Here is a 56724-nt window from a genome sequence, read left to right as displayed (position 1 = left end):
AGAGCGGCGAAGCCCATATGGTGGATGTGACCGACAAGCAGGTGACCGAGCGTGAAGCCCGTGCCGAGGCGTTTGTCGCCATGGCTCCCGAAACCCTGGCATTGATCCTGAGTGGTCAGCACCACAAAGGAGATGTGTTCGCCACCGCCCGCATCGCCGGCATCATGGCCGCCAAGAAGACCTCCGATCTTATCCCGCTCTGTCATCCGCTGGCATTGACCAAGGTTGAGGTGGAGATAGTGCCGCTGCCAGATCAGCACAAGGTGCATATCCGCACCCTCTGCAAGCTCTCTGGCAAGACAGGGGTGGAGATGGAGGCGCTGACCGCCGCGTCGGTAGCAGCCTTGACCATCTACGACATGTGCAAGGCGGTGCAAAAGGACATGGTGATCGAACAGGTGCGGCTGGTAGAGAAAAAGGGCGGCAAGTCCGGCCATTTTCAGCTGGGGTCAAATAGCGGGGAGCAAGCATGATCAAGGTACTGTTTTTTGCGCAAGTAAGAGAGCTGGTGGCCTGCGATGAGTTCTGCCTGCCGTGCGACTACGCCACAGCCGAACAACTGCGCGCGGCGCTCTGTGAACGCGGCGACAAGTGGGCGCTGGCGCTGGAAGCTGGCAAGCTGCTGGTGGCGGTCAACCAGACCCTGGTGCCCCTCGATACCCCTATCAATGATGGCGATGAGGTGGCCTTCTTCCCGCCGGTGACCGGAGGCTGAGAATGAATGAGATAATGACAGTGGATCGCACCACTGAGCTGTGCGATGGCGATGAGGTGGCCTTCTTCCCTTTCTCTCCAGTAACGACCGGAGGCTGAGCCATGAACGACGCAACTATTACCGATCGAATTCTGGTGCAGCGGGAGGATTTCTCGCTGGCGGACGAATATGCCCGCCTTGCCACCCGCCCAGACAGTGGCGCCATCGTCACCTTCGTTGGCAAGGTGCGCGACTTCAATCAGGGGGAGGAAGTGAAGGGGCTGGCCCTCGAGCACTACCCCGGTATGACCGAGAAGGCGCTGGCCGATATCGTGCAGGAGGCCCGTCGCCGCTGGCCGCTGCAGGAGTGTACTCTGATCCATCGTATCGGCGAGCTGTGGCTTGGCGATCAAATCGTGCTGGTGGCGGTGAGCAGTGCCCACCGCGATGCTGCCTTTGATGCCTGTCACTTCATCATGGATTTCTTGAAAACCCGGGCGCCGTTCTGGAAAAAAGAGCTGACCGCCGAGGGTGTGCAACGCTGGGTCGAGGCGCTTGATCGCGACAACGCCGCCGCTGCCCGCTGGCAAGCCTGACCTGTTCATCACGAGGGGCGCAGGTTCAACGGGAACCACGGCCCCGCCAAGGGGCGCGGATGTGCGGGCCCCATCAGGAGAAAGGGAATGAAACCGCTGTTATCTGTTGTCATCGCAGGCGTCTGCGCCGCCACCTTGCATACCGGTGCCGTGCAGGCTGATGAAGTGAAAGTGGCCGTGGCGGCCAACTTCAAGGGCACCATCGAGCGCATCGGCAAGGAGTTCACCGCCAAGACCGGCCACACCCTGGCCATCTCGTCTGCCGCCACCGGAGTGCTCTACACCCAGATCAGTCACGGTGCACCGTTCGATCTCTTCCTCTCCGCCGATGCGGCGACCCCCGAGAAGCTTGAAAAAGAGGGCAAAGGGAGCGATCGCTTCACCTACGCCATCGGCCAGCTGGGGCTGTGGAAGAAAGGAGGCCCGGCCCCTGATGAGGCGATCCTGCGCAGCTGGAAAGGCAATCTCGCCATCGCCAATGCCCGCACCGCACCCTATGGTGCAGCCGCCATGGCGACCCTCACCCATCTCAAGATCGATCCCAAGCAGTACCGGTTGCTGACCGGCGCCAACATCGGCCAGACCTGGCAATTTGTCGATACCGGCAATGCCGAGCTGGGCTTTGTCGCCTGGGCCAATCTGGTGGAGGCGGGCAAGACTGGCGAAGCCTGGGCGGTGCCTGCCGACTTCTATCCCCCCATCGAGCAGCAGGGGCTGGTATTGAAGAAAGGCGCCGCGGTCGAGGCGCTGGTGGCCTGGCTCAAGGGGCCGGGTCAGGCGCAGATCAAGGTAGCGGGTTATGCCTTGCCCCAATAAGGGGATGGGGTTGACGCAATACCCTGAGTGGTCGGCCTTCGGGTCGGCCACTCTTTGCAATAAGGATGGATACCATGCCGTTGGGGGCATTTATCAACCGGGAGGTCGGCAATGAGTGAAGGGGATCTGCTGGCGGTCTGGCTCACCTTGAAGCTTGCGGCCTGCACCACAGCGATTTTGCTGTTGCTGGCACCGCCGCTGGCCTGGTGGCTGTCGCGCAGTCAGAATCGACTGCGGCCGCTGGTTGAGGCCTTGGTGGCACTGCCGCTGGTGCTGCCCCCTACTGTGCTGGGTTTTTATCTGCTACTCGCCTTCTCCCCCGAATATGGTTTCGGCGCCTGGTGGCGCGACACCTTTGGCGCGCCGCTCGCCTTCAGCTTTCTCGGCCTGCTGTTTGCCTCCATCCTCTATTCGCTGCCGTTCGTGGTGCAGCCCCTCACCTCCGCCTTCGTCAACATGGGCAACAAGGAGCTGGAGGCCGCCGCTACCCTGGGGCTCGGCCCGCTGGAGCGCTTCTTCCACATCATCTTGCCGATGACCCTACCCAGTTTCGTGATGGCGGCGGCCCTTGGCTTTGCCCATACATTGGGGGAGTTTGGCGTGGTACTGATGATTGGCGGCAATATTCCCGGCGAGACCCAGGTGCTCTCCATCGCCCTGTTTGATCATGTGGAGGCGATGGATTACCAGAACGCCCATATTCTGGCGGGCGGCCTGATGGCCTTCTCGCTGGTGATGCTGGTGCTGGTCTACGGGGTGTTGCAGCGCAGACAGCGGAGAGTGTTTGGATGAATCAGCCAGCCACTATTTCTTCGCCAAGCAATGCCTCGTGCAGCCATGCCCTGAGCCTCCATGCCCGGCGCGAGTTTGGCTCCTTTACCCTCGATTGCGCACTGACTCTCGAACTGGGGGGGATCCTCGGCCTGTTCGGCCCCTCCGGCTGCGGCAAGAGCACCCTGCTGCGCATCATCGCCGGACTCGATCGCCAAAGTGGGGATCGCTTGCGGTGGCATGGGCGGGAGTGCGCCGCACTGCTGCCCGAAGCGCGCCGGATCGGGTTGGTGTTTCAGGACTCGCGGCTCTTTCCCCATTTGACGGTGCTCGGCAATCTGCAACTGGCGGCCCGCAAGGGGCGAGGGCGCTGGCAGCCCGAAGCGCTGGCGGCGCGGCTTGGTTTTGCTGATCTGCTGGGGCAGCCTGCCCATGCCCTCTCTGGCGGTCAACGCCAGCGGGTAGCGCTGGGGCGGGCGCTGCTGGCCGAGCCTGATCTGCTGCTGCTCGATGAGCCTTTCTCGGCACTCGATCGGCGCAGCCGCATCCATCAGGCCCATGTGCTCAAGGGGTTGCAGCAGGAGAGCGGCATCCCGATGATCTTCGTCAGCCACGCCATGGAGGAGGTGAGCCTGCTCTGCGATCAGCTGGTGTTACTCGATGGTGGCAGGGTTGAGGCGCAAGGCAGGCCGAGCGAGATTTTCGCCCGCACCGATCTCTCCCTCGCCAGCCGTGATGATGCCGGGGTGATGCTGGATGCGGCCCTCTCTCACTACGATGACGACGAACAGATGGCGACCCTGCAGCTTGGTGAGCAGCAGCTGCGGGTCACCATGACCCATGTGCCGGACGAGAGTGGCCCCTTGCAGATCAAGGTGGCGGGGCGCGATGTGGTGATAGCCACCGCGCCCATCCAGTGCTCCAGTCTCTCCAACTGTCTCGTCACCCGTCTGCTGGCGGTGCACGAGGTGCGCCCCGGCCAGACCCTGTTGCAGTTGGCGCTGGGTGAGCAGATACTGCTGGCCCGGATCACCAGCCGCTCCGCCAGGCGGCTGGCGCTGGCACCGCAGCAGCAGATCTACGCTTATATCAAGGCGGTGAGTCTGGTCAGCGAAGGCTGATTGGGCGCCGCGCTGATAACGTGGCAGGATGGCCACGGGCAAGATATTAACAAGAGATGGGTCAGGTGATGAGTCGAGAGGCAATACACTGATGCGCCGCAATCAGGTGATGAAATTCAACGGGCTTGCCCTGCGCAGCGCGGGGGAGGGCCCCTTGCTGTTGCTGCTGCACGGGCTGGGCTCCTCCAGTCTCGACTGGCAGGCGCAGATCGAACGGTTTTCCGAACAGTACCGGGTGGTGGCGCTGGACTTGCGCGGCCACGGTCAGAGCATGCAGGAGGGGCCGTTCGATGTGGCGACCCTGGCAGCCGATGTGGTGAACTGGCTCGATGAGCAGCCCGAACCCGCCTGGGTGGTGGGATTGTCGCTGGGGGCCATGGTGGCGCTGGAGCTGGCGCTGCAACTGCCCCACAAGGTGCAGGGGCTGGTACTGGTCAACGGTTTTAGCGAGTTTCTGCTGGATAGCCCCAAAGAGCAGGAGCGCTACGCCCAGCGTCTCAAGTGGCTGCGCTGGTTTGGCATGCGCCCCCTCGCCTGGTGGTTGGGACGCGAGCTCTTCCCGGGCCCGGAGCTGGCGCAGGTGCGCCACACTTTCCGGCTGCGTTTTGTGCGCAACAACAAAAAGACCTATCGGGCGATGCTGGAGGCGTTACCCGGTTGGTCGGTGCGCGCCCGGCTCGGCACCATCTGGCAGCCGGTGGCCATCATCTCCACCAGTCACGACTACCTGCCGCTGGCCAAACGGGTCGAGCAGTTTGCCGCTCTGCCCAACGCCACCATCCACACCCCCACCGGCCACCACGCCTGGCCTGCGGAAGACCCCTCGGGCTTTAATCACCTGTTGCAACGGATCCTCACGACCCATTGAGGAAGGGGTTGTTAGGCGCAGATATCAAAAAAGCCGAACCACAGGGTTCGGCTTTTTTGATCCCGTTTGCGTCAAGGGTGGGAGCAGACCGGGCAGTCGGGGCGTTTGGGTAGCTTCATCTCGCGGAAGGTGCCGCTCAGGCCGTCGATCATCAGCAGGCGGCCGCTGTAGCTTTTGCCCATGCCGGCCAGCAGCTTGATGGCTTCGAGCGCTTGCAGGCTGCCCACCAGACCCACCACGGGGGCGAGTACCCCCGCCTCGACGCAGGTGAGGGCCTGCTCGCCGAACAGGGCGCTGAGGCAGGCGTAGCAGGGTTCATCTTCCTGCCAGGTGAAGCTGCAGAGCTGACCCTCCAGCCGGATGGCGGCGCCACTGACCAGCGGTACCCTGTGCTGGCGTGCCTTTTGATTCAGCAGGTTGCGAATGGCCAGGTTGTCGGTGCAATCGAGCACCAGCTGGTGTCGGGGCAACAGGCTATCGAGCAGCGCCTCGTCGGCCACGGCCGCGTGGGTCTCTACCTCAAGCCTGGGGTTGAGGGCACGTAGCGATTGCGCTGCGGAGTCTACTTTGTAGTGACCGATGCGCTCATCGTTGTGCAGCACCTGACGTTGCAGGTTGGAGAGCTCCACCTTGTCGAAATCGACCAGGGTGATCTGGCCAACCCCGGCCACCGCCAGATACTGGCTGGCAGCGCAGCCAAGGCCACCGGCGCCGATCACCAGTACCCTGGCCTGCTTGAGCGCCTCCTGCCCGTCGAAGTCGAAGGATTTGAGGATGATCTGGCGGTTGTAGCGCAGCAGTTCGGCGTCGCTCAGGATCTCGCTCACAGCAGCAATCCCCCGAATGGCTCCACGGTCACCGTCTCGCCCGCGGCCACGCGGCCCCGTTCCCGTTCAAGAACGATGTAGCAGTTGGCCCGCGACAGTGAGCTGAACACGGCGGAGTCCTGCGAGCCGGTGCTGCGCACCTCGAGGCCGTTTGGTCCCTGACTCAGAATGCCGCGCTGGAAGTCGAGTCGGCCCGGGCTCTTTTTGAGCGGCTCGGCCGTAATGGCTTGCAGCTGGAGCGGGCGCTCGAAGCGTTGACCTGCGAGCTTGGCCAGCGCCGGTTGCACCAGTTGATCGAAGGTGACCATGGCGGAGACCGGGTTGCCCGGCAGGCCGAAGAACCAGGCTCGGGGCAGGCGGCCAAAGGCAAACGGCTTGCCCGGCTTGATGGCCAGCTTCCAGAAGCCAATCTCGCCGAGCTCGTCCAGCAGCTGTTTGGTGAAGTCCGCTTCCCCTACCGAAACACCGCCGGTGGTGATGAGTACATCGGCCTCTGCATCGGCGCGGATAAAGGCGGCGCGCAGCTGGGCGGGATCGTCCGGGATAATGCCAAGGTCGAGACAGTCGCAGCCCATGCGCGCCAGCATGGCCCGCACGCCGTAGCGGTTGGAGTCATAGATATCGCCGTGAGCCAGCGGGGCGCCGACCGGCTTGAGCTCGTCACCGGTGCTGAAGATGGCCACTTTCAGCGGGCGGCGTACCGCGACGGTGGCCACGCCAAGGGAGGCCAGCAGTGGCATCTCTCTTGGAGTGAGGCGAGTACCGGCTGGCAGCACACAGGCGCCCTTGCCGATATCGCTGCCGGCGCGGCGGATGTTCTGGCCCGGTTCGGGTTGCGCCAGAAAAGTGATCCGATCGCCATCGGCCAGCGTTTCTTCCTGCATCACTACCGCATCCGTCCCTGCGGGGACCGGTGCGCCTGTCATGATCCGCACGCAGTGGCCAGCGGGCCACTCGCCCTGATAGGGCTGACCGGCAAAGGCCTTGCCCGCCATGATGAGCGGGGTGCCAGCAGCGAGATCGGCCAGGCGCACGGCATAACCGTCCATTGCGGAGTTGTCGAACGGGGGCACGGCGAGAGGAGAGGCGATATCGCTGGCGAGTACCCGGCCAAGGGCCGCTGGCAGGGGGAGTTGCTCGCTGTCGCAGCAGCAGGCAAGTTGTTCCAGCATCCCTTGCAGGGCATCGCTTAAGGGGAGTAGTCCGCTGGTATCAAATCCCATCGTCATGACCTCTTTCTATGATTGAAGGCGGGATTATCACAAAAATCCCCGGGTATGGGCAGGTTATCTCAAGGATTCTCGGGGTAATCGGCCCTGAAACGGGGTGAGATGGCCATAAAATATGAGGTGACGCACAAGTTGACTTGAATCTTGGCGGCAATGGCCGTTTACTATGCCGCCATAACAGATGGCCGTCACATCCCGTGTGGCGACCATTACAGCGATACCGTCGGCCCTGTACGCCGCCGTAACATAAGGGGTTGCTCCTTGAGCTGCCCTCACAGTCCCTGAGCGTGGGAGAGAAGATAATGACAACCTTAAGTCCGGAAGCCTTGCTGGTCAGGGCTGCCCTCGAAGCCCAGGGACTGGAAACCCCCCTGGTCACCAACGAGCTGAACAGTCAGCAGAAGCGGGAGAAGATCGAAGGCCACATGCGCTCCATCATGGAGACCCTGGGGCTGGATCTGACCGATGACAGTCTGGCCGAGACGCCGCATCGCATCGCCAAGATGTACGTGGGCGAGATTTTTGCAGGGCTCGATTATGCCACCTTCCCCAAGGTGACGGTGATTGAGAACAAGATGCAGGTGGATGAGATGATCATGGTGCGGGACATCAGCCTCACCAGCACCTGCGAACACCACTTCGTCACCATCGACGGGCTGGCCCATGTGGCCTATATCCCTCGTGGCAAGGTGATTGGCCTGTCGAAGATCAACCGCATCGTGCAGTTCTTCGCTCGCCGTCCCCAGGTGCAGGAGCGGCTGACCCAGCAGATCCTGCTGGCGCTGCAGACCCTGCTCGGTACTCAGGATGTGGCCATCAGCATCAAGGCGACCCACTACTGCGTTAAGGCGCGCGGGGTGATGGATTCAACCTCTTATACCACCACGACCTCCCTCGGCGGTGTGTTCAAGAGTCAGCCAGATACCCGGGCCGAGTTTCTCGGCGGCCTGCGCGGCTAAAAGAGCGGTTGTTTTGTAACCGCCTTGCTGAATAAACGAGACGCCAGCAGTTATTGCTGGCGTTTTTCATCGGTCGCGGATGAGCGTAGCGGCCTGCAACGGCTTGGCCCGTAGGGCTTGCCCTATGTAAACGTTATGCATTTTTTCGATTTATTCATCAGAGCGGTATATTTAATCGAACACGGAAAAATCCCTCATTTTCACCTTACAAAAAGTAACCAAATAGACTCTTTCCGAACCGCCACAATCCGGTTAATCTAGCGCTCCCTCACGGCTCTCGCTGCCGCTCATGGAATTCAGAGATATTCATCAAGGTTGGATGGTTCGCCACTGCACAAGTGGCTCGATAGTTCATGCCCGGCGGGCGTGAAGCGGACGAGTGCTACGAATTTAACGACCACCAGGATACGCCATGAATAGCAGCTCCATGACCATAGGCAAAAAACTCACCGCCGGCTTTGCCGTGCTCGGTTTGATGGTCGCCTTTATCGGCGGTTTCGCCCTTGTCCAGTTTGGCAATATGAATGATGTTGCCATCCGGTTTACCGACAGCATCTTGCCAGCGGTCAATCGCACTAGCGCCATTGGCGATACTCTTGGCGACTTGCGCCGTTATGAACTGGGCTATTTCGTGGTGGCGGCGGATCCGCTGAAGAGAAGTGAATACCGTGATATTGCCAATGGAAAAATCAACCAGATTGCGCAGCAGTTGGCCGCGCACGACAAGACCATTTGGCCTGAGGATGTGGCGGAGCGCCGCACCTTCGATACCGTTAAATTGGATTGGGAGCGTTATCTGGCGCTGCACCAGCGTGTCAAGCAGTTGCAAGACAGCGACCAGCTCGCCGAAGCCCAGCGTATTTTTTTGGCTGAAGGTATTCCAATCTACACGACACTGAACAAGTCGGTAGCTGACCTTATCCAGATTAACCATGGTTATGCGTCTGAATCCCGCAGTGACATTGTCGACTCTTATCAATCCGCCAATCTGAGCGTCACCATCGCGCTGGTGATCGGTCTGATCCTTGTGGTGGTGCTCTCCGTGGTACTGACTCGCCAAATTCGCGATCCGCTGATCATGCTGGCCCGTCAGGCCCAGCGTATTGCCAATGGCGATCTGGGTCAGGGGGAACTGCAGCAGTGGATCCGTGACAGCCGCTTCAACCGCGACGAACTGGGCCAGCTGGGCTCCGCCATCAACCGGATGCAGGGCTCCCTCTCCGATCTGGTGAGCGAGATCGCCGGCTCCGTGAGCCAGCTCAGCAGTGCGGTGGAGGAGGTGAGCGCCATCTCCAGCCAGTCTGCCAGCGGCATGGCCATCCAGCAGAGTGAAGTCTCCCAGGTGGCGACCGCCATGAACGAGATGCAGTCCACCGTTAATGAAGTGGCCCGCAACACCACGGATGCCATGAGCGCCGCCAAGGATGCCTCCAGTACCTCCGCTGCCGGCAGCGAAGTGGTACGCAGCTCGATTACCAGCATCGAAGAGGTGTCGGTCAAGATTGAACAGGCGGGCACAGTGGTGCAGCAGCTGGAGGCCGACAGCGCCAATATCAGTGTGGTGCTGGATGTGATCCGCGATATCGCCGGTCAGACCAACCTGCTGGCCCTTAACGCCGCCATCGAAGCGGCCCGTGCCGGTGAGCAGGGCCGTGGTTTTGCGGTCGTTGCCGATGAAGTGCGATCCCTGGCCCAGCGAACTCAGGACTCAACCGCCGAGATCAGCAAGATGATCGAGCTGTTGCAGAGCCGCGCCGCCGAGGCGGGCAACGCCATGCAGTTGAGCCGTCACCAGATGCAGGAGAGCGTCGGTCTGGCGCGGGATGCCGGTACCAGTATCGAGACCATCAATGGTGCCGTGGTGCGCATTACTGACATGAACACCCTGATCGCCACTGCTACCGAAGAGCAGAATGCGGTGACCGAAGAGCTCAATCGCAGCATTGTCAACATTCACAATGCGGCTGACGAGAATGCCCAGGGCGCCCATCAGATCGCCCAGGCTTGCGTTGAGCTGAGCAAGCTGGCCAACACCCTGCACCAGATGACCCAGCGCTTCACCCTCTAAGGGTTGATGCATGGATAACAGAAGGCCCCGCCAATTGGCGGGGCCTTGTTGTTTCTGGCTGGTTTGTTGAGCGTAGGGTCGATTAGCGAAGCGTAATCGGCCGACGCCAGCCCCCTCACCGACCCTTAGCTAAGTCCAATGATCTCGCCATCTTCATCAATATCGATATGGCGATAGGCAGGCAGACTGCCCAGCCCCGGCATGGTCATGATGGGGCCCGCCAGCGCATAGACGAATCCGGCACCGGCGCAGAGCTTCACTTCGTCGATGGGCACCTCGAAATCGGTCGGCACTCCCTTGAGAGCAGGGTCATGGCTGATGGAGAGCGGCGTCTTGGCGACGCAGATGGGCAAGTGATCCCACCCTTCGGCGGAGAGCTGTGCCAGCTGCTGGCGCGCTCTGTCAGAGAGCTGCACTCCGCGACCGCCGTAGCCGCACTCCACCAGGGTCGCCAGTTTGGCCGCCAGGCTCATCTCGTCGGGGTAGAGCAGTTTCACCTTGCCGGGTTGCTCGCAGGCGGCGACCACGGCGCGGGCCAGCTCGCTGGCACCGGCACCGCCCTGAGTGAAGGCGTTGGAGATGGCTGCGCCACAGGCACCGGCTTGCTGCGCTTCATGGGCCAGCAGCGCCAGTTCGGCCTCGCTGTCGGTGGGGAAGCGGTTGATGGCGACCACCACCGGCACCCCGTAGCGGCGGGCATTTTTGATATGCCAGGCGAGGTTGGCGCAGCCCTGCTTGAGGGTCGGCAGATCCTCCCCCTGCAGGCTGGCTGGCAGCGGCTGGCCCGGGCGGATATCGAGCAGGCCGCTGTTGGCCTTGAGGCCGCGCACCGTGGCCACCAGCACCACGCAGGCGGGGGTAATGCCGGATTGGCGGCTCTTGATATTGAAGAATTTCTCCAGCCCCATGTCGGAACCAAAACCCGCCTCGGTCACCACATAGTCAGTCAGACCCAGAGCGATGCGATCGGCGATCACCGAGGAGTTGCCGTGGGCGATGTTGGCAAAGGGGCCCGCGTGCACCAGCACCGGTGTCTGCTCGGTGGTCTGCATCAGGGTCGGTTGCAGCGCGTCTTTCAGCAGCACCGTCATGGCGCCCGCCACTTCCAGCTGTTCGGCAGTGATGGGCTCGCCGTGAATATCGCGGGCCAGCTGGATGCGGCCGATGCGTTGGCGCAGCTCTTTAAAATCGCTTGCCAGCGCCAGAATGGCCATCAGCTCGGAGGCGGCGGTGATAACGAAGCGATCGCTGCGCTCCACACCATCGGCAGCGCCCCCCTGTCCAATCGTGAGGTGGCGCAGTGCGCGGTCATTCATGTCGAGGGTACGCGGCCAGAGAATGTTATCGGCATCGATATCGAGCCGCGGCAGGCCGGTTTTGGCGCTGAACTGGTCGCCGAGTTTGCGCTCATGGAACAGGCGGGCATCGAGGGCAGCCGCCGCCAGATTGTGGGCCGCCGTCAGGGCGTGAAAATCGCCGGTGAGGTGGAGATTCATCTCCTCCATCGGCACCACCTGGGCATGGCCGCCACCAGCAGCCCCCCCCTTGACCCCGAATACCGGCCCGAGGCTCGGCTGGCGGATGGTAGCAATGCTGGGCTGGCCGATATGGTTGAGCCCCATGGAGAGGCCAAGGGTGGTCACCGTCTTCCCTTCACCGAGCGGGGTCGGGGTGATGGCGCTCACCAGTACCAGCTTGCCGCTCTGTTTGGGTTGAGACTTGAGTAGATCAAGGCTGATCTTGCCTTTGTAGTGACCATGAGGGTGGAGCTGATGCAGGGGGATGGCGAGATGGTCTGCCAGCTGCTGGATGGTGAGGCGGGGGGACTGGCGGGAGATCTCGATATCGCTTAGCATCAGCACCTCGTTGGCATATCGGGGTAAAATATGCGGCGCAGTTTAGTGGAATATAGCGAGCAATCCAATGAAGAAAACGATTTTATTTGGTGGGGGTGAGGTTCGTCAGAATCCTGTTCTACTGGATCTCAACGCACTCTATCATCCACCCAAGCAGCCCATCACTGTGCTGGGGATGGTCAGTGCGCTGGTGCCGCTGTTCGGCTTCGGTTGGCAGGCGATGACCCAGGACCCCGAAACCCAGCTGCGCCACGAGATTGCCAAACGGGTCAACAAGCACAGAACTGATGAGGCCAACCTCATTTTGATCCTGCAACTGGCCGCCATGTTTGACTCTCCCGAGATTGAAGTGGCGCTCCCCTATGCCCTCAGTGAGCAGCAGTTGTCGGTGATCCGCACCCGTTTGCCACGCTGGCAGTTAAGCCTCGAGCAGGAGCGTCTGCGGGCGCAGCTGGTTTCTGCCACGGCACCCGACCCGCGTTAGGTTTCAAGCCGGGCCGGCAGGCCGTACCCTCTGCTCTGGCCATCAGCTCGGCGCATCCCACTGTTGCGGGGCGAGATAGCGCTCCTGCACGAACTCGATAAAGCAGCGCACCTTGGCCGAGACGAAGCGGCGGTGCGGATAGACCGCATAGAGCCCTACCTCTCCCTTCTCCCACTCCGGCAGCAGGCTGACCAGCTGCCCTGACCGCAGGGCCTCCCCCACGATAAAGGTGGGCTGCAATATGATGCCCTGATCATCACAAGCGGCGCGGGTCAGCGCCACCCCGTTGTTGGCTCGCAGCGGCCCCTGTGGCCGGATGCTCTGCGCCTCGCCCCCCCGTTTGAAGTGCCACTCCGGCTGGGTCAGGGTGTAGATCAGACAGTCGTGCTGTTTGAGATCCTCGGGTTTTTCCGGTCTGCCCTTGCGTGCCAGATAGGCGGGGCTGGCGCAAAGCTCGACCCGAATGGTGGCCAGCTGGCGCGCCACCAGCGAGGAGTCGCTGAGGTGGCCGATCCGCAGCGCCAGATCGAACCCCTCTTCCACCAGCGCGACCCGCCGGTCGCTGTACTCGATATCGAGCTTGAGATCGGGAAAGCGCTGGCGAAACAGCGGCAGGGCGGGGGAGAGGTGCAGATAGCCAAAGTCCATCGGCACCGAGAGCTTGAGGGTGCCGTTCGGCTGCTGGTTGTGGTGGGTCAGCTGGCTGTGGGTCTCTTCCAGCTCAGCCAGCAGGGCGAGGGAGCGCTGATAGTAGAACTGGCCCGCCTCGGTGGGATTGACCTGACGGGTGGTGCGCGACAGCAGCCGGGTGGCGAGGGACTCCTCCAGCTGTTGCATTAGTTTGGAGGCCATGGCGACCGAGATGCCGAGCTGGTTGGCGGCCTTGGTAAAGCTCTGGCACTCCACCACCTTGATAAAGGTACGCATGGCGGCGATCTGGTCCATTTTCCATCCTCAGTAAATAATGAATTTAATAAATCACTGATTATTCATCTTCAGAACGAGGTTAGCATTTTAACCACTGATGTGAACCCCAAGATGAAGGAACGAACGGATGAAAATGACCAAGGCTCTGCTGGCCTCCTGCCTGTTTATGGCTACCCCTCTGATGGCGGCGGATTACGATGTGGATGCGGCGCACACCACGGTGCAGTTCAAGGTGGGTCACCTGGGCTTCTCCGAGCTGGTGGGTCGCTTCAACACCTTCAGCGGCACCTTCAGCATGGATGACGCCAACCCGGCGGCCGCCAAGGCGAGCTTTGAAGTGGATGCCGCCAGCGTCGACTCAAACCACGAGGCCCGCGACAAGCACCTGCGTAGCCCGGACTTCCTCGACGTGAAACAGTATCCCAAGATGACCTTCGTCAGCTCTGCTTACGAGGGCACCAAGGATAAAGGCGTGTTGAAAGGGACCCTGACCCTGCACGGCATCTCCAAGGAAGTGGCCTTCGAGCTGGTCAAGATCGGCGAGGGCAAGGATCCCTGGGGCGGCTACCGCAGCGGCTTCAACGCCTCCACCACCATCAAGCGCAGTGACTTTGGCGTGAGCTACATGCTGCCCGGCATCCCGGACGAGATGAATATCAACCTGTTTGTCGAAGGCGTGCGCAAGTAATGGGCGCGGAACTTCTGCTGCAAACCCTGGCGGCTCCTCTGGGAGCCGCTTTGCTATCGTGGCGCTGGCCGCGACTGGGGTATGTGTGGGGCGCGTTGGCGCTCTGGCTGGTGGGCTGCTGGCTCGGCGGCCTCTATGGCATCCCGGCCAAAGCGTGGCAGTGGCTGCCGCTAACCCTGCTGCTGCCCGTCATCGCGGCTCAGGTGAACGATCTGCGCGGTTCACTGCTGCTCTTTGCGGTGTTCAGTGCGCTGGTGTGGTGGCAGGGATTGGCCTCGGTACTGGCGAGCGAACCGGGGATCTGGCTGGCGCTGCTGCCCGCCATCGGCTGGTTTGGCTGGAGCGCTCTGCGCGGTGACAGCCCCGAGGGGCTCGGCTTTGCCCTCGGCTTTATCTGGCTGGCGCTGGTGATCGGCATCGATGGCAGCCTGCTGATTGCCCAGTTGGCCGGTGCGCTGGCCGCTTTTGCCGGCTTTCGCGCCCTGCTCGCCATCTTTGTTGGCATCAAGGTGGCCCCCGCCGCTCTGGCGCTGTCCCTCGCCTTCGTCCAGATGCTCGCCTGGCAATATGTGGAAGTGCCGCTGCTGGTATTGCTGCCGGTCTGGGCGTTGCCGCTGCTGGAGTGGGTTTTGCGTAACACACAGTGGCCAGTGCGTTGGGGTGGGCTGATCTTGCTCGCCGCGGCGGGAACCGGGCTCAGCCTCTGGTGGGTGTGGCCTGCTGCTTCTTTGTACTGATTTTTGCATGAAAAACAGGCAATTACCGTCATTTTTGCATACCCGCTCATACTCTTGGCAGATAATGATTGAGCCACCTATGTGTTTCAGATAAAAAGGTTTTTCATTTTATCTGGACACACACAGAACCCGGCTTTGCCGGGTTCTGTTTGCCTGCTTTGCGGCATATAAGGAGGCCACAGTTGCGCAGTCAAGGATCTGAGCATCTGTTTTTTCGCCATTTCACCGGACAGGGACGTATCGACGGTCTCTGCATTCTGCTGGTCACTCACCTGCTTCCCGATCGCCCCCGTTTTATCGATGCCCTCGGTCAGATTGGACGGATTGGTGCCATTTTGCCCAAACCGAAATCGGTACACGGTCCGACCCTGGAGTGGGTATCCCAGCACTATCCTGTGCTGCCCCTCAACCGGCGCTGGACCAATGAACCCGACAGCCTCATCCAGCAGATTGCGCCGCTGGTGGCCCCCCACGAGCGGTTGCTGATCCTCGATATTGGCGGTTACTTTGCCAAAACCCAGGTGATCTTGAGTGAATACTTCGGCCCCCGTTTCCTCGGGGTGGTGGAGATGACCGAGAACGGCCATCAGCGCTATGAGCAGGAGGTGCTGGCGACCCCGGTGGTGTCGGTGGCACGCAGCCCCCTCAAGCAGGCCGAGGATATCCAGATTGGTTTGAGCGTGGTCTACTCCGCGGAGTCGCTGGCCCGCAACCTCAACCGTACCTTCAACGTCTGCGAAGCCGTGCTGTTTGGCTATGGCAAGGTGGGGCGCAGCATCGCCCGCGACCTGCGCTGTCGCAACCTCCATCTCGGGCTTGTAGAGACCGATGTGCTGCGACAGGTCGAAGCGCTCTCTCACGGTTTTCGCCTGATTACCAAGGCCGAGGCGTTGAGCCGCGCCGAGCTGGTGATCTGCTCTACCGGCAACGGCTCGCTGGATTTGGCGGATCTGCAGGCGCTGCGCCCCGGCACCATGGTCGCCTCGGTCACCTCGGCCGACGACGAGTTTGCCTTCTCGCTGGCCCAGTTGCCGTGGCCGAGCGAAGAGGTGTGCCCCCATGTGCTGGCCCTCAACCGGCCGGATGGTACCCAGATCTACCTGCTCAACCGGGGTGAGGCGGTCAACTTCGTCCATGGCGCCGTGATTGGTGAATATGTCTATCTGGTGCTGGCGGAGATCATGGAAGGGATCCGGATGCTGGCGGCAGGCCCTCTTGCACCGGGCCTGTTCGAGCTGCCAGAATCGGCGATGCGTACTATTGCCCGCCATTGGCTGGCCGATTTTCATGGGGTTGATCAGTACTGATTTGACCAAACCGGGATCGGCCATTGGGCAGCGGTACGCCACTTCCCGCCATTGTCGCTTTTTTATGGAGTCACTCATGACCGAGTCTGAAACCCTGATCAGCAAACCCCGCATCGAAATCCGCTACTGCACCCTCTGTCGCTGGATGCTGCGAGCCGCCTGGCTGGCGCAGGAGCTGCTCTCCACCTTCGACAGCGATCTGGGGGAGGTGGCGCTGGTGCCGGCAAGCAAGGGGGAGTTCCGCATTCTGGTCAACGGAGTGCAGGTGTGGGATCGGGTGGTCGATGACGGTTTCCCCGAGGCCAAGGAGATCAAGCAGCGGGTGCGTGACGTCATCGCCCCTGAGCGGGATCTCGGCCACTCGGATCGCAAGGCGGCCGAGTAACGCCAGATGGGCCGAGCGCCTCGAAAAGGTGCTGAGCATGAGAGCGAAAGGAGAGGGAGGCGATGGCCTCTCTCTCCTTTTTTTGCCTTTGGCTGTTTGCCTGGCGCCTGCAGGGCTATGAGCGCGGCTCGGCCAGATGACTGCCGATATAGCGGGCCCGCTTGTGGGGCTTGATGCGGCTCACATCGACCCACACCAGCCCGTCGATGCAGTGGTTGAAGTCGGGGTCGATACCAAAATCCATAAACTGCACCCCGCCCGGCTCGCACAGCTCGGAGTACTGCTTGTAGAGGGTGGGGATGGCGCAGCCCAGATTGTCGAGACGGGCCTTGAGTGCTTTGAGATCGGCGCCGTAATCCACCCCTTCGAACAGAGGCTGCGTCTCGGGGTAGGGACGGCGGGAGGGGGCCAGCGCAAGCTCGGGGGCAAAGTGCTGGCGGTAGAAGCTCACCAGCAGATCCTTGGCCGCCGGCGGCAGGCTGCCGGAGAGCGACACCGGGCCAAACAGGTAGCGGTAGCGGGGATAGCGGGCCAGATAGGCACCGATGCCGAACCAGAGATAATCGAGCCCCCGCTTGCCCCAGTAGGCGGGCTGGATAAAGCTGCGGCCAAGCTCGATGGCCTGCTCCAGCCGGGGCAGCAGCTTATCCTCGAAGCCGAACAGGGTGTGGCTGTAGAGGCCATCCTTCCCCTTGCTGGCCAGCAGCTCGGCCACAGGGGCGAACCGGTAGGCGCCGATGATGTCGAGTCGGGCCGGATCCCAGAGGATCAGGTGGTGATAGTCGTTGTCAAAGCCATCGAGATCCCGCCGCTTGCCAGACCCTTCCCCCACCGCGCGAAAAGCGATCTCCCGCAGTCGCCCCAGCTCGCGCAGGATCACCGAGTGACTCAGTTCATGGCGGCGGTAGAGGTAGATCCCCTGACCATCCGGGGTGGTGCCGAGCTGTTCGCAGCTTTCTATGGCCTGTTTGAGCTGGCGGCGATCCTCCGGCAGGGCGATGGGGGCCTCGGTCTGCAGGCGCCCCGCCTTGCCACGGCCAATCCGGTAGAGGTGGTTGCGCACCAGCCGCGCCGCCGTCTTGGCGGGCAGATCCTGAAAACTGCCGAGCGGAATGCGCGCTCCTATGGTCACCGGCAGGGTCTGCCCCTGCTGGCGAAACAGCTGACGCACCAGCAACAGGGCGGAGGCGGGCTTGTTGAGCCAGGAGGCGAGATAGAACCAGAGGCTGTTGCGCCCTCCCAGATGGATGGGCACCAGCGGGGTGCGGGTGCGCTGGGCCAGCTTGATAAAGCCTGCCTGCCAGGGGCCATCTTTCACCCCCTTGAGGCCAAGCCGGGAGACTTCGCCTGCGGGGAAGATCACCAGCGCCCCTTCATGGGCGAGGTGCTCGTTCATGGCGAGGATGGCCTGTCGATCGGTCTTGCCCTCCATATTGTCCACCGGCAATAGCAGAGGGCGTAGCGGCGCGAGTTGTGCCAGCAGCTGGTTGGCGACGATCTTCACATCGGGGCGGATGCGGCCGAGCAGTTGCAGCAGCGCCAGTCCGTCCAGCGAGCCGATGGGATGGTTGGCAACAAGAATGACCCGGCCGCTGGCGGGAATATGCTCCAGTTGCGCCTCGCTGACCCGATAGTCGAAATCGAGCCGGGTCAGCGCCTGCTCGACAAAGTCGAGGCCGCGCAGGTGCGGGTAGCGGGCGGCAAAGTCGGCAAAGGCCTGCTCGTTGAGCAGCCAGCCCAGCAGCCGCTTTAACAGCGGGGTAAGCAGGGGGTAGCCAAGCAGGCGGGGGAAGTGCTGGGTCAGCAGGGTATCGATAGTGAACATCTGGGAGGCTCCGGCGATCCGTTGCTCCCAGCATGATGTGACACTGTTCCGGCGACATGTCAGCGGGATGACAGTTTGATGGCAGCGGCAGACGGTTGTTCCTGAGCGACTCTCCCCGGTTTCCCTTTCCTGATGGGTGATGGCCAGATAGCAAGAGGGGAGCCGGTTAAGCGGCTCCCCCCTTTGCCCTGGTAATGATAGCGACCCGATTAACCGCGCCAGGCTGCGGTGAGGCGCACCAGCTCCACCAGGGTGGCGACCGATTTCTCCATGGATTGCAGCGGGATGAACTCGTGCTTGCCGTGGAAGTTGTGGCCACCGGTGAAGAGGTTGGGGCAGGGCAGACCCATAAAGGAGAGACGGGCGCCATCGGTACCGCCGCGAATGGGTTTGATCTTCGGCACCACGTCGGCGGCCTCCATGGCGGCCTTGGCCAGCTCGACGATATGCATGTGCGGCTCGATCTGGCTGCGCATATTGCGATAGCTGTCGGTCAGGGTCAGCTCGATGCGGGCCTTGGGATACTCGGCCTGCAGGGCGGCGACCCGACTCTGGATCTCGGCTTTGCGCGCGGCGAAGTGCTCGTCGTCGAAGTCACGGATGATGTAGTGCAGGGTGCTCTCCTCCACGGTGCCGTTCATCTGGGCCAGATGGAAGAAGCCCTCATACCCGTCGGTGCACTCCGGGGTCTCTTCGGCTGGCATGGCTGCGTGAAAGCGGGCGGCCAGGGTCTGGCTGTTGATCATGCTCCCCTTGGCGGTGCCGGGGTGGACGTTATTGCCGATAAAACGCACCGTGGCGCTGGCGGCGTTGAAGTTTTCATACTCCAGCTCGCCCAGTTCGCCGCCATCCACGGTATAGGCCCACTTGGCCGGGAATCTCTCCAGCGGGAACAGGTTGGCGCCACGGCCAATCTCTTCATCCGGGGTCAAGCCGACCCAGATATCGCCACGTGGGATCTCGGGGTTGGCCTGCAAATGGTCGATGGCGGTCAGGATCTCGGCAATCCCCGCCTTGTCGTCGGCGCCAAGCAGGGTAGTGCCGTCGGTGGTGATGAGATCCTGACCCAGGTAGTTTTTCAGGAAGCGGTAGTCACGGATGGCGAGCACCTCGTCACCCTTGCCAAGGCAGATGTCGCCGCCCTGATAGTGTTCGATGATTTGCGGTACTACGCGCTCCGCCTCGTAATCGGCGGTATCCATGTGGGCAATCAGGCCGATGGCGGGGGCATCCGGCTGGTTGCCTGGCAGGCAGCCGGTGAGGTAACCATTGTCGTCGAGGGTCACCTGGGTCAGCCCCAGCCCCTTCATCTCCTCTTGCAGCGCGCGAGCAAAGATCAGTTGCCCTTCGCTGCTGGGGCAGGCTGGATTGGTCTCATCGGAGCGGGTATGAAAAGTCACGTAACGCAGAAAACGCTCAAGCAGGGTATCCATTAGTCAGCCTCTAACCGATAGTGAGCGGTTATTGTGGCCAATCCGTGTGGGGCGCTCATTGCGTCAGCGCAGGTTTTTCCCATTTTTTGACGCAAGGGAAGAGCGGCGAATGTGCGGCGCGCGGCGCAACGTTCGGGAGGGAGATCGCATAAATGTGGCATTTATCTCGATATTTAGGCGCTGGCGGTGGCGGCCAAACTCCCCTCAGCGACCGCACAGCAAGGCGTCAGCCCAACCATGGCGTTTTCACACACTTTTCAAGGGGAAACCGGGCTGTCGCATAACCTGCGCCATCCCAGAGCCCGCCTGCCCGCCAGCAAGATTTGATCGACTTATTAAAAGGGGATTTTGAACACTATTTTTTATTGTCACTGCCCGCGGTAAGTGTGTACACTCCGCGCCGATCCAAGGGCAACCCTGAAGCAGGCTGAGCCGCCAGAAACCCGACCGATCATACGCCTATAGGGCGAGGCACGCAGAAACGACAGACACTGCTGGGGAATGGTTTCTTTAATACCGGTTAGGCTCCGGTATCAGGGAGAACAACAGACTCTCATCCTTCATTTGACCGAGTGGGCCACCGGCTCATCATCTTCCCTTGTCATGGGCGGTCACTGACGGTGAGGTGGGCTGTGGTTGTTGTCGTCCATCAACACGCATGCGTGCTGGCGCCTTCGCTTCTCTTCCTTGGAACCCTCTCCTTCTGTCGGGATCGCTGCCGAATGATGAACTGACGGCGTGGCTGATGTCGTCTGTCATCAAAGTACCGCGGCGCCACGGCATAGTGGCACCGCATACCGTTGAGCTTGATGTAAAGCCACCAGCCCCACATCAAGACTCGTTACTTCCCCAAGATCCACCAGGCAGCCTCTGGCTTGCCGCGATGTGCAACGCGTTGGTTTGGGTGGCTGCGTCTCGTGATGGCAGCGCTCGCCGTACTCTGCACTAGATGGTCTGGATGTGATTGAGGGTAACGAAGGCGACTTTGGGTCGCTCATTTGCGAGGCATAGCCCATGACTAACTGGTCCAGCAAGGACTCCTTGAAGGTCTACAACGTTCCCTACTGGGGTGCGGGTTTTTTCAATATCAATGACGCCGGTCACGTGACCGTCGCCCCCGACAAATCACGCCCTGACGCGCATATCGTCATCTCTGACGCCATCGAACAGCTGCGTCAGTCCGGGCTGACCACCCCCGTGTTGCTGCGCTTCCCCGATATCCTCAAGAGTCGGGTCGATGCACTGTTCAACGCCTTCGGTCAGGCCATCGAGAAGTCAGGCTATGAAGGGGACTACCTCTGCGTTTACCCGATCAAGGTAAACCAGCAGCGTCGTGTCATCGAGACCATCAGCCAGTCCTACAGCGACAAGCCCCGGCTTGGCCTGGAAGCTGGTTCCAAACCGGAACTGCTGGCCGTGCTGTCCCATCACCATGAGCAAGGCTCGGTGATCGTCTGCAACGGTTACAAAGACCGCGAATATATCCGCCACGCCCTCTTGGGCAACTTGATGGGCCACAAGGTCTACATCGTGGTGGAGAAGCCCTCCGAGCTGGAAATGGTGCTGGACGAGTCAGCTCGTCTCAACATCAAGCCCAACATCGGGGTGCGTGCCAAGCTCGCTTCCACCGGCTCCGGCATGTGGGAATCGAGCGGCGGCTCCATGTCCAAATTCGGTCTCTCCGCCTCCCAGATCCTGGCGCTGATCGAGCGTCTGCGCGGGCTGGGCCAGCTCGATTGCCTGCAGTTGCTGCACTTCCATCTGGGCTCCCAGATTGCCAATATCCGCGACATTCAGGGCGGCATCCGCGAGTGCGGCCGTTTCTACGCCGAACTGCGTCGCCTTGGCGCCAACATCGAAGTCGTTGACGTCGGTGGTGGCCTGGGGGTGGATTACGAGGGAACCCGTTCCCAGAGCCACTGCTCCGCCAACTACAGCCTCTCCGAGTACGCCAACAACGTGGTATGGGGTATCGGCGATGTCTGCCGCGAGTTCGATCTGCCGCACCCGACCATCATCAGCGAGTCTGGCCGTGCCCTGACCGCCCACCACGCCGTGCTGGTCACCAATATCATTGGTGCCGAAGGGGTGGAGATGAACGACATCAGCGCACCGGACGAAGATGCGCCGACCATTCTGCAGAACATGTGGAAAGGCTGGCTGGATCTGCGCAGCGAAGATCCCTCCCTGCTGGAGATCTTCCATGACTCGGTGGCAGATCTGGGTGACGTGAATACCCAGTACACCATGGGCCTCTTGAACCTTGAACAGCGTGCCTGGGCCGAGATGCTGCATCAGAACACCTGTCTGGCGCTCAAAGAGCTGCTCAACCCGGTCAACCGCAACCACCGTGCGCTGGCTGACGAGCTGAGTGAAAAGCTGGCGGACAAGTGCTTTGCCAACTTCTCTCTGTTCCAGTCCCTGCCGGATGCCTGGGGTATCGGTCAGGTCTTCCCGGTGATGCCGCTCTCCGGCCTCGAGCGTCCGCTTAGCCGTCGCGGTATCCTGATGGATATCACCTGTGACTCCGACGGTCAGGTAGAACACTACGTCGACGGGCTGGGGGTCGAGAGCACCCTGCCGATGCCGGTCTATGGCGAAAACGAAGAGTGCCACGTCGGCTTCTTCCTGGTCGGTGCCTATCAGGAGATCCTCGGCGATCTGCACAACCTGTTCGGTGATACCCACTGCGCGGAAGTGTGGCTGGACGAAGAGGGCAAGATGGACATTCGCAACGTGGTGCGCGGCGACACCGTCGACCAGCTGCTGCGTTACGTCAACATCGACCCGTCCGTCATTCGCGAGAACTACCAGCGGATCGCCGCTCACCCGGCGCTGGACGATGCCACTCGCAAAGCCCTGCTCGACGAGCTGGAGCTGGGCCTGCAAGGCTACGCCTATCTGGAAGACGAAGAGTAAGTCTCCGATTTGTGTTGCCGCAGTTGCGGAGATGAAAAACGGCGCCTGCGGGCGCCGTTGTTGTTGCCGAGGGGCATCTGGCGATATGACGGTGTGCTCGCTCCATCTTCATTCGGATAACCGATGGTGGCTCGGGGCATCCGCAGGCCACAGAACTGGCACATATCTGTCCCTTTCAGCCGCTTCCCTTGATCTGCATCAAGCTTGAACCTCGGTGGTTATTTTACGGTCAGGAGTGATATTGATGGAATGTAACAAAAGGATGTGCATATGGAACTTAAAAGGGACCCGAGATGCTATACCGACGTCTGTATCGACGGTAAGTGGTATCACTACGACCACTGCAGCACCAACGTCTACATGCTGATGGGAGGCGCCGCGCCGAGCCTTCAGCTGGCCTATGAGCCGAGCAGCGAAGAGGAGCTGATGGAGATGCTCCAGCAGCTGGGGCGCTTCTGACTTACCGAATTGATGTCTTGCCAAATGGCCATCGGGCGCGTTGCCACGATGACCACCACACCTCACCGCTGCATCTAATCTCGGCGAGTTTTTTTGCCAAATAGCCCCTTGCCTAGCTCCAGCATGGCGACGGCCGCGGCGTAGCTGCTATCGGACTTGCCTATCTCATCGGCTACGTAGAGGAAGTTGGAGCGATACTTCTCCACCGCCTCGCGCGGGTTGGTCGCGTCGATGAAATCCTCTTCCACCTCGAACCCTTGGGTCAGCAACGCGGATTTCTCATCCAGAAACGTCGGAGATGCCATGTCGATAAAGGTGTACTGCTGCCGGTTGGACGCCGGAATGGTAAAAAACTGGTATCTGGCCATGGGTAAATCCTCGCTTGAAGCGGGTGATAGATGACGTGACGCTGGTTTTAATCTGTGGTTCGCAGGCGGCTTGGTTTCCCTCGACATCATCGACAGTGCGCATCAGGAATGCCGCATCTTGTTTTCGTTTGAGACCACCTTGTTGGCGTCTGTCCGGCAAGTGTGCCGCAGAGATTTTCTGAATGATCCGTGCAACTGAGACGTTGTGGGTAGATGCGAGATCGGGATGATGCCGGGCTCACGTTGAGCCCGGCGTTGTTAACTCGGGGTCACAGCACGAAGCTCTGCACCATGGCGCGCAGCTGTTCTGTAAGCTGGTGGATCTGGCGGGCGGCATCGCGGGCGGCGTTGGCTACTTGCAATGCCTCGTCGCTGCCATCCGAGATGCGCACCACATTGCGTTCGATCTCGTTGACCACGGCGCCCTGCTGCTCGATGGCGCTGGCGATGATGGCGTTGGTATCGACCATCCGATCCACCTTCTCGGTGATGGCGCCGAAGGCCTGTTTCGCCTCCTGTGCCAGCCCGACCCCCTCCTGCGCTTCATGGCTGGCCGCCGACATGGCGGTGACCGAGGCGCGGGCGCCGGATTGCAGCTGTTCAATCATCTGCTGGATCTCGACGGTAGCCCCCTGGGTGCGGTTGGCAAGAGAGCGCACCTCGTCGGCCACCACCGCAAAGCCGCGACCCTGCTCACCGGCCCGGGCCGCTTCGATGGCGGCGTTGAGGGCCAGCAGGTTGGTCTGTTCGGCGATGCCGCGGATCACGCTGATGACGCCGCCAATCTGGCTGCACTGCTGCTCCAGTTGGCCTATGGTGTCGGCGGTACGCAGCACCTCGCGGTTGATATGGTCGATGGCCTTGATGGTGCGTTCCACCACATCCTCGCCCTGACCGACCACGTTTTGCGCCTCCTGGGTCATACGGGCGGCTTGCAGGGCATTGCCCGCCATGTCTTGGGAGGTGGCGGCCAGCTCCTTGATGGCGGTGGCGACCTGATGGGTCTCCCCTTGCTGATCGGCAATCACCTCCTGCGAGCGGCAGGTGCGGGCTTCGATATCGGTGGCGCTCTCCACTACGGTGACGCCATTTTCACGCACCCGCAGCATCAGGGTACGCAGGGTCTCCAGGGTCACGTTGTAATCCCGGCTGATGGCGGCCAGCTCGTCCTGACCGACAATCTCGATATGCTGGCTGAGATCCTGGGCGTTGACCCTGGCGGCAATATCACGCACCCGGGCCACGGTTTCGCGCAAGGAGAGATAGGCGCCGATCATCAGATAGAGGTAGAGCAGCAAGCTGGCGGTCAGCGGCGCGGTGACCCACCAGAAGTGGCGCTGGTTGGCGGCAAGCCGCTGGCGCAGATCGGCCTCCAGCCGCTGGCGCACCTGGCCTGCCAGTGCGGTGATGGTCTCATCCATCTTGTCTCCCAGTGCCTGTACCTCCTTGGGGGAGAGCTGCACCAGCTGATCCTTCATCATCTTGTTTTCCATGGTCTCGACCCCCTGACGCACCAGCTGTATCAGGGCATCAGTTTGCTGACCCAGCTCGGTGCGATAGGCCGGTTCCATCTGGTAGAGCAGGGTCAGATCGGCCTCCAGCTCCTGCAGGGTGGCGCTGATAAGGTCAAGACGAAAACGCAGACCGCTGTACCCTTCCGCCTGAAACAGGCCGAAGTCGGCGATGGTGGCGGCGCGATCCCGCACCTGGGCCAGCAGGTCACGCAGCTGCGGCAACCGCTCGCTGGCGAGGATCACCATGTAGTAGGTACCGAGCGCCGGATCCTGGATCAGGCCGCTGGCGGCGGTGATGTGTTTGTAGAGATGGCGTACCTCGGTCAATAGCTTGTCGTGACGCGGGTTGCTCTGTTCCACCTCCAGCTTGTCCGCTTCACTCTGCAGGGCGGCCCAGCCCTGCTGGATCACCTCAAAGGAGGGATTGTTCTGGCGAGTGTCGGCAAAGGCCTGCAGGCTCTGCTCCACCGCTTGTGCGGCCGCCTTGACCTGATCCCCACCGATCGGATCCAGCTCATAACCCTGACGGGTAACCAGATTGCGATGGGTGAGCAGCGCCTGTTCGATCGCTGGCACAGGGACGAGGCTGATAACACCAGCCAGCTCCTTGCGCGCCAGTGCATTGTCATCCTGCAACCGCCCCAGCAGATTGGTCATGCTGTAGGCCAGCGGCAGCAGCATCAGGCAGGACCAGAGCAGAAATTTGTATTTGAAGGAGAGCTGACTGCCCAGCCGGATGGCCGGGTTGAAAATCCATTTCATATTAAGCCTCGATACCGGAATGCGGGCGTGAGCCGTGTTCTCTGAATAGTACTCCGAGCGGCGGCCCCTTGGGTGATGGCCGGTTGCAAGTTGTGATCCCTTTGGCTTTTTACTTTCGGGCGGGGACTGGGGGTATCAGCGGGGCGATTAATCTGTTGCGCGAGCTGCCCAACAGAAAACGGGCCACCCTAAGGTGGCCCGAAGTCGATAAGGAGGGCGTTTGCAATCGATCAGTTGAACGCCAGGAAGGGCGAGACGCAGAGCAGCAGGCCGGTGATGATGATGATGTAGAGGGAGGTGCCCTTGTACTTGTGCAGCGCCGGGACCTGATAGACCAGATAGGCCGGGATGAGGCAACCCACCATGCCGAAGATGGGGCTGCAGATAGAGGTGAAGCTCAGCACCGGTGCGTTGAGCACGATGGCACCCCAGGAGAGCATGACGGTAAACACCATAATCCCTTTGCCCACCAATCCATTGTTGATGCGGTTTTCCGGCAGCACCCGGCGCAACAGGTTCATCGCCAGACCCTGACAGGCTTCGCGGAAACCGAGGTACACACCGAAGTAAGCCGTCATCACCGCGAAGATGTTGAGGGTGAGGCTAAGGAGCTTGAGGGTCTGGCCGGGCATTCCCTGGGCTACCATGGCCAGCGCGGAGATGTTCTCTTCAGAGGCTCTGACCGCCTGATCGTGGCCCATCGCCAGGGTGAAGGAGATGGCATAGAAGAACACCACCACGAACAGGATGCCGAAGGCGATATTCATGGCGCGCATCGCCTTGAAGCGGGCCACCTCCAGCGATTTTTCCCGCGAGCGGTAGGAGATCACCATGGGGCTCAGGCTCTGGATAAAGAGGATGGAGGTGAGGGTGAAGGGGAGCATGATGATGGCATCTTTCATCCAGTCACCGGCGGCGGGCATGGCGGTGATGTTGGCCGCATCCCACTTGTCCACCATCATCAGGCCGAGCAGCGCCACCACGCTGATCTTGGTCAGCACCATAAAGGTGGAGATCTTGAACAGCAGGTTTTCGCCGCGCGAGGCCAGTGCTACCAGACCGCAGATCAGCACCAGACCGTAGAGCGGGTTTTCCGAGAGCAGGCCGTCGGTGACGCCGAAGCTCTGCAGGAAGGAGGCGCTGTCATTGGTGATGGCAGTGGAGTAGACGAAGACCCAGATCACCAGCATTACAAAGTAGAGCGCGCCGAGCAGCACACCCCAGTTCTTGCCGAGGTAGCCGGTGATAACGCTGGGGTAATCCTTGCACTCTGGTGAGGTGGCCAGGGTGTTGATAAAGAGGCGCTGGAACATATACATGGCGGGGTAGCCGATTACCGCCGAGAGCAGAAATACCCACAAGCCCATCAGTCCCACCTGTACCGGCAGGAAGACGATCCCCGCGCCGATGGCCATGCCGATGCTCATGATGATCCAGCCCCAGTCGGTGCTGTCGAAGCGAACCGCTTCTTTCCATGCCAGCGTACCCATCGCTGGGCTGGTGAGTGTTGTGCTATGCGCGTCCATTAAAACCTTCTTTTTTATAGGGATGTGGAAAATTGGCGCAAATATAGTTGAATGAAACTATCATAAACAATGCCCATAAGAGTACTTTTGTTCAAATCAGGATGGCGATCACGGTTTACATTGAGGCCTAAAGGTCGCTTTAAACACCATTTTTGTATCTTTTTGTTGAATCGCTAACATAAAAAGCAAATAATGTTGCACGAAATAAGATTTGTGATTGCAAAAAAAATTGCACAAACAGGAGTGGCTATATGAAACGCATCATCACAGCAGCAGCGGCACCTGACGCTATCGGTCCCTACAGCCACGGCACTGCCTATGGCGACCTCATCTTTACCTCCGGTCAGTTGCCGGTCTGCAAGCTGCAGGGTGGTGTGGTGGAAGGGGGGATTGCCGCCCAGACCCGCCAGTCACTGGAAAACCTGAAATCCGTGCTGGAAGCCGCTGGCGGCTCGCTGGATACCGTGCTCAAAACCACCTGCTACCTCGCCGAGATCAGCGATTTTGCCGCGTTCAACGAGGTCTATAAAGCCTATTTCCAGAAAGATTGTCCGGCGCGCAGCTGCTTTGCAGTGAAGGACCTGCCGATGGGCGTCAAGGTTGAAGTGGAAGCGATCGCCCATATCGCTCGTTAATGCTGATAAAAAGGTTCAAGTGATGAAACAAGCGTGGCAGCAGTATCTGCAGATTATTCAACAGGTTGTCAAACCAGCGCTGGGTTGTACCGAGCCCATCGCCGCCGCCTATGCCGCAGCTGTCGCCGCCCGGCAACTGGGCTGTGAGCCCGGTCGCCTCGAGGTTGCGGTGTCGGATAATCTCTATAAAAACTCGATGGGTGTCTATGTACCGGGCACCGGCAAAATCGGTCTGGCCATTGCGGCTGCCGCTGGTGCCATCGGCGGTAACGCCGATGCCGGGCTGGAGGTGCTGGCCGCAATTCAGCCAGAACAGGTGGAGCGTGCCCAGCAGCTGATCGATGCGGGCAAGGTGCAGGTGAGCCGCACCGCCGCCCCCGAGTTTATCTTCTGCCGCGTGACCGTCTATGGCACTGATGACAAGGGTGAAGAGCACAGCGCCGAAGTGACCCTGTGCGGTGGTCATACCCGCATCGTCGAACAGCGCCGTGATGGCGAAGTGACCTTCACCGCCGATCAGAGCCAGGGCGGCGCCACCGGCTCTATTTGCGACGGGGTGGATATCAGCATCGCCGCCATCTACGAGTTCGCCACCCAGGTGGAGTTCGAGCAGATCAGGTTCATCCTCAAGGCCTCCGAGCTCAACGGCAAGCTCTCTGCCGAGGGGATGAACAACCCCTATGGTCTGGAGATTGGCCGTACCATGCAGCAGAACATCAATGCCGGCCTTATCGGCGAGGATGTGATGAACCGTATCGTGATGATGACGGCGGCTGCCTCCGATGCCCGCATGGGGGGGGCGACCCTGCCGGCCATGAGCAACTTCGGCAGCGGCAACCAGGGCATTGCCGCCACTATTCCGGTGATGGTGATTGCCGAGCGCTTTGCGGCCAGCGAAGAGCAGCTGGCTCGCGCCCTCATCATGAGCCATCTGGGCGCCATCTATATCAAGTCCCACTATCCGCCGCTGTCGGCCTTCTGTGGCAATACCGTGACCAGCGCGGCTGCCGCCATGGCCATGGTCTATCTGGCGGGCGGCAGCTTCGAGCAATCCTGCTTCGCCATCCAGAACGTGCTGAGCGACAGTGCCGGTATGGTGTGCGACGGGGCGAAGGCCTCCTGCGCCATGAAGGTGAGTACCTCCTCCGGCGCGGCGGTGCGCGGCTTCCTGATGGCGCGCAACAGCCACTCGGTATCGGGGCAGGGGATCGTCGCAGGCAACGTGGATCAGACCATCCGCAACGTTGGCCAGATGGTGAAGGAGGGCATGTCTGCCACAGACAGCACCATTATTGATATCATGTCCGCCTGATGTCCCTGTCGGTTGCTGACCGGTGCCGATTGCCCGGCAGCAACCCTTGCAAGAAGGACCCATTGTGAAGCTGCAAGAGTTGAGTCCGAGTGATTGTGAGATCCTCAAGTCGATGGAGAACATAGTGGACGGCATCGCCGCCATGTATGGTCAGCACACCGAAGTGCTGCTCCACAGTCTGGATGCGAGTAATCCCTCGATCGTCAAGATTGCCAACGGCCATATCACCGGCCGCAGTGTCGGTGCTCCCATCACTAACCTGGCGATGATGAAGCTCAAGAGCGGGCAGGATATCTCCAGCCCCTACATGACCAAGTGCGCCACCGGCAAGACCCTGCGCTCCATCACCACCGTCATTCGTAACGGTGAGCAGAGGGCCATCGGCTTGCTCTGTATCAATAGCGACATGGATGCTCCGCTGCAATCCGTGCTGCGCACCATGATGCCGGAGTGCATGCACCCCCACGAGAGCCATGCCACTCCGGAGGTGTTCGCCCGCAACATCGACGAAGCGCTCAACAGCACCATAGATACGGTCAGTGCCGAGGTGCGTGGCAACGAGGCGGTGCCCCTGTCCCAGAAGACCCGGGTTATCGTCAACCAGCTGCACGACATGGGGATCTTCGAACTGAAAGACAGTGCCCAGATCGCCGCGCGCCAGCTCGGCATCTCGGTTCACTCCATCTACCGCTATCTGCGGGAGATCAAGAAGGGCTGAGCCGGTTCACTCTGGCCAAATTGACAGCAAACGGGTCGGCACTGACCCGTTTTTTACGCCCGTTTTAGCCTCTCTGTGTGGGCCATCCTTCGGGCTCATCTGCTATCATCTTCCCCCTCTGTTTTTCTATCTCTCTGAACGTGCTGGAGAAATCATGTCTCGACTCATCTATCTGCTGCGCCACGGCCAGACCCGCTTCAATGCCGAGCAGCGTCTGCAGGGGCGTTGCAACTCCGAGCTGACCGACAAGGGCGAGGCGCAAGCCATCGCCATGGGACGGCGCCTTGCCGATGAGCTGGCAGACCCCGCCCGTTGGACCGTCTATGCCAGCCCCCTCAGCCGTGCCCGTCAAACCGCGCTGCTGGTGTGCGAGCAGCTGGGGCTGGCGGCGGATCGCATCGTCTGGGACGATCGCTTGATGGAGTTAGGGATGGGGGAGTGGGAGAGTTGCCGGGTGCCCGAGCTGCAGATGGCCCACCCCGAGCTCGACCTCGAGCAGCCAGACTGGTATCTGCAGGCACCGGGAGCGGAGAGCTTCGAGAGCATTCAGCGCCGGGCGCACCAGTGGTTGCTGGATCCCGCCATCGCCGAGCGGGCCATCGTCATCTCCCACGGTCTGCTCGGTGCCATACTGCGCGGCGTCTATGCCGATCTCGACTATAAGGCGACCTGGTCACAGGCGTTGCCGCAAGATACCTTCTATAAGCTGCAGGATGGCCACATTACCCGCATTGCCTGCTAGCTGCCGTGAGGTGGCACCATGGCATGGACCATGATTGCCACCTTCGGATGCCCATTTTTGCCGCAGTTCAACACATCAGAGCACCTTATCGCGGCAAGATGAGGTATCTTATGCCCCGATTTCATCCATTAAACGGATCCGAGACCCCATATGATCATCAAACCCAAGGTTCGCGGCTTTATCTGCACCACCACTCATCCGGTTGGTTGTGAAGCCAATGTTCGTCGCCAGATCGCTTATACCAAGGCCAAGGGCACCATCGAGAATGGTCCCAAGAAGGTGCTGGTGATCGGCGCTTCCACCGGTTATGGCTTGGCCTCCCGGATTGCGGCTGCCTTCGGTAGCGGCGCCGCCACCCTCGGCGTCTTCTTTGAAAAAGCGGGCACCGAGTCCAAGACCGGTACCGCTGGCTGGTACAACTCTGCCGCCTTCGACAAGGCCGCCAAAGAGGCGGGCCTATACGCCAAGAGCGTCAACGGCGATGCCTTCTCCAACGAGTGCCGCGCCAAGGTGATCGAGCTTATCAAGCAGGATCTGGGTCAAATTGATCTGGTGGTCTACTCCCTGGCCTCGCCGGTGCGCAAGATGCCGGAGACCGGCGAAGTGGTGCGCTCAGCCCTGAAACCCATCGGCGAGGTCTACACCACCACCGCCATCGACACCAACAAGGATCAGATCATCACCGCCACCGTCGAGCCGGCGAACGAGGAAGAGATCCAGAACACCATCACCGTCATGGGTGGTCAGGATTGGGAGCTGTGGATGGCGGCCCTGCGCGATGCCGGCGTGCTGGCTGACGGCGCCAAGTCCGTGGCCTACTCCTACATCGGTACCGATCTGACCTGGCCAATCTACTGGCATGGCACTCTGGGCCGCGCCAAGGAAGATCTGGACCGTGCCGCCGCCGCCATCCGTGGCGATCTGGCTGCCAAGGGCGGTACCGCTCACGTGGCCGTGCTCAAATCCGTGGTGACTCAAGCCTCCTCCGCCATTCCGGTGATGCCGCTCTATATCTCCATGGCCTTCAAGATCATGAAGGAGAAGGGCATTCACGAGGGTTGCATGGAGCAGGTGGATCGCATGATGCGCACCCGTCTCTATGCGTCCGACATGGCGCTGGACGAGCAGGCTCGCATCCGCATGGATGACTGGGAACTGCGTGAAGATGTACAGCAGACCTGCCGCGACCTGTGGCCATCCATCACCAGCGAAAACCTCTCCGATCTGACCGATTACACCGGCTACAAGCAGGAGTTCCTGCGCCTGTTCGGTTTTGGTCTGGATGAGGTTGATTACGATGCGGATGTAAATCCGGACGTGAAATTCGACGTGGTTGAATTGCAAGGCTGATGACGATGACAGTATGACTAAAAAGGCTCCCGATGGAGCCTTTTTTATATGTACTCTTTACTGCTTGTAGTCTTTGAGGAAGCGGGCGAGGCGGCCGATGGCATCCTCCAGCTCCTCTTCCCGTGGCAGAAACACCAGCCGGAAGTGATCCGGCGCCGGCCAGTTGAAGCCGGTGCCCTGCACCAGCAGCAGCTTCTCTTGCTGCAGCAGGTCGAACACCATCTTCTGGTCATCGCGGATGTCATACACCTTGGGGTCGAGGCGCGGGAACATGTAGAGCGCCCCCTTGGGTTTGACGCAGGAGACCCCGGGGATCTCGTTCAAGAGCTCCCATGCCTTGTCCCGCTGTTTGCGCAGGCGGCCGCCCGGCAGGATCAACTCGTTGATGCTCTGGTAGCCGCCAAGCGCAGTTTGGATGGCGTGCTGCATCGGCACGTTGGCGCACAGCCGCATGGAGGCCAGCATTTCCAGACCCTCGATATAACCACGGGCACGGCCTTTTGGACCGGTGATGACCATCCAGCCCTGACGGAAGCCGCAGGCACGGTAGGCCTTGGAGAGGCCGTTGAAGGTCACCACCATCACATCGTCACACAGGGTGCAGACGCTGGTGTGGGAGATATCGTCGTAGAGGATCTTGTCGTAGATCTCGTCGGCGAAAATGATGAGGTTGTGCTGGCGGGCAATCTCGATCACTTCCAGCAGGAACTCACTGCCGTAGACAGCACCGGTCGGGTTGTTGGGGTTGATCAGCACCAGACCGCGGGTACGCGGGGTAATGCGGGCGCGGATGTCATCGAGATCCGGATACCAGTCGGCCCCTTCGTCGCAGCGATAGTGCACCGCATGGCCACCAGAGAGGGTGACGGCGGCGGTCCAGAGCGGGTAGTCGGGAGAGGGCACCAGCATCTCGTCGCCGTTGTTGAGCAGCGCTTGCATCGCCATCACGATCAGCTCGCTGGCACCATTGCCGATGTAGATGTCGTCGATATCGACCTTGCGCATCCCTTTTTGCTGGTAGTACTGCATCACCGCTTTACGGGCAGAGAACAGCCCCTTGGAGTCGCAGTAGCCCTGGCTCAGCGGCATGTTGAGGATCACATCCTTGATGATCTCTTCCGGCGCATCAAAGCCGAACGGGGCCGGGTTGCCGATGTTGAGCTTGAGAATGCGGTGGCCTTCGTCTTCGAGACGGCGAGCCTCTTTATGCACCGGGCCGCGGATGTCATAGCAGACATCGTCGAGCTTGTGCGACTTGTCGATTGTGAACATGGTGACAGTGATTCCTTCCCCACAGGGACGCGTTGGCGAAAAAGGCGATTTTTAGTATCAAATTTCTTTTCCTCTATTCTTCACAGAATTGAATGCTAGAACAATCCTCTTTTTAGAAGAATTAGCTGATTTTTAGCCCTAAAACAGGGTTGTGAGAACGTTAAATTCAGCACGATCTTTTGTGCTAACCAAGGTTCAGCAGTGAAACATGGGGAGTGAATTAACAAAGCTACTCTACTGTGTTGAAATCTTCACGCTCTCTGGCACGATTGGCTTGTGTAAAAAAGCCTCTTCATCGTCATTTCCGACGAGAAAAAGCTGATACAACTGGCACTGGCCAGCACATATTTCTCCTTTTCCGTCCTGTTCCATCTGCAGAGGTATCCCATGCATGCACCCGTTCCCGGCCGCTATCGTCACTTCAAGGGGGGTTACTATCAGGTGCTGGCCCTGGCCCTGCACACCGAAACTCAGGAGCAGCTGGTGATCTATCAATCCGAACAGGATGGTCAGGTCTATGCCCGCCCCGTCGCCATGTTTATGGAGTGGATTGAGCATCAGGGGCTGATGGTCAGCCGCTTTGCTCCGGTCAAGTAAGCCACCGTTATGTTTCTTGAACGGTTGCTCAGCGAATCGTCAGAAACCCTTTCGGGAGTCATAAGTTGTCGCATGAGACTCCAGATTGGCAACCATTTTTCCTCGCCCTTTTACTGATAAATCTCACCATAAATCAAAAGATTGTGACTCTCGTCACGCTTTTTGGCTGCGGGTGGTCGGGTTTTCATCGATGGCGACAGCTCCCATAATGCCGCGCGTTGTTAACACCTGGCCCCTTTGCGGGTTTTTTTATCTCATCTTATCGGGAGACATAGTGTGAAACCTGTTGCAGCAGAGTTTATGGGAACCTTCTGGTTGGTATTGGGCGGGTGCGGCAGTGCCGTGCTGGCAGCAGCCTTCCCTCACGTCGGGATTGGTCTGCTGGGGGTCTCGCTGGCTTTCGGTCTGACCGTGCTGACCATGGCGTTTGCCATCGGCCATATCTCCGGTTGTCACCTCAATCCGGCCGTCACCATCGGCTTGTGGGCGGGTGGTCGCTTCCCGGCATCCGGCGTGCTCTCTTACATAGTGGCGCAGGTGCTGGGGGGCATTGCCGCGGCAGCCGTGCTTTACGTGATTGCCAGCGGCCAGGCCGGGTTTGATCTCTCTGCCGGTTTTGCTTCCAACGGTTATGGCGAGCACTCTCCGGGTGGTTATAGCCTGACTGCTGCGCTGGTGTGCGAAATGGTGATGACCGGTTTCTTCCTGTTTATCATCATGGGTGCCACTGATAGCCGTGCGCCAGCCGGTTTCGCGCCGATCGCCATCGGTCTGTGCCTGACTCTGATCCATCTCGTCAGCATTCCGGTGACCAATACCTCGGTCAACCCGGCCCGCAGTACCGGCGTTGCGCTGTTTGTCGGTGACTGGGCGGTCAGCCAGTTATGGCTGTTCTGGGTTGCCCCGATTGTCGGTGCCATTCTGGGGGCGCTGGCTTATCGCCTGGTGGCGACTGAGCAGAAGTAATCATTTGCGAAACAAAGTGTGGTATCGACACGCCTGCGGGCGTGTTTTTGTTTCTGGAGGGGGAGATAAGAGAGCTCACCAAGTCAAACGTCAAAGCCCTTTGGCCTGCAGCATCTCTTTGTAGCGCTGGTGGAGGAGCTGGACGCGCTTCACATAGGCACGGGTTTCCGCATAGGGTGGGATGCCGCCATGTTTTTGTACTGCACCCGCTCCTGCGTTATAGGCCGCTGTGGCTAGCGCCACGTTGCCGTCATATTGTTTGAGCAGTCCTGCCAGATATTTCACTCCGCCAAAGATGTTCTGCTCTGCCAGAAACGCATCGCCGACCCCCAATTCCCGCGCCGTGGCAGGCATTAGTTGGGTCAGGCCCATCGCCCCCTTGCGGGAGACCGCCAGCGGGTTGAAGGCTGACTCGGCATGGATCAGTGCCCTGATGAGAGCAGGTTCTACCTGATAGGTGCTGGCGGCCGCCTTGATGGTGCTGGCATAGTCATAGAGAAACAGCCCTGTGGTCTGCCAGTTGACGCTGGATTTGGGGTCGCAGGCGAAGCAGTCGTTAAACAGCAGCAGTTCGTAATGGCCCTGTTCGGGTGCCATATCGGAGTAGCGTACCACCCCGTTCTGCTGCACCGATTTATAGACCTGGATCTGCTTGTTGCCGTTGGTAGCGGTTGCCGTCGTTTGAGCGGTGTCGGGTTGTGGGGCGGGAGTGGCATCTGTGACCGGACGCAGGGGGGAGGGAGCTGCGGTCAGGAAGATCACCTCCGCAGGTGGGGGCGTCTGGCTCCATCCGCTCATGGGGATCAACAAAATATGGCCTGCCAGCATCCATGCTTTCAACCCTAATACTCCTTCCTGTTATGACCATGTTGAGTAAAGCATCATGGCGAGGGCAGAACAAGCGGCCAACAGTGGGCAAATGATCCGATTCGGTGACCGGGATCAAACTATCCGCCGCCATAAAGGGCTGTCATCATAAAGCACGGTTTTGGCAGTCAGGTGGTGGGTAATGGCCTCTTCCTCCGGCCAGGCAAGGTGTCCATGACACCCGCTTCTTTGTTGATGAAAGGCATGATATCGTGCTTGCGGCAGTTGGTGGATTCGCCCCTCTATCTGGTACTAATAATTGATTACCAAAGGATTTGTCTGTGACAAGCAAGCTGGCAACGGCACTTACTTTTGAAGAGTACTGTGATGCCGACCTCTCCCTGATCAGGGACTATTACGAGACGACCTTTTCCCACTATGTGCCGGATCTGGCCGAGCGGATCTTTGTCGTGCGTGATGCTCACTGGCTGGTGGGGGCGGTTCGGTTGCGGGACGAGGAGGAGTTTTACCATCTGTGTGGCTTTCGCCTGTTGCCTCACTACCAGTCGCTGGGGCTGGGATCTCGGCTGTTGCAGCACGCCTGTCACGGTCTGTTGGACAAACCTGTGGTCTGTCAGGCGCTGCCCTTCGAGAAGCCTTTCTATCTCAAGGCCGGGTTTGCCGATATGCCCCTCAATCAATTGAGCGGGTCGCTCTTCTCCCTCTACGAGCGGCAGCAGCAGCAGGGGTATCAGGTGGAGCTGCTGGTACGGGATACCAGCCAGCCCCTCCTGAATTGAGCGGTTTAGCGGGGTTTGGTCAGCAGGTGAATTTTCCCTGGTGACAACTCCAGGCCCAGCAGATTCTCCTTCAACCACGCCTGCTCCGGATCCTTGTCATCCAGTCGGTAAACCGGTTTGCTCTCAAGACGTTTCTCCATACTCTGCAGCAGCATGTGGAGCATCAGCCCGAACTTTTTTTCGGCCGCCTCTGGCTCCAGCTTGTACTCCACCAGCTTCATGTTATCGAGAAACAGCGCACTCTGGCTCTGGTCATAGCGGGGTCTCGCCTCATAGGTCATCTGCAGGCGGGCGTCATATTCGGTATTGTCTGGCAGGGCGATTTTGAGCTTGCCCTTGCCATAGACCCGGGCAGTATCGGGGCGTTGGCGACCGATCTGGACATCGCTCTGCTCCAGCAGCACATGAGCCTTGATGATGCCCGGTAGCTCCAGCTGTTTGTCGACTTGTACCTGAGATTGCAGGTACTGGTTTATCTGTTGCTCGTTGATGTCATATGAGCCTTGGCCTAGCATGGCCAGGCTGAGCAGCATAGATTGCAGGATCATGCGTGCGACCTGATAGAATGGATTTGCCTTACAGCATACCATTGCGGCCGGTTGGGGTCTGCCCACCGCTCTGTTTGTCATGAGAAGGAGTGCCCGTTGTTCAACGGTCTGGAACACGATCTTCAACTGCTGTTTTCCCGTTTTCTGGGTTGGCTGCTACTGCTTTTTCACACTGTGATTGTCACCGGTGTGTCGTTTCGGGTGGTGATGAAACGCCGTCCCATCGGGGTGTCGCTGGCCTGGCTGGCGCTGATCTATGCCATTCCGTTTGCCGGGGTGGGGTTTTATGTGCTGTTTGGTGAAATAAAGCTGGGGCGCCGCCGCGCCGAGCGCGCCCAGGCCATGTATCGCCCTTATGCCATCTGGATCCGCCAACTGGCCCGTCTGTTCCCGCAACACTGCTGCGAAGTGGGTGCCAAGGCACAGCCGCTGCACGATCTCATCCAGGGACGGCTCGCCATGCCGATGCTCTCTGGCAACCGCATGACCTTGCTCAACAAGCCGGACTGGATCTTGCGCGAGATTGCCCAGGATATCCGTCGCTCGACGCTCTCCTGCTATCTGGAGTTCTATATCTGGCATCCGGGCGGCGATGCCGACGAGGTGTGCGAGGCGCTGATTGAAGTGGCGCAACGGGGCGTGGATTGTCGCTTGCTGCTCGATTCGGTGGGCAGTAAACAGTTCTTCCGCTCCCACTGGCCCAAAAAGCTGCGCAAGGCGGGGGTCAAGCTGGTGGAGGTGCTGCCGGTCGGCGCCTGGCGTATCCCCTTCCAGCGCCAGGATCTGCGGATGCACCGCAAGCTGGTGGTGATCGATGACAGGGTGGGTTACACCGGCTCCATGAACATGGTGGATCCCCGTTTCTTCAAGCAGGATGCCGGGGTTGGCCAGTGGGTCGACATCATGATCCGGGTGCAGGGGCCCATGGTGCCGTTGATGTGGTCGATCTTCGTCTGGGACTGGGAGATGGAGACCGGCGAGCGGCTGCTCGACAGTCTGCAGCATGAGCCGGAGGCCTGGCCCCAGACCAACTACCGTGCCCAGCTGATCCCGTCCGGCCCCTTCGTCGGTGGTGACTGTATTCAGCAGAGCCTGCTACTGGCCATCTATCAGGCGCGCAGCCATCTGGTGCTGACGACACCTTACTTTGTGCCCGATGATCCGCTGGCGGCCGCACTCAGTTCGGCAGCGGCCCGCGGGGTGCAGGTGCAGCTGGTATTGCCGGCACGCAATGACTCCATCATGGCCAATTATGCCTGCAACGCCTTTATGGAGGAGCTGCTGGCTGCCGGGGTGGAGATCTACCGCTACGATGCTGGTCTGCTCCACACCAAGAGTGTGTTGGTGGATGATGACTTCGCGTTGGTGGGCACGGTCAACCTTGACCGGCGCAGCCTTTGGCTCAACTTTGAGGTCACCTTGCTGGTAGATAATCCGCTATTCGTATCTCAAATGAATCAGCTGGTGCAGGGTTATATGGCCGAGGCCACGCCAATGACTCTGACACAGTGGCGTGCACGCCCCTGGTACAAGAAGGCGATGGAGAATATCTTCTACCTCTTCAGCCCCTTGCTGTGATGTTGTGGCGAGCCGCAAGAAAGTGGACTCGCCATCTGATTGGACTTGCCTAGCCCCGACCGCCCCCCGTAGAGTGCAGTGACAACTCTCAGGAGACACATGGATATATGAAAAAGATAGTGGCCCTCGCCGTGGGTACGGCACTGGTTGGTGGTGGTCTGGCTGCGTGCTGGTACACGGGCAGCAGTTTCGACAACATCATGGCGGAGCAGATGGCCAGGGTGGAGCATGAAACTGGCATCGACATGCAGTGGTTGCCAGGCAGTAGTAACCTCTTTACCCGTGACGGTATTCTGAAGGTGGTGATCACCCCCGAGGGCCTGGCCTCCATCGATAGTGGGCTGGCCGGGAGTCAGCCCATCGAGTTACAACTGGTAGTCAAGAGCCAGATCCTGCCGCTTTATATCAAGAGCCAGGTGCTGCTCGATACCCACAGTGGCACCCTGGCACCGGTCTTTTTGGCGCTGGGGATGGAGCAGTGGCAACTTGGTCTGGAGTCGGCTACCAGCCTTTGGACCCAGGCCAATAGCAGCCGTTTTTGGGCTAATGAATTCAAGGTACAACAAGGACTGGGCGAGTTCAGCTTCCTGCCGTTGAAAGGTGAATACCATGGCAATCTGGAGGGAAGTGGCCACCTCACCATGACCTGGCAGGGGATGACGGTCCATGAAGAGCAGAGCAAGATGGACTTGGTGCTAGCCGATTTGAAAGGGAGCGCCGATATCGCCGAGATCAACGGCGTGCTTCTCTCGCCTCAGAGCGAGATGACCCTATCCGCTCTTACCCTGCAACTACCTGACCGTGTCAAGGTCGCCCTGCAGGGGATGACCACCGAGACCCAACTGAGCGGTGATGATGCCCAGACCCTCTCCAGCCGCTATCAGATGAAGATTGCCAAGCTGGATCTGGAGAACGAGACCGACACCCTGGCTGTTACCGACAGCAAGCTGGCGCTCAACCTCAACGGTCTGGATCTGGAAGGGTATCAGGGGCTACAGGCCGCCGGTGGCAAGGGAGTTGAAGATGCTGCCATCCAGCAGGCGCTGGACAAGATGCTCAAACGTGGTGCGACCCTTGAGTTGGCCGATCTCAGTGCCAAGCTCAACGGTGAGGCGGTGACCATGAAAGGAGATATCAAGCTGGCATCGACCTCACTGGAGCAACTGTTTAACAGTGATGAGGGGATGCAGGCATTGAGCGGTCAGCTACAGACCACCCTGAGTGGCCAGCTGGGCAAGGCGGTCCCACAATTGGAACCCGTCATTGAGCAACTAACGTTGATGGGATATCTGAAAGTAGACAAGCAAGCACTGATTTCCCACCTGAAGTTGGATAAGGGGGTGGTCACTGTAAACGATCACCCGCTGTGATACGAAATGACAGAAACAACAACGGCTCCCGCGGGAGCCGTTGTTGTTTCTGGTCTGTTGATGTGTGCAGCGTGGATGGATTACTTGAAGACCACCGTCTTGTTGCCGTAGACGAACACCCGTTCGTTCAACACCAGCTCCAGCGCGCGGCTCAGCACCGATTTCTCGACATCACGACCCGCTTTTGCCATCGCATCGGCACTGAAAGTGTGGTCAACATGGATCACGTCCTGCTCGACAATGGGACCTTCGTCCAGATCGTCGGTGACGAAGTGGGCGGTAGCACCGATCAGCTTGACCCCGCGATCGAACGCCTGCCGGTAGGGGCGGGCACCGATGAAGGCGGGCAGGAAGGAGTGGTGAATGTTGAGGATCTTGCGCGGATAGGCCTCGACGAAGCTCGGGGTCAGCACCCGCATGTACTTGGCCAGGATCACATAGTCAGGCTCATAGCTGTCGATAATGGCGCGTACCCGCTCTTCATGTTCGGTACGGCTCAGCTCATCGTGACTGACGCAGTGGAACGGAATATCAAACTTGCCGGTGAGCTCCGCCAGGGTGTCGTAGTTGCCGATCACCGCGACGATATCCATATCCAGCGCGCCCGCGTAGTTCTTCATCAAGATGTCGCCGAGGCAGTGGGTCTCCTTGGTCACCAGAATGACGATCCGCTTCTTGCCAGCCTTGACCAGACGGCGCTGGGCACCGATGGGAAGGGCATCGTCCAGATCCGCCAGCAGGGTCTCGTCGTTGAAGCGCCCCTCCAGCTCGGTACGCATAAAGAAGCGGCCATTCTCGTGATCCACAAACTCATCGTTCTTGATGATGTTGAGCTGGTGCTTGTAGCAGATGTTGGTGATCTTGGCGATGAGCCCTTTGGCATCCGGACAATCCGTGAGCAGTATTTTCTTTTCCATCTCTGTCATTTTCCGTTTGTGGTGTTGGCGCTGCTGTCTGCGCCGGCAGCGTTGTTCAGGCTCTTTTTTTCGCGCGCAGTTTGTGGTGTCGGGCACTATGCCATAAACCGATCCGCGCCATAAAGAAATTCGCCAATCACTGCATCTCGCGCTGGTGAGTGGGGGAAGAGCGCGATCCCGGGCGCAATGTTGCAACGCTTTTCAGCCTGCGGGGTATTTTGGCTGGTATCTGCAACCGTTTTTCTTTAGGCTGTCTGCGCTTATTCTCAGGGCGGGGTGCAATTCCCCACCGGCGGTATCCCGATTGACTCGGGGAGCCCGCGAGCGCCCGACTTGGCCGATTGCCGGGTCGGGGTCAGCAGATCCGGTGAAATGCCGGAGCCGACGGTGATAGTCCGGATGAAAGAGGATAAGACAGATATGGTGAGTTGGCTCTGCTGGGCTGGCCGCTGCATGCTTATTTCTGTCTGCCTTTCCATGCCCTGATTCTGGTCCTTTTCTTGTTTGGGAGCTTTACCATGAATCAGTCTCTACTCAGTGAATTCGGTGATCCAATTGCCCGTGTCGAAGCGGCCCTATCTGCCTTGCGTGCCGGAGGCGGTGTGTTGGTGGCCGACGATGAAGATCGGGAGAACGAGGGCGACCTCATTTTCGCAGCCGAATCCATGACCAATGAACAGATGGCGCTAATGATCCGCGAGTGCTCCGGCATCGTCTGCCTCTGCCTGCCTGATGAACGGGTGCGTCAGCTGGAACTGCCCATGATGGTGGAAGCTAACTCCAGCCACTACCAGACCGCCTTCACTGTGACCATCGAAGCGGCGCAAGGAGTAACGACCGGCGTCTCGGCGGCTGATCGCATCACCACTATCCGTGCGGCTATTGCCGACGGCGCCAAACCGGGTGATCTGCACCGCCCGGGTCATGTTTTTCCGCTGCGAGCACGTACCGGTGGGGTACTTACCCGTCGTGGTCACACCGAAGCAACGGTCGATCTGATGCAGCTGGCTGGTCTCAAACCGTTCGGGGTGTTGTGTGAACTGACTAAAGAAGATGGCTCGATGGCACGTCTGCCAGATCTGGTTGCGTTCGGTCGGCAGCACCGGATGCCAGTGCTGACCATCGAGGATCTGGTGCAATATCGTCAATTGTTGTCAGAACGTACTGCCTAAGCCTCATACGAAATTGTAATAAGACAAAAATTTGGTTAACCTTTGTCCGTGCTCTCACCTAGTGGCACTCATTTTTTAGATAGATTTGGACAAAAACTGTTCACTCAAAAAAAAATGAGGGTTTTAACGCATTTATCTGTGGTGGGGGCTATGCAAAGTATGATTTTTTTATGCCATAATCACGCCGCTTGCTAAACGTCTGGCGAGTTCAAGGGAGCTTTAAAAAATGAAAAAATTGTTGTTGGTAGGTGTTGTTGGTCTGTCCGCTCTGCTGGGCGGTTGTGCAAACACCAGCGAACTGGAAACTTCCGTTCAGAATCTGTCTAACAAAGTTGACCAGCTGGCTCAAGATGTTAGCGCAGTTCGTGCTGATCAGTCCAAGATCGCTGCTGATGTTGCCGAAGCCAAGCAAGAAGCTATGCGTGCTAACCAGCGCATCGACAACATGGCTACTTCCTACAAGAAGTAATCCATGCGAAAAAAATGGCGCAGTTATGCGCCATTTTTTTTTGCCTGAAATTCACCATATCTCCACTACTCCCACAGCACCTTCTTCGTACTTGACCCATGAGGTCATGCCGGTCTCCCGGCACTCCCCCATCATGACCAGCCAGTTCGATTCCGCTCAGTAGAGCAGACTATAGAGTTTGCGACGGTAGCTCTGTGCCGCCGGTGTGCTGCCCATGGTCGCCAGAATATCGAGATAGGTTTTTCTGGCATCGCCGAATGCCAAATCCTGCTTGAGGATCTCCAGCAGCAGTCCCAACGCCTCTTCCTGACGACCTGCCTGGTTGTATTGCACCGCCAGCTCCTGAGTCAGGGCAAAATCATCAGGCTGTTCTGCATGACGGGCTTCCAGCGCACGCAGCTCCGGGCTGTCTGCCGCTTGCAGGGCCAGCGCTAGCCGTGAGCTCAGGGTATGGAAGTGACCATCCTGCGCCACCATCGGGATGGTGCCGAGGCGCTCCTGCGCTTCCTCCAGCAGATTGAGGTCGAGCGCAGCTTGAATGAGCCACAGGCTGATGTCGTGGCGTTCAGGGGCCAGCTGGTGTGCCTTGGCCAGGTGGGCATAAGCGACGCTGGGCTGCTCGTCAGCCAGTGCCTGTTGCCCCTTGGCCAGCAACTCTTCCTCTTCTTTGGGGGCGAAGGCGGCGAAATACTGGCGCAGGGTGGCTTCATCCTGCGGCCCTTCGATGATCCCCTGTTCGTCAGGGCGCCCCTGATGGAACAGCACCAGCGCCGGCAGGGCGCGCAGGCCGAGCTGGCTGGCCAGCGGTTGCAACTGGGGATCGTTCATATCCACCTTGGCCAGGGTGACCTGCTCATTGGCGGGCCCAACCAGTGATTCGATCAGCGGTGTCATCCCCTGGCACTCCGGCATCTGCGGAGCATGGAAATAGATGACGACCGGCTTCTTCATGGACGCATCGATAAGTTCAGCGTGAAAATTCTGGGGAGTAATGTCGACGATCATGAGTTGGACTCTTCAGAAAGGGTGTTGAGTAACATGGGGTTAAGGGAGTGGCAATTCAAGCGCTCATCCAGCCGGTAAAAGGTCACGGGGGCTGCCGCCGCCGCGAGACTGAGCCAGCCGCTGGCAAAGGGCCAATCCTGTACCTGATAAGGGGTGTCATCGAGCCGGTTGTCGAGTCGCCATCCTTCATCCGGGATAAAGCGTACCTTCTCCAGCCCCGCCGCTATGCCGCCACCGTGGGCTTTCAGTACCGCCTCCTTGCGCGACCAGAGCCGGTAGAAGGCGCTCTCCTGCTCTTGAGCAGGCAGTGCGCAGAGCCACTCATATTCACTCTGTGTATAAAATCGGCGGGCCAGGGGGAGGGGATGATGCCGCCGTTTGCCCTGTTCGATATCCACCCCAAGCGGCCCCTGTGGGCAGAGCGCCAGCACCAGCCAGCTGCCACTGTGGCTCAGATTGAACTGCCAAGCATCATCATGCAGTCGGGGCTTGCCGTGGGGACCGTTGCAAAATTGCAGATTGGTGGCGGGTTGCTGCAGCCGCTCAGCCAATAGCTGGCGCAGCAGGGCGCGGCTCACCAGATATTCCTGACGCCGCTCTGAATGGGTCATGGTTTGCCAGATATGCAGCTCATCGGTTGACAGCCATAGAGGCAATTGAGCAAGCCGTTCCTGAGATACCCTGGCTGGCTGCAACAAAAAAAGCTCGGTTTCGGTCATCATTTTTCACTTTAAAAAGGCGCTGAAGCAGGGATAAAAGCTAGCTATCTGTGAGGCTAAGGGCTCTTTTTGCGATTGTGTATTGTTTGGGCATGATCACATTAATTATGAAAAATCGTGCATTTCCTTGCAAAAAAGTGAGCTTGATAGGGATTTTCACTTGCCTCGATAGAATTCTTGGATATAGTCGGGTGCTGTTGCCTTATAAATTGCCCTCTGGGGCCGTATTTTAACAAATTTACTATTTAGCGGGGATAAAGGATTGCGCCACCTGATGCTACTGCTGGTCGCGCTCGGAATGGTGGGTTGTGCCTCGGCACCCCAACCCGAGGTTGCGAGCAAGATCGAAGTTTCCATGGTTGAACCTGTGATCGAACCTGAAGCTTCCCAGACACCGGATGTGAATGAAATCCTGACTGTATATAAAGAGTGGCGTGGTGTGCCCTACCGGATGGGTGGCATCAGTCAGCGCGGCATCGATTGTTCCGCCTTTGCCCGTGAAGTATTCCGCAATGCCGTCGGTGTCGAATTACCCCGCGATACCCGCTCTCAAGTCCATGAAGGGACGCGCGTTTCCAAGCAGGAGCTGGTCGAGGGTGACCTGGTCTTCTTCAAAATCAATGCTCGCCTGAACCACGTTGGTATCTATGTCGGCAATGGCGAATTCATCCATGCCTCGACCCGCGCCGGTGTGACGCGCTCCAAGCTGGACAGCCAATACTGGCGCAACAAGTTCTGGCAAGCTCGCCGGATCGATATCTGAGTCAGGCTGGACAAACGGCTCGCAGTACGGACTGTTTTTCCAACCTCACTTGAACCGGGCTCGATAGCCCGGTTTTTTGTTGCCCTCGTTTAGACTTTCCCGAGTCAAATCACTATAGTGTGGGCCCGTTTTCTTCGGCAGGCTCAGCATGAAACCCCGCACCCCATCAGCCAGTGGCCCCCAGTCGGGCGACCGCAAATCCGGACTTCACTCCCGTAATCGCCATCAGGCGGGTTACGACTTTGAGGCGCTCTGCCTGCGAACTCCCGAATTGGCAGCTCACGTCTTTATCAATGACTACGGCATCCGCACCATCGATTTTGCCAATCCCGATGCAGTGAAGACCCTCAATCGCGCCTTGCTGGCCCATCACTACGGAATTGCTCACTGGGACTTGCCTGCCGGTTACCTCTGCCCACCCATCCCGGGACGGGTGGACTACCTGCACCGGGTGGCCGACCTGTTGGCCGAGAGCGCAGGCCAGCTCCCTACCGGCAAGGGGGTGAGGGTGCTGGATGTCGGGGTGGGGGCAAACTGTATCTATCCGCTGCTGGGTGCCCGCGAATATGGCTGGCGTTTTGTGGGGTCAGATATCGATCCGGTCTCGGTCAAGGCGGCCACCCTGCTGGCCAGGAGCAACGGACTCGGCAACCAGATTGAGTGTCGTCTGCAGGGTAACCCCAACCATATGTTTCGCGGCATCATAGGGCCGAAGGATCGCTTCGCTCTGACGCTGTGCAATCCGCCGTTCCATGCATCGCTGGAGGAGGCGAGCAAGGGGACGGAGCGCAAGCTGCGCAACCTGGGCAAGGAGGTGACAGGCGTACCTGTGCTCAACTTCGGCGGGCAGAAGGCTGAGCTGTGGTGCGAAGGGGGCGAGGCGGCATTTCTGGCCAGCATGATTGCCCAGAGTAAGGAGTTTGCCACTCAGTGCCTCTGGTTCAGCTCGCTGGTGTCGAAAAAAGAGAACCTGCCGGGGGCAAAAAAGGCGTTGAGCCGGGTGGGAGCCCGTCAGGTACGGGTGATCGACATGGCGCAGGGCAACAAGGTGAGCCGGATCCTCGCCTGGTCCTTTTTGGATGAAGAGGGACTGCGTAGCGGCTGGTCGAGCGTGCGCTGACCCCCTACCATAAGGCCCGATGAGGGCCTTTTTTCATGATGAGCCCCGTGAATTTCCCCTACTGGCCGACATCTTTGGCAATCGATTTCCTCATTGGCAGATCGTGCTGGTTTGCATGGTGTAAGTAGTTACTTGCGCCTTGGTACAGCTGTACGCCGAGATTTTTTTGCACTTACAGCTGAAACTTTAATAAAATAGGACTGGTTAGACCTCTTTACAGGCATTGAATCAAATAGGGATCGGTAGATGAAAGTTGTCGATTTTCTGAAGCGCAAGCGCGAAATTCTGGCGCAGCACCCCTTTGAGCTCAAGGATTGGCTCTCTCCGGCTATCCGCGACTACTGGCGTGAATTTCAGCAAAAGGCACATCTTCATCCCTTGTTGGGACGTGTGCTGGACCTGCAAGCTGAGTCTTTGAACCAACAGCAACAGGGTGCAGCCACTGTGGCACAAGTTGCGAACGGTCAGCCTAATGTGGATCCGCAACCAGTGGTGACACTGGAAGGTGAGGCTGCAGAGCTTTATGCCACTTTGCAGCCCCGCATCGGTGAAGAGACCCATGTGGGCGAATGGCTTCATGTCAGCCAGCAGATGATCGATCAGTTTGCAGCGGTAACTGGTGATCATCAGTGGATCCATACCAACCCTGAGCGTGCGGCCACCGAGTCGCCCTTCAAGACCACCATCGCCCACGGCTTCCTGACCCTGGCGCTGCTGCCGCAGTTGACCGGCTCGGTCGATGAGGCCACTCCCGAGTTTCCGACTGCCCGCATGGTGGTGAACTTCGGGCTGGATCAGGTGCGCTTCCCTTACCCCATCAAGGTGGACAGCAATATCCGCGCGCGCACCAAGCTGGCTCGGGTCACCCCCATCAAGGGCGGACTTGAGCTGCTCAAAGAGATCAAAGTAGAGATCGAAGGGGTCCGCCGCCCGGGCTGTGTCATCGAATCAGTGACCCGCATCTATTTCTGAGCCTCCTTATCGATATAGACAGGAAAATGGGCCCGCTTCGGCGGGCCTGTTTTTTACCAGGGAGGACGCTGGGTAACGGAGGGGATCCTGCCGGGCGCGAGCATGATATGACTCACAAAACGGTATTAGCTGCAGTTAGCCAGCTCTCATTTCGATGAGATAGCGCGCCGGAGCAATAGCTCTATATGTCACTATTGGCACCTTACTCCCGATCCTGGAGACGATAGTGCCTATCAATCACAAGATTATTCTGCCATTGCTGCTGAGCCTCATCATCCTGTTGATGCCGACCCACTGGATCCCGCTTGAGGGGATCACCGTCATCGAGCAGCGGGTCGTGGCCATTTTTGTGCTGGCCGCCCTCTGCTGGATCATGGAGCCCATTCCTATCTTCGCCACCTCGGTGCTGATCATCGTGCTGGAGCTGCTGCTGCTCTCCGACAAGGGGCTCTGGTTCATGACTGCCGGCAAGGGCGAACCGGGCTTTGGTGATCTGCTCAAGTCCACCGAGGTGATGGCGACCTTTGCCTCCCCAGTTATCATGCTGTTTCTCGGTGGCTTTTTCCTCGCCATTGCGGCGACCAAGTACCATCTGGACGTCAATCTGGCGCGGGTGCTGCTGCGCCCGTTCGGCCAAGACCCCAGAATCGTCATGCTGGGACTGATGCTGATAACCGCGATCTTCTCCATGTTTATGAGTAATACCGCGACCACCGCTATGATGTTGGCTATTTTGAGCCCTGTTTTGGCAGCATTCCCTGACAAGGATCCGGCAAAAATAGGATTTGTACTTGCCATCCCGTTGGCGGCCAACCTCGGCGGGATCGGTACCCCTATCGGCACGCCACCCAACGCGGTGGCCCTCAAATACCTGACCGGTGAGCATGCCATCTCGTTCGGCCAATGGATGGGATTCGCGGTGCCGTTTGTGATGCTGCTGTTATTGCTCGGCTGGTTTCTATTGGGGCGTTTTTTCCCGAGTCCTCTCAAACGCATCGACCTCAAGATTGAGGGACGATTTATGCAAACGCCCCGTGCCTGGGTTGTCTACTGCACGTTCATCACGACCATAGTGCTCTGGCTACTGGGGGATATCCATGGCATGAGCTCCTATGTGGTTGCCCTGATCCCGGTGGCGGTATTTCTGACCACTGGCATCATCACCAAGGAGGATCTGCACAGGATCTCCCTCGATGTGCTTTGGTTGGTCTCGGGCGGTATCGCGCTGGGGCTGGCACTGGAAGACTCAGGTCTGGCGGAGCGGCTCATTACCCATATTCCGTTCCACGAGTACTCCACATTGGCGGTGTTGGTGGGCGCCTGTTTGTTGGCGGTGGTGATGGCGAACTTTATGTCCAATACGGCGACGGCCAACCTGCTGTTGCCACTGGTGGCGGCGTTGGCGGTCAGCATGCCGGAGCTGGCCGAGTGGGGCGGCAGTCACACCCTGATCCTGGCGGTCACCATTTCGGTTTCGCTCGGGATGTCGCTGCCCATTAGTACCCCGCCCAATGCGCTGGCCCACGCCACCGGTCTGGTGGATAGCCGCCAGATGGTACGTATCGGGGTCATCATGGGATTGGTCGGTACCTTGCTGGCGATGGTGTGGATCTATCAGCTTGCCGCTTGGGGGCTGATCTGAATCAGCGGATGATTATGCGCATCATCTTTTCGCATGGTGCAATACCAGAAGGGGCTGCCAGGCCCCTTTTCTGTCGCTCCCGCCAGTTTAGAAACTGGCTCCCATACTGAGCAGATGCCGGAATTCACTTTCTTTATACGTCTGCGGCTGGCCGGAATAATTATCTGCCCCCCCCAGCCACTCCATTTCACTTAACCAGGAAATGCGCAAGTGATCATTGAAGTAGTAGCGCAGACCCAAGCTGGCATTGACCTCAAGATCACGCGTAATGTAAGGGGAGGGTTGGTCCAGATATCTCAGATAACGTCCCTGACTGAAAAGCTCCAGTTTTTCCTTCCAGAACGAGAAGGGTTGGCGGTAATCCCAGTTCAAACTGGCAAAGGGATAGTCAATTATCCGCTTGCCTTCAAAGAGCACACCTATTTCGCTTTCTTTACGGAAATAGGTTTTACGTACTCCTCCCTGAGCCATAAGTTCCAGACGCCGGCGCTTTTCATTCCAGAAACGATAACCCGGACCAGAACCGTAATCGAGTTGGAGGTAGTTGACGGCTAGCATGTCATATTCGGCATTGAGAGCGCTGCGAACGAACCATTTTTCATTGAAAAAATAGTCGAGTGTCGGATTGAGCTTGTAGTCGTGACTATTGGTGATATTGTCCGACGTTTCATAGGTGTACTCCCCGGACAGGCTATAACGCCAGTCGAGATTGGCGACTTCGGTCTGACCTTTGAAGTTCACATTGTTAGTGTTTTTATCTCTGTGCTTGAGCTTGATATTGAGGTCTCCACTGCCACCCCAAAGCCATGTATTGGGGGTATTTTGCTCAGCCTTGAAGAGGTTAATACCTCCCTTTGCTGTTACCTTGGGGGGATCCTGCTTGTCCAGGCGCCAGCGTTTGATTGAATCTCGCTTGATAGTGACACTCTGGCTGTAGGGGAGGGTGATGCGAACCGACTCTGTGCTGACCTCTTCAATATTGCCGGTCAGACGATCGCCATTTTTCATCCAGAGAATGTCTTTTGCCCATAAGGGGCAAGTGATCAGCATAAGTATAAAAAACAGGTATTTCATGATTCGAGACAACTCCGGAGCCGCTCAGGCACTACAGATTTAGCCACTGATGGGGCGGGGCAGGCCGTTTTTGCTCTGTAGAGCGGCAGCAACTTCTGCCCGGGCGACCTCCTGGGCACTGATAAAGTGCTCTATGGCAGGTGATAGCACCAGAGGGGCTCCATTTGCAAGCTCCTCTTCGGTGCGCGAGAGCGGGGAGTGCACCTCCAGCCAACGACGGCCATCCGGTTCAAGGGCGACCTTGACCGGTTGGTTGATGACCCGCACCGGCGTGCCAACAGGCACCATCTTGAACAGGGCCTCGATATCGTCCGGTCGCAGCCGGATGCACCCTGCACTGACCCGCAGGCCCACGCCAAAATTCTGATTGGTACCATGGATCAGGTAGTCACGCTGGCCATAACCGAGTCGCATGGCAAACTTGCCAAGGGGGTTGTCCGGGCCGGGGGGGACCACCGCAGGTAGCGTGATCCCTTTTTGTTCAAGCCATGACTTGCGGACCATGGGGCCCGGCACCCAGCTTGGGTCGGGATTTTTCTCGATGATCGTCGTGGTCATCTCGGGGGTCTCGCGGCCGATATCGCCAATTCCGATGGGCAGCACGATGACTTCATTCTTCCCTTTGGGGAAGTAGTAGAGGCGCAGCTCGGGCAGATTGATGACAATCCCCTCGTGAGGTACATCGGGCAACAGCATCTGGGTGGGTAGTGTCAAACGCGTGCCTGGTTTGGGCAGATAGGGATCTACACCGGGATTTGCCTCAAGCAGGGCCAAAAATCCAATCTGGGTATGTTTGCCAACCAGCTCCAGGTGTTCATCCTGCTGGATGATGTAATCCTCCAGCTCACCGATGAGGCGACTACCGGCAGCTGGCAGCGGGTAGCGCTTGGCCTCTGCCGGCGCCGTACAGAGCAGGCTCGCTGCCAGTAGAAGGGAAAAGGCGGGGGTTATAGAGAGGGGCATGAGTTTTAGCAATCGCATCGGGGATCCATCAGTTCAATCAGGGCGGAACATCATCAACACAGCCGCCAGGATGGCGCGATTGTTCCTCAATCAGCCTATGATTACCAGCTTGCCGCACACCTGCAACGGTTTGAGTATCCATAGGCAACTAGCCAACTTTGGGCTCTCCCATAAGTTTGAGCGCCAACCTGGAAAAAGAGACGCCACATGACGGAGGGAGAATATCACGATATGGTTCATGACCGGATGTACGAGCGGGGGATGTTGGGTGGATGCAGGGCTATTATGCAAGGAGGCTTGGCAACGCGCACCGCGCGTGCCACTGTGTGAGTCTGTTCAGAGACTTGATTCAGTCATTTGATATCTAAGAAATTTTTATTGCATCCTTAGCCCAGCCTGAGTAAAACTCTCTCCTCACGGAGAGATGCCGGAGTGGCCGAACGGGATTGACTCGAAATCAATTGTGGCAGCAATGCCACCCAGGGTTCGAATCCCTGTCTCTCCGCCACATGCCAAGCCCAACCTGTTTAGCAGGTTGGGCTTTTTCACTTATTTATCATGGCCCGTTTGTGATTGGCGGTGTAGAGCCATCGTGAAGGCGCATGTCTGACGAGGGTTGACATGCTCGCTTTGTATGCAAAAAAGAGAGCTATTTCCGCGACCGGTACAGGGTGAACAAGGGGCTTGAGGAGTGGCTCATTTGGCGCGAGTTTATGGTCTCTTGCCGTTAAAAATTGAAACCGTTTTCAGAAATCATTTTCAACTGTGATCCGCTTCAAAGCTTTTTCGGGCGCCAACCTCTAGCATTGGCTCCACGAATTAGGGGCTAGCGCTCCCGATTTTCCCGCTGTGGGAGGTAACCGGATGATCCGGCTATTTCCTTCGTTACTTTCGACGGTCATCATGGATGGCCGTTTTTTTTTGAGTTATTTCACGGTAAAGGGTCGAGCCGCTGGCGCTTTACCGTTAAAATTCCGCTTTTGCACTTGCCCGTGAGTCTTGATGTCTGCGTCCACCCTCTCTTCGGATAGTTATGCCCTGCTTGCCACCCTGCAATTGCAGCGCGTTGCCAGTACCCGTTTGCTGCAAGAACAACTGGCGATAGGCCATGCCCTGATCGATAAACTGACCCGACTGCAGGATGCAGGGCTGGTCAGATTGCGCGGGGAGCAGCAGTGGAGCCTGACCGCCGAGGGGACGCTGGCGCTGATCCTGGGGGTGCGTGCCGGTCTTTGCCCGGCGCCGGACTGGAGCCGGGTGCCCTCCTTGACCGGGCAGGATCTTACCCATGCGGTGGTGCGCGAGCTCTGTCGCGGCAAAGCGGGGGAGGTGCCGACCTATTTCTCGGCCAGCGATCTGCTGACCCTGCTCGATACCCCGGACGCTCACCAGTTGCTGGCGGGCTCCAGCCCCGCCTGGCAGCAAATGTTGCTGGAGCACTTCTCGCTGCAACTCTTGCTCGATGCCCCCTATGAAGAGCGCTGGCCGCTGGCTAATGCGTTGGTGCGTTGCGCCCCCGAGGTGCAGGCCCGGGCCAAAGCGTTCGAAGCGGAGTGGCGCTGGCTCTGTGGGGATGGCGAGAGCACACCGCCAACCGGGGAGGGCAAGGATGCCGCCCCCGGCTGGCCAGCCCTGCAGGCGCTGGCCCAGCAGAGCCAGCGCGGCCCGCTTGGCGAGCGACTGCTCACCGCGCTGGGCCAGTGGCAGGCAACCGATGAGGGTGAAGCGGGCCAGTGGCCCCGTTCGTTCAGCGCTCTGCTCTGGCTTGGCTGGTTGCAGCAGGCCGATCCCGTTATCGCCAGCGAACAGCGCAAGAAGTGGCAGCGCAGTCTGACCGGCCAGTTCCCCTTGCTTGCCGACCTGCTCAGCCAGTGGGCGGGTGATCGCCACGGTCAGGCGGTCGGCCTGTTCGATACCCTGCAACTGCCGGTGGAGGAGCTCCACTGGGGCTATCTCTGGCTCGATCTCTGCGCGCTGGCCCGTCACGGTGCCCAGAGCCCGCAGGTGGCCATGTTGTACAAGTGGGATCTCTCCCATCTGCTCGATGCCGAGCCCCATCATCGTCTGATGGCGTTTTGTCAGGATCTGCTGCGCATCTTGTTGGGCGAGGCGGCCAAAGGGGCGCCTCTGTGCCAACTGCGCGGCAGTGAGGAGAGTGCGTCAGAGGGGAGTGAGCAGCAGGATGATGACGGGGAGGAGGACAAAACCGCAGCCTCTGCCAGCTGGCTCAACTGGCTGCAGGGGCTGGGACGCTCCAGTGGCGTGCGCAAACCGCAGGAGCGGCTGGTATGGCTGCTCCATGCTGACGGTCCCGAGCTGGAGTGCAAAATCCAGAAGTTGAGCACCAAGGGGGAGTGGACCGCTGGTCGCCGGGTCGATCCGGCCCTGCTCTCCACCCAGTATGCTGCCCTGCTTGATGAGCACGACTGGGCGTTGGTCCGCACCCTGCCACGGGTGATGGGAAGGCTGCCGCGGGATGTCTGGGCGCCGCTGGCCGATCATCCCCGTTTGTTCAACGCCAAGGGGCAAAAGCTGCAACTGGCCATCAGCGCCCCTCTGCTGCAGGTGGTTGCCACCGAACAGGGGATGAGTGCGCAGCTCTGCCCCGATGCGGCCGCCCGCGGGGCCCATATCATGCCGCTTGCGCAGGATCTGTGGCAGCTCATCCTCACCCCGCAGCCGCTGCTCGACCGCTTGCCAGCGCTCGAATCCATCCCGCTGCTGCCCGCCGAGGGGCTGGCCGAGCTGCAACGCACCCTGGACGCCATTCCCGAGCTGCCCTGGCACAGTCAGGTTGCAGGGCTTAGCGGCAACGCCGAACTGGCTCCCTGGCCGGGCATTCCTTCGGTGCAACTGGATTGGCAGGATGGTCAGCTGTCGGTCAAGCTGGTGACCCGCTTTGACGATCTGTCGCCCCAGCCCCTTGGCAAGGGGGAGGTCATCGTGCGGCAGGGGATCAAGGCGTACCACTACTGGCAGCGGGATCTCGCGGCTGAGAAGGTGCAGGCCCAGATCCTGCGCAATCAATTGCCCATCGGCCTGCCCGGCAGCGAGTGGTTGCTGCAGGGGGAACAGGCGCTGGCACTGGTCAATGCCTTGCCCGAGCTGGTGGATGCCGGTGTGGTTATTCACTGGCATCAGGACAGCGCTCGCCTCAAGAGCCTCGATGAAGCAGCCCTGAGCCTGCGCATCGAGCGGCGGCAGGACTGGTTCCAGGTCGAAGGGGCACTGGCGCTCGATGAGCACCAGATCCTCGACTTGCGCCTGATCCTGCGCCAGCTGACTCCGGGTCTGCGCACCGTTCAGCTCGACGAGAAGACCAGCCTGATGCTGAGCGACAAGCTGGTGGAGCGACTCACCATGCTGGGGGCCATGCTCGATGAAGAGCAGCGGATCAACCACAAGCTGGCCTATCCCCTGACCCGTCTGCTCTCGGTCATCACCACCGAAGGGGATGCGGCGTGGCAATCCCTGCAGCAGGAGTGGCAGCAGCAGGTCGAGTGCCCGGATGAGTTGCTCGCCGGACTGCGGGACTATCAGAAAGAGGGGGTACGCTGGCTGGCGACCCTGGCTCATCACGGTTTTGGCGCCTGTCTGGCCGATGATATGGGGCTGGGCAAGACGCTGCAGGCGCTTATCGTGCTGCGGATGCGTCAGCATCTTGGTCCGGCACTGGTGGTGGTGCCCAAGTCAGTGGTCACCAACTGGCAGGAGGAGGTGACCCGTTTCGCCCCAGAACTGGAGGTGGTGATCTTTGACAATCCCGCCGAGCGGGAGGGGATCATCCGTGAGGCCAAGGCCGGACAGGTGATCCTGGTCAACTACGGCATGCTCGGTAGTCTGGCACAGGCGCTCAAGTCCCGTCGCTGGCCCTCCATGGTGCTCGATGAGGCGCAGCAGATCAAAAATGCCGGCACCCAGCGCGCCAAACTGTTGTTCCAGCTGGAAGGGGATTTTCGCCTCGCCCTCTCCGGCACCCCCATCGAGAACCATCTGGGGGAGCTGTGGAGCCTCTTTACCTTTATCAACCCGGGGCTGCTCGGCAGCCTTGGCGAGTTCAAGCGTCGTTTTGGCAAGGCGGTCAAGGATCCCCAGCACATGGCGTTGCTGCGGGCGGTGATCAGCCCCTTCATCCTGCGCCGCCTCAAGCAGGAGGTGCTGACCGAGCTGCCGGACAAGACCGAGATCATTCACCACATCAGCCTCTCCCCCGAAGAGCGTCAGCTCTACGAGGCGACCCGGCGCGAAGTGGTACAGCAGGTGCAAAGCGCCGATGGCCGCGCCCTGATGCATGTGCTGAGCGGCCTGACCCGGCTGCGCCGCCTCTGCTGCTCGCCGGAGCTGGTGATGCCCGAGTGGTCGCAAACCAGCAGCAAGCTGGACGAGGCGATGGCCCTGCTGGAAGAGGCGATCGACGGTGGTCATCGGGTGCTGGTGTTCAGCCAGTTCGTCGATCTGCTGAGCCTGTTACGTGCCCGCATCGAGCAAAAATTCTGGGATTACTGCTATCTGGATGGGGGCTGCTCCGCCAAGTCCCGGCAGGACTCCATCCTGCGTTTTCGCCATGAGGAGGTGCCGCTGTTTCTTATCAGCCTCAAGGCAGGGGGCACCGGCCTCAACCTGACCCAGGCCGATACGGTGCTGCACCTCGATCCCTGGTGGAACCCGGCAGTGGAAGATCAGGCGAGCGATCGGGCTCACCGGATGGGCCAGACCCAGCCGGTGACCGTGTACCGACTGGTGTGCGAGCAGACGGTGGAGGAGAAGATTGTCGCCCTGCACGACGAGAAGCGGGCGCTGGCCGATGGCCTGCTGAGCGGCCAGTCCGAGGTGCGCGGGCTGGATGTGGAGAGCCTGCGGGCCCTGCTGATGGGCTGATTGGCGACGCCACCTTTCATACCGCTTATCGATACAGAAAAGGGGAGAGCATCCAGAGATGTTCTCCCCTTTCTTATTTGGGATGTAGATGCGGGATTCATCGTTTATTGCGGCAAGGCGGCGCAGTTATCCCTGATCCAGCGATCCCTTATCCAGACCTCCCTGAGCCACTTATCCCTGATAGAGATAGAGGTGCAGCCGCTCGATGATGGGCTCGCCGCCAATCTTGCGGTCTCGCCGCGCCTGCCGGCTCTTGGGAGGATAGTTGCCCAGATGGGTGACCGCGGGCGGGGTATCCGAGCAGAGCAGCAGGGGCAGGCTCGCCTTGATCTGCTGCTTGCGCGGGGTACGCTCCAACCAGAGCAGGTTGATCATCGGGTGGGTCTTGACCGGGCGGCGGATCCGCAGCTCGGCATCGGCGGGCAGGCGGCGAATGTCGTAGACCTCCTGATCCACCATCTTGCTCCACTCCTCGTTGTTGGAGAGGGCCGGTATATAGCGGCGGCTGCGCTCCAGCATCTCCAGTACCTGCTCGCGGCTGAGGCGATTGATGGTCTGTTTGTCGGCCCAGGTAAAGCCGAGGGATTGCAGCTCACCTGCCAACAGGGTCAGCTTGCGGTAGACCTGCAGGGTGATCACCCCGGGCAGGGCGGTATGTACCAGCTCGAACTTCTCGTCCCGCCCCCCCGCCTGCTGTACCAGCCCCTTGAAATCGAGCTTGTGCTGGTTGATTTGGTCGATCAGCGGTTGCAGCAAGGGGGCAGCGGCGGCAGGAAAGCGCAACCAGCCGGGCAGCCGGTGAGTCGCCTTGGTGGAGCAGCCGGGGCGGGCGCTGTGATCCCGATAGGCGGCGAGGGTGGCCGCCAGAGCTTCTTCACCGTTGAGGTAACCCACCTCAATCTGGCTGATGGGGTCGTGCTCTTCTCCCTGCGCAACTGGGGGGAGGGGATAGACATGGGCCTCCTGCAGCTCGAGTTGGCCAAGCAGATCGGCCAGCTGGTTGAGGGAGGTTTCAATGGCGGCCATCTGTTGACGCAGGGCGGCGGTCGGGGTAAAGGTGTCCATCGATGATCCTGTGGTTTCATCCGCCGCTGACAGCATAAACGATGGCGTCAGGGCAGGGGGATAAACTACTGTATAAATAACCATATCAGCATGCCGGTTGCGCGCCAAGGGGGGGGGGGGTGCGGGTCGTC

The 56724-nt window shown here is 59.5% G+C and carries 51 protein-coding genes, 1 tRNA gene and 1 riboswitch (1 of these 53 only partly in view); of the genes, 34 read left to right on the top strand and 18 right to left on the bottom strand.

Annotation, left to right across the window (positions count from 1 at the left end; genetic code table 11):
- The 7 genes from moaC to BN1117_RS04760 form a co-directional block, all read left to right on the top strand.
- Positions 1 to 473, top strand: partial view of a cyclic pyranopterin monophosphate synthase MoaC gene (gene moaC / locus BN1117_RS04790; protein ID WP_040095273.1) — the 3' portion only. It extends 52 nt beyond the left edge of the window; the window shows 473 of its 525 coding nt (coding positions 53-525); its start codon lies beyond the left edge, outside the window; the stop codon is at positions 471 to 473.
- Positions 470 to 715, top strand: coding sequence for a molybdopterin synthase sulfur carrier subunit (gene moaD, locus BN1117_RS04785; RefSeq protein ID WP_040095271.1), 246 nt, complete (start codon positions 470 to 472; stop codon positions 713 to 715). Before moaC ends, moaD begins: the two co-directional genes overlap by 4 nt.
- Positions 716 to 816: 101 nt before the next feature.
- Positions 817 to 1290, top strand: coding sequence for a molybdopterin synthase catalytic subunit MoaE (moaE, locus tag BN1117_RS04780; RefSeq protein WP_040095270.1), 474 nt, complete (start codon positions 817 to 819; stop codon positions 1288 to 1290).
- An 87-nt stretch (positions 1291 to 1377) separates the two neighbouring features.
- Positions 1378 to 2106 (top strand): molybdate ABC transporter substrate-binding protein, encoded by a 729-nt coding sequence (gene modA / locus BN1117_RS04775; RefSeq protein ID WP_040095268.1) that lies wholly within the window; start codon positions 1378 to 1380, stop codon positions 2104 to 2106.
- A 111-nt stretch (positions 2107 to 2217) separates the two neighbouring features.
- Positions 2218 to 2898 carry a molybdate ABC transporter permease subunit gene (gene modB, locus BN1117_RS04770; protein ID WP_005361814.1) on the top strand — a complete coding sequence of 227 codons (681 nt, stop codon included), beginning with the start codon at positions 2218 to 2220 and terminating at the stop codon, positions 2896 to 2898.
- On the top strand, positions 2895 to 3998 hold the full coding sequence (gene modC, locus BN1117_RS04765) for a molybdenum ABC transporter ATP-binding protein (protein WP_052441415.1): 1104 nt from the start codon (positions 2895 to 2897) through the stop codon (positions 3996 to 3998). Before modB ends, modC begins: the two co-directional genes overlap by 4 nt.
- Before the next feature lie 91 nt (positions 3999 to 4089).
- Positions 4090 to 4866, top strand: coding sequence for an alpha/beta fold hydrolase (locus BN1117_RS04760; RefSeq protein ID WP_040095266.1), 777 nt, complete (start codon positions 4090 to 4092; stop codon positions 4864 to 4866).
- A gap of 71 nt (positions 4867 to 4937) precedes the next feature.
- Here the strand turns inward: BN1117_RS04760 and moeB are convergent, their stop codons facing one another.
- Both moeB and moeA read right to left on the bottom strand, forming a co-directional pair.
- A complete protein-coding gene (gene moeB / locus BN1117_RS04755) occupies positions 4938 to 5693 on the bottom strand; it encodes a molybdopterin-synthase adenylyltransferase MoeB (RefSeq protein ID WP_040095264.1) in 756 nt (251 codons plus the stop codon).
- Entirely contained in the window at positions 5690 to 6916 is a 1227-nt protein-coding gene (gene moeA / locus BN1117_RS04750) for a molybdopterin molybdotransferase MoeA (protein WP_040095262.1), read from the bottom strand. Before moeA ends, moeB begins: the two co-directional genes overlap by 4 nt.
- A 308-nt stretch (positions 6917 to 7224) precedes the next feature.
- Between moeA and folE the strand changes: the two genes are divergently transcribed.
- Together folE and BN1117_RS04740 are read left to right on the top strand one after the other, a co-directional pair.
- Positions 7225 to 7881 (top strand): GTP cyclohydrolase I FolE, encoded by a 657-nt coding sequence (folE, locus tag BN1117_RS04745; protein ID WP_040095261.1) that lies wholly within the window; start codon positions 7225 to 7227, stop codon positions 7879 to 7881.
- Between the two features lie 412 nt (positions 7882 to 8293).
- Complete coding sequence (locus BN1117_RS04740) at positions 8294 to 9949, top strand: methyl-accepting chemotaxis protein (RefSeq protein ID WP_040095259.1); 1656 nt, start codon at positions 8294 to 8296, stop codon at positions 9947 to 9949.
- A 125-nt stretch (positions 9950 to 10074) separates the two neighbouring features.
- Here the strand turns inward: BN1117_RS04740 and BN1117_RS04735 are convergent, their stop codons facing one another.
- Positions 10075 to 11805 (bottom strand): formate--tetrahydrofolate ligase, encoded by a 1731-nt coding sequence (locus BN1117_RS04735; RefSeq protein WP_040095257.1) that lies wholly within the window; start codon positions 11803 to 11805, stop codon positions 10075 to 10077.
- A 67-nt stretch (positions 11806 to 11872) separates the two neighbouring features.
- Here BN1117_RS04735 and BN1117_RS04730 point away from each other — a divergent pair, with 67 nt between their 5' ends.
- Positions 11873 to 12289: a hypothetical protein gene (locus BN1117_RS04730; RefSeq protein ID WP_040095256.1), complete on the top strand. Its 417-nt coding sequence runs from the start codon at positions 11873 to 11875 to the stop codon at positions 12287 to 12289.
- Positions 12290 to 12331: 42 nt separating this feature from the next.
- On the opposite strand, the gene BN1117_RS04725 is transcribed toward BN1117_RS04730, so the two are convergent.
- Positions 12332 to 13234 carry a LysR family transcriptional regulator gene (locus tag BN1117_RS04725; protein ID WP_040095254.1) on the bottom strand — a complete coding sequence of 301 codons (903 nt, stop codon included), beginning with the start codon at positions 13232 to 13234 and terminating at the stop codon, positions 12332 to 12334.
- Between the two features lie 109 nt (positions 13235 to 13343).
- On the opposite strand from BN1117_RS04725, the gene BN1117_RS04720 reads away from it, so the two are divergent.
- The 4 genes from BN1117_RS04720 (at position 13344) to BN1117_RS04705 (ending at position 16333) form a co-directional block, all read left to right on the top strand.
- The gene (locus BN1117_RS04720) at positions 13344 to 13904 is read left to right on the top strand and encodes a YceI family protein (protein ID WP_040095253.1); all 561 of its coding nucleotides are present in this window, start codon (positions 13344 to 13346) and stop codon (positions 13902 to 13904) included.
- Positions 13904 to 14641, top strand: coding sequence for a hypothetical protein (locus tag BN1117_RS04715; RefSeq protein WP_040095251.1), 738 nt, complete (start codon positions 13904 to 13906; stop codon positions 14639 to 14641). The genes BN1117_RS04720 and BN1117_RS04715 overlap by 1 nt, the downstream gene beginning before the upstream one ends.
- A 182-nt stretch (positions 14642 to 14823) precedes the next feature.
- Positions 14824 to 15948: an adenosylhomocysteinase gene (locus tag BN1117_RS04710; protein ID WP_040095249.1), complete on the top strand. Its 1125-nt coding sequence runs from the start codon at positions 14824 to 14826 to the stop codon at positions 15946 to 15948.
- A 76-nt stretch (positions 15949 to 16024) separates the two neighbouring features.
- Complete coding sequence (locus tag BN1117_RS04705; RefSeq protein ID WP_005344153.1) at positions 16025 to 16333, top strand: Rdx family protein; 309 nt, start codon at positions 16025 to 16027, stop codon at positions 16331 to 16333.
- 115 nt (positions 16334 to 16448) lie between these two features.
- Here BN1117_RS04705 and olsF read toward each other — a convergent pair whose 3' ends face one another.
- Both olsF and pepT read right to left on the bottom strand, forming a co-directional pair.
- Positions 16449 to 18158 (bottom strand): bifunctional ornithine lipid synthase OlsF, encoded by a 1710-nt coding sequence (gene olsF / locus BN1117_RS04700; RefSeq protein WP_040095247.1) that lies wholly within the window; start codon positions 18156 to 18158, stop codon positions 16449 to 16451.
- 209 nt (positions 18159 to 18367) lie between these two features.
- Entirely contained in the window at positions 18368 to 19591 is a 1224-nt protein-coding gene (pepT, locus tag BN1117_RS04695) for a peptidase T (RefSeq protein WP_040095245.1), read from the bottom strand.
- 1014 nt (positions 19592 to 20605) lie between these two features.
- On the opposite strand from pepT, the gene speA reads away from it, so the two are divergent.
- Together speA and BN1117_RS04685 are read left to right on the top strand one after the other, a co-directional pair.
- Positions 20606 to 22510, top strand: coding sequence for a biosynthetic arginine decarboxylase (gene speA, locus BN1117_RS04690; protein ID WP_040095243.1), 1905 nt, complete (start codon positions 20606 to 20608; stop codon positions 22508 to 22510).
- 270 nt (positions 22511 to 22780) lie between these two features.
- Positions 22781 to 22969: a hypothetical protein gene (locus BN1117_RS04685; protein ID WP_040095241.1), complete on the top strand. Its 189-nt coding sequence runs from the start codon at positions 22781 to 22783 to the stop codon at positions 22967 to 22969.
- Between the two features lie 74 nt (positions 22970 to 23043).
- On the opposite strand, the gene BN1117_RS04680 is transcribed toward BN1117_RS04685, so the two are convergent.
- The 3 genes from BN1117_RS04680 to BN1117_RS04670 all read right to left on the bottom strand — a co-directional run bounded on the left by BN1117_RS04680 (position 23044) and on the right by BN1117_RS04670 (position 27139).
- Positions 23044 to 23337 (bottom strand): hypothetical protein, encoded by a 294-nt coding sequence (locus BN1117_RS04680; protein WP_040095239.1) that lies wholly within the window; start codon positions 23335 to 23337, stop codon positions 23044 to 23046.
- A gap of 269 nt (positions 23338 to 23606) precedes the next feature.
- The gene (locus tag BN1117_RS04675) at positions 23607 to 25613 is read right to left on the bottom strand and encodes a methyl-accepting chemotaxis protein (RefSeq protein ID WP_040095238.1); all 2007 of its coding nucleotides are present in this window, start codon (positions 25611 to 25613) and stop codon (positions 23607 to 23609) included.
- A gap of 230 nt (positions 25614 to 25843) precedes the next feature.
- Entirely contained in the window at positions 25844 to 27139 is a 1296-nt protein-coding gene (locus BN1117_RS04670) for an SLC5/6 family protein (RefSeq protein ID WP_040095236.1), read from the bottom strand.
- 251 nt (positions 27140 to 27390) lie between these two features.
- Here BN1117_RS04670 and BN1117_RS04665 point away from each other — a divergent pair, with 251 nt between their 5' ends.
- The 5 genes from BN1117_RS04665 to fabV all read left to right on the top strand — a co-directional run bounded on the left by BN1117_RS04665 (position 27391) and on the right by fabV (position 31896).
- A complete protein-coding gene (locus BN1117_RS04665; protein ID WP_040095234.1) occupies positions 27391 to 27774 on the top strand; it encodes a Rid family detoxifying hydrolase in 384 nt (127 codons plus the stop codon).
- Positions 27775 to 27796: 22 nt separating this feature from the next.
- Complete coding sequence (locus tag BN1117_RS04660) at positions 27797 to 29086, top strand: L-cysteine desulfidase family protein (RefSeq protein WP_040095232.1); 1290 nt, start codon at positions 27797 to 27799, stop codon at positions 29084 to 29086.
- Positions 29087 to 29150: 64 nt separating this feature from the next.
- Complete coding sequence (locus BN1117_RS04655) at positions 29151 to 29804, top strand: helix-turn-helix transcriptional regulator (protein WP_040095230.1); 654 nt, start codon at positions 29151 to 29153, stop codon at positions 29802 to 29804.
- Between the two features lie 154 nt (positions 29805 to 29958).
- The gene (locus tag BN1117_RS04650) at positions 29959 to 30546 is read left to right on the top strand and encodes a histidine phosphatase family protein (protein WP_040095229.1); all 588 of its coding nucleotides are present in this window, start codon (positions 29959 to 29961) and stop codon (positions 30544 to 30546) included.
- 150 nt (positions 30547 to 30696) lie between these two features.
- A complete protein-coding gene (gene fabV, locus BN1117_RS04645) occupies positions 30697 to 31896 on the top strand; it encodes an enoyl-ACP reductase FabV (RefSeq protein WP_040095227.1) in 1200 nt (399 codons plus the stop codon).
- Positions 31897 to 31953: 57 nt separating this feature from the next.
- Here fabV and BN1117_RS04640 read toward each other — a convergent pair whose 3' ends face one another.
- Positions 31954 to 33168 carry a pyridoxal phosphate-dependent aminotransferase gene (locus BN1117_RS04640; RefSeq protein WP_040095225.1) on the bottom strand — a complete coding sequence of 405 codons (1215 nt, stop codon included), beginning with the start codon at positions 33166 to 33168 and terminating at the stop codon, positions 31954 to 31956.
- Between the two features lie 387 nt (positions 33169 to 33555).
- On the opposite strand from BN1117_RS04640, the gene BN1117_RS04635 reads away from it, so the two are divergent.
- Together BN1117_RS04635 and aqpZ are read left to right on the top strand one after the other, a co-directional pair.
- Positions 33556 to 33765, top strand: a complete 210-nt coding sequence (locus BN1117_RS04635; RefSeq protein WP_040095223.1) for a DUF1653 domain-containing protein — start codon at positions 33556 to 33558, stop codon at positions 33763 to 33765.
- Positions 33766 to 34041: 276 nt separating this feature from the next.
- The gene (gene aqpZ, locus BN1117_RS04630) at positions 34042 to 34731 is read left to right on the top strand and encodes an aquaporin Z (protein ID WP_040095221.1); all 690 of its coding nucleotides are present in this window, start codon (positions 34042 to 34044) and stop codon (positions 34729 to 34731) included.
- A gap of 90 nt (positions 34732 to 34821) precedes the next feature.
- Here aqpZ and BN1117_RS04625 read toward each other — a convergent pair whose 3' ends face one another.
- Positions 34822 to 35559, bottom strand: a complete 738-nt coding sequence (locus BN1117_RS04625) for a lytic transglycosylase domain-containing protein (RefSeq protein ID WP_040095219.1) — start codon at positions 35557 to 35559, stop codon at positions 34822 to 34824.
- A 320-nt stretch (positions 35560 to 35879) separates the two neighbouring features.
- On the opposite strand from BN1117_RS04625, the gene BN1117_RS04620 reads away from it, so the two are divergent.
- Positions 35880 to 36338: a GNAT family N-acetyltransferase gene (locus BN1117_RS04620; RefSeq protein WP_040095217.1), complete on the top strand. Its 459-nt coding sequence runs from the start codon at positions 35880 to 35882 to the stop codon at positions 36336 to 36338.
- A 5-nt stretch (positions 36339 to 36343) separates the two neighbouring features.
- Here BN1117_RS04620 and BN1117_RS04615 read toward each other — a convergent pair whose 3' ends face one another.
- Positions 36344 to 36886, bottom strand: a complete 543-nt coding sequence (locus BN1117_RS04615; protein ID WP_040095214.1) for a YceB family lipoprotein — start codon at positions 36884 to 36886, stop codon at positions 36344 to 36346.
- 96 nt (positions 36887 to 36982) lie between these two features.
- Here BN1117_RS04615 and cls point away from each other — a divergent pair, with 96 nt between their 5' ends.
- Complete coding sequence (gene cls / locus BN1117_RS04610; RefSeq protein WP_040095213.1) at positions 36983 to 38464, top strand: cardiolipin synthase; 1482 nt, start codon at positions 36983 to 36985, stop codon at positions 38462 to 38464.
- Positions 38465 to 38571: 107 nt separating this feature from the next.
- Positions 38572 to 39834 (top strand): DUF945 family protein, encoded by a 1263-nt coding sequence (locus tag BN1117_RS04605; RefSeq protein ID WP_040095211.1) that lies wholly within the window; start codon positions 38572 to 38574, stop codon positions 39832 to 39834.
- Between the two features lie 80 nt (positions 39835 to 39914).
- Here the strand turns inward: BN1117_RS04605 and purU are convergent, their stop codons facing one another.
- Positions 39915 to 40751: a formyltetrahydrofolate deformylase gene (gene purU / locus BN1117_RS04600; protein WP_040095210.1), complete on the bottom strand. Its 837-nt coding sequence runs from the start codon at positions 40749 to 40751 to the stop codon at positions 39915 to 39917.
- Positions 40752 to 41009: 258 nt separating this feature from the next.
- Positions 41010 to 41166, top strand: a riboswitch (FMN riboswitch).
- A gap of 103 nt (positions 41167 to 41269) precedes the next feature.
- Between purU and ribB the strand changes: the two genes are divergently transcribed.
- The gene (gene ribB, locus BN1117_RS04595) at positions 41270 to 41923 is read left to right on the top strand and encodes a 3,4-dihydroxy-2-butanone-4-phosphate synthase (RefSeq protein ID WP_040095382.1); all 654 of its coding nucleotides are present in this window, start codon (positions 41270 to 41272) and stop codon (positions 41921 to 41923) included.
- A gap of 226 nt (positions 41924 to 42149) precedes the next feature.
- Positions 42150 to 42392, top strand: coding sequence for an Lpp/OprI family alanine-zipper lipoprotein (locus tag BN1117_RS04590; RefSeq protein ID WP_005334342.1), 243 nt, complete (start codon positions 42150 to 42152; stop codon positions 42390 to 42392).
- Positions 42393 to 42548: 156 nt separating this feature from the next.
- Here BN1117_RS04590 and BN1117_RS04585 read toward each other — a convergent pair whose 3' ends face one another.
- Both BN1117_RS04585 and BN1117_RS04580 read right to left on the bottom strand, forming a co-directional pair.
- The gene (locus tag BN1117_RS04585) at positions 42549 to 43397 is read right to left on the bottom strand and encodes a tetratricopeptide repeat protein (RefSeq protein WP_040095208.1); all 849 of its coding nucleotides are present in this window, start codon (positions 43395 to 43397) and stop codon (positions 42549 to 42551) included.
- Positions 43394 to 44116: a 4'-phosphopantetheinyl transferase superfamily protein gene (locus BN1117_RS04580; protein WP_040095207.1), complete on the bottom strand. Its 723-nt coding sequence runs from the start codon at positions 44114 to 44116 to the stop codon at positions 43394 to 43396. The genes BN1117_RS04585 and BN1117_RS04580 overlap by 4 nt, the downstream gene beginning before the upstream one ends.
- Positions 44117 to 44390: 274 nt before the next feature.
- Here BN1117_RS04580 and BN1117_RS04575 point away from each other — a divergent pair, with 274 nt between their 5' ends.
- The 4 genes from BN1117_RS04575 to BN1117_RS04560 all read left to right on the top strand — a co-directional run bounded on the left by BN1117_RS04575 (position 44391) and on the right by BN1117_RS04560 (position 48613).
- Positions 44391 to 44879: a C40 family peptidase gene (locus tag BN1117_RS04575; protein ID WP_040095205.1), complete on the top strand. Its 489-nt coding sequence runs from the start codon at positions 44391 to 44393 to the stop codon at positions 44877 to 44879.
- 148 nt (positions 44880 to 45027) lie between these two features.
- Positions 45028 to 45999: a 23S rRNA (adenine(1618)-N(6))-methyltransferase RlmF gene (gene rlmF / locus BN1117_RS04570; protein ID WP_040095203.1), complete on the top strand. Its 972-nt coding sequence runs from the start codon at positions 45028 to 45030 to the stop codon at positions 45997 to 45999.
- A 246-nt stretch (positions 46000 to 46245) separates the two neighbouring features.
- Positions 46246 to 46971: a MaoC family dehydratase gene (locus BN1117_RS04565; protein ID WP_040095201.1), complete on the top strand. Its 726-nt coding sequence runs from the start codon at positions 46246 to 46248 to the stop codon at positions 46969 to 46971.
- 226 nt (positions 46972 to 47197) lie between these two features.
- On the top strand, positions 47198 to 48613 hold the full coding sequence (locus BN1117_RS04560) for an SLC13 family permease (protein WP_040095199.1): 1416 nt from the start codon (positions 47198 to 47200) through the stop codon (positions 48611 to 48613).
- 87 nt (positions 48614 to 48700) lie between these two features.
- Here BN1117_RS04560 and BN1117_RS04555 read toward each other — a convergent pair whose 3' ends face one another.
- Together BN1117_RS04555 and BN1117_RS04550 are read right to left on the bottom strand one after the other, a co-directional pair.
- Positions 48701 to 49687, bottom strand: coding sequence for a DUF481 domain-containing protein (locus BN1117_RS04555; protein ID WP_040095198.1), 987 nt, complete (start codon positions 49685 to 49687; stop codon positions 48701 to 48703).
- Between the two features lie 39 nt (positions 49688 to 49726).
- The gene (locus BN1117_RS04550) at positions 49727 to 50668 is read right to left on the bottom strand and encodes a L,D-transpeptidase family protein (protein WP_052441412.1); all 942 of its coding nucleotides are present in this window, start codon (positions 50666 to 50668) and stop codon (positions 49727 to 49729) included.
- A gap of 400 nt (positions 50669 to 51068) precedes the next feature.
- Between BN1117_RS04550 and BN1117_RS04540 the strand changes: the two genes are divergently transcribed.
- Positions 51069 to 51158, top strand: a tRNA-Ser gene (locus BN1117_RS04540).
- A 494-nt stretch (positions 51159 to 51652) separates the two neighbouring features.
- Complete coding sequence (locus tag BN1117_RS04535; RefSeq protein WP_040095193.1) at positions 51653 to 55528, top strand: DEAD/DEAH box helicase; 3876 nt, start codon at positions 51653 to 51655, stop codon at positions 55526 to 55528.
- A gap of 171 nt (positions 55529 to 55699) precedes the next feature.
- Here the strand turns inward: BN1117_RS04535 and BN1117_RS04530 are convergent, their stop codons facing one another.
- Positions 55700 to 56593 carry a DNA replication terminus site-binding protein gene (locus BN1117_RS04530; RefSeq protein ID WP_040095191.1) on the bottom strand — a complete coding sequence of 298 codons (894 nt, stop codon included), beginning with the start codon at positions 56591 to 56593 and terminating at the stop codon, positions 55700 to 55702.
- Positions 56594 to 56724 lie beyond the last annotated feature (131 nt).

Source organism: Aeromonas australiensis, from assembly GCF_000819725.1.
Classification (GTDB): domain Bacteria; phylum Pseudomonadota; class Gammaproteobacteria; order Enterobacterales; family Aeromonadaceae; genus Aeromonas; species Aeromonas australiensis.
Note: the sequence above shows the minus strand (reverse complement) of the source record. Positions and strands in the feature narration are given on the sequence as shown.

Bases quoted from the DNA above. Each gene is read 5' to 3' on its own strand.
- moaD (WP_040095271.1), top strand. From the start codon at position 470: ATGATCAAGGTACTGTTTTTTGCGCAAGTAAGAGAGCTGGTGGCCTGC.
- moaE (WP_040095270.1), top strand. From the start codon at position 817: ATGAACGACGCAACTATTACCGATCGAATTCTGGTGCAGCGGGAGGAT.
- modA (WP_040095268.1), top strand. From the start codon at position 1,378: ATGAAACCGCTGTTATCTGTTGTCATCGCAGGCGTCTGCGCCGCCACC.
- modB (WP_005361814.1), top strand. From the start codon at position 2,218: ATGAGTGAAGGGGATCTGCTGGCGGTCTGGCTCACCTTGAAGCTTGCG.
- modC (WP_052441415.1), top strand. From the start codon at position 2,895: ATGAATCAGCCAGCCACTATTTCTTCGCCAAGCAATGCCTCGTGCAGC.
- BN1117_RS04760 (WP_040095266.1), top strand. From the start codon at position 4,090: ATGCGCCGCAATCAGGTGATGAAATTCAACGGGCTTGCCCTGCGCAGC.
- moeA (WP_040095262.1), bottom strand. From the start codon at position 6,916: ATGGGATTTGATACCAGCGGACTACTCCCCTTAAGCGATGCCCTGCAA.
- folE (WP_040095261.1), top strand. From the start codon at position 7,225: ATGACAACCTTAAGTCCGGAAGCCTTGCTGGTCAGGGCTGCCCTCGAA.
- BN1117_RS04740 (WP_040095259.1), top strand. From the start codon at position 8,294: ATGAATAGCAGCTCCATGACCATAGGCAAAAAACTCACCGCCGGCTTT.
- BN1117_RS04735 (WP_040095257.1), bottom strand. From the start codon at position 11,805: ATGCTAAGCGATATCGAGATCTCCCGCCAGTCCCCCCGCCTCACCATC.
- BN1117_RS04730 (WP_040095256.1), top strand. From the start codon at position 11,873: ATGAAGAAAACGATTTTATTTGGTGGGGGTGAGGTTCGTCAGAATCCT.
- BN1117_RS04725 (WP_040095254.1), bottom strand. From the start codon at position 13,234: ATGGACCAGATCGCCGCCATGCGTACCTTTATCAAGGTGGTGGAGTGC.
- BN1117_RS04720 (WP_040095253.1), top strand. From the start codon at position 13,344: ATGAAAATGACCAAGGCTCTGCTGGCCTCCTGCCTGTTTATGGCTACC.
- BN1117_RS04715 (WP_040095251.1), top strand. From the start codon at position 13,904: ATGGGCGCGGAACTTCTGCTGCAAACCCTGGCGGCTCCTCTGGGAGCC.
- BN1117_RS04705 (WP_005344153.1), top strand. From the start codon at position 16,025: ATGACCGAGTCTGAAACCCTGATCAGCAAACCCCGCATCGAAATCCGC.
- olsF (WP_040095247.1), bottom strand. From the start codon at position 18,158: ATGTTCACTATCGATACCCTGCTGACCCAGCACTTCCCCCGCCTGCTT.
- pepT (WP_040095245.1), bottom strand. From the start codon at position 19,591: ATGGATACCCTGCTTGAGCGTTTTCTGCGTTACGTGACTTTTCATACC.
- speA (WP_040095243.1), top strand. From the start codon at position 20,606: ATGACTAACTGGTCCAGCAAGGACTCCTTGAAGGTCTACAACGTTCCC.
- BN1117_RS04685 (WP_040095241.1), top strand. From the start codon at position 22,781: ATGGAACTTAAAAGGGACCCGAGATGCTATACCGACGTCTGTATCGAC.
- BN1117_RS04680 (WP_040095239.1), bottom strand. From the start codon at position 23,337: ATGGCCAGATACCAGTTTTTTACCATTCCGGCGTCCAACCGGCAGCAG.
- BN1117_RS04675 (WP_040095238.1), bottom strand. From the start codon at position 25,613: ATGAAATGGATTTTCAACCCGGCCATCCGGCTGGGCAGTCAGCTCTCC.
- BN1117_RS04670 (WP_040095236.1), bottom strand. From the start codon at position 27,139: ATGGACGCGCATAGCACAACACTCACCAGCCCAGCGATGGGTACGCTG.
- BN1117_RS04665 (WP_040095234.1), top strand. From the start codon at position 27,391: ATGAAACGCATCATCACAGCAGCAGCGGCACCTGACGCTATCGGTCCC.
- BN1117_RS04660 (WP_040095232.1), top strand. From the start codon at position 27,797: ATGAAACAAGCGTGGCAGCAGTATCTGCAGATTATTCAACAGGTTGTC.
- BN1117_RS04650 (WP_040095229.1), top strand. From the start codon at position 29,959: ATGTCTCGACTCATCTATCTGCTGCGCCACGGCCAGACCCGCTTCAAT.
- fabV (WP_040095227.1), top strand. From the start codon at position 30,697: ATGATCATCAAACCCAAGGTTCGCGGCTTTATCTGCACCACCACTCAT.
- BN1117_RS04640 (WP_040095225.1), bottom strand. From the start codon at position 33,168: ATGTTCACAATCGACAAGTCGCACAAGCTCGACGATGTCTGCTATGAC.
- BN1117_RS04635 (WP_040095223.1), top strand. From the start codon at position 33,556: ATGCATGCACCCGTTCCCGGCCGCTATCGTCACTTCAAGGGGGGTTAC.
- BN1117_RS04625 (WP_040095219.1), bottom strand. From the start codon at position 35,559: ATGCTGGCAGGCCATATTTTGTTGATCCCCATGAGCGGATGGAGCCAG.
- BN1117_RS04615 (WP_040095214.1), bottom strand. From the start codon at position 36,886: ATGATCCTGCAATCTATGCTGCTCAGCCTGGCCATGCTAGGCCAAGGC.
- BN1117_RS04605 (WP_040095211.1), top strand. From the start codon at position 38,572: ATGAAAAAGATAGTGGCCCTCGCCGTGGGTACGGCACTGGTTGGTGGT.
- purU (WP_040095210.1), bottom strand. From the start codon at position 40,751: ATGGAAAAGAAAATACTGCTCACGGATTGTCCGGATGCCAAAGGGCTC.
- ribB (WP_040095382.1), top strand. From the start codon at position 41,270: ATGAATCAGTCTCTACTCAGTGAATTCGGTGATCCAATTGCCCGTGTC.
- BN1117_RS04590 (WP_005334342.1), top strand. From the start codon at position 42,150: ATGAAAAAATTGTTGTTGGTAGGTGTTGTTGGTCTGTCCGCTCTGCTG.
- BN1117_RS04585 (WP_040095208.1), bottom strand. From the start codon at position 43,397: ATGATCGTCGACATTACTCCCCAGAATTTTCACGCTGAACTTATCGAT.
- BN1117_RS04580 (WP_040095207.1), bottom strand. From the start codon at position 44,116: ATGACCGAAACCGAGCTTTTTTTGTTGCAGCCAGCCAGGGTATCTCAG.
- BN1117_RS04575 (WP_040095205.1), top strand. From the start codon at position 44,391: ATGCTACTGCTGGTCGCGCTCGGAATGGTGGGTTGTGCCTCGGCACCC.
- rlmF (WP_040095203.1), top strand. From the start codon at position 45,028: ATGAAACCCCGCACCCCATCAGCCAGTGGCCCCCAGTCGGGCGACCGC.
- BN1117_RS04565 (WP_040095201.1), top strand. From the start codon at position 46,246: ATGAAAGTTGTCGATTTTCTGAAGCGCAAGCGCGAAATTCTGGCGCAG.
- BN1117_RS04555 (WP_040095198.1), bottom strand. From the start codon at position 49,687: ATGAAATACCTGTTTTTTATACTTATGCTGATCACTTGCCCCTTATGG.
- BN1117_RS04550 (WP_052441412.1), bottom strand. From the start codon at position 50,668: ATGCGATTGCTAAAACTCATGCCCCTCTCTATAACCCCCGCCTTTTCC.
- BN1117_RS04535 (WP_040095193.1), top strand. From the start codon at position 51,653: ATGTCTGCGTCCACCCTCTCTTCGGATAGTTATGCCCTGCTTGCCACC.
- BN1117_RS04530 (WP_040095191.1), bottom strand. From the start codon at position 56,593: ATGGACACCTTTACCCCGACCGCCGCCCTGCGTCAACAGATGGCCGCC.